The following is a 41829-nucleotide window of genomic DNA, read 5'->3' as shown; positions in this document are numbered from 1 at the left end:
TTTTTTCCCATTTGTCAAGCCTTTTTTATGCTTTTTTCTTATTTTGCTCTTTTATACCTTTAACTTAATGACATTGCTCAATGTAAGCGACCTGGATGCCATGAATGACCGCGAAGCCGACAAGTTTGTAAAGAAAGACAACATCTGGAAGAAAACGGATTATCAGGCCATGCTGGACGGCGGCACCCCCCTGGGGGTGGTGTATTTCATCAAAAAAGCCAGGGATACCCTAAACGCGTCCCCGCAGTACACCCGCCTGGATTCTTCGCCGGAGATGCGGCTTGTAAGGCAAAAAGAGTATATCCAGACTGTCCGGGAGCTGCAAAGCGTACTTGCGGAAGTCCACACCGTAGGCGATGCCATGAAAGCCTTTGACCGCTTCTTTGTTGATAACGGATATTTTGAACTGGTGCAGGGCTGGGCCAGCGGCCCCCACTACCGGGTGACGGAAAAGGGGCAAAAGAACCCTGCTATTACAAATAAGCTGTCTCAAGCCCTACTAGTCCGCTCGGCAGCGCATTTTGAACGGAATTTCACGCAGGAAGCGCAGAAACAGCAGTTTGGTGTCCCCAAAGAACAGAAGGTGCCCCGAGGCTATACCATCCATTTTAACGACGGGAAACATACCTATTCCCGAAATAACGACTGGAAGCCCAACACCTATTATGTGGCAAAAGGGTATTCCATCCTGCGGACAAATTTTGAGACAAGGGAAGCCGCCCTCCAATGGGTGCAGGATTACGCAAAAGCCCGCAATAAAAGCGGGAAAATGCGGTTTACCCCTCCCCAGCTTGCCCATGTACGGCGCACCGGCCCGGATTACCGGCGCGGCGTGGAAATCACAGGAAAGGCGTACTTGGACACTTTTGGTTTCCGGGGCGGCGAATTCGGCAACTGGATGAACCAGAATGACCGGCAAACATCCCTCAATATGGGCTTTGAAGCCTTGAAGGATTTAGCGGCTGTCCTGAAAATCAGCGACAGGGACATTTCGTACCAGGGCACCCTTGCCATCGCTTTTGGGGCCAGGGGCAGCGGGAACGCAGCGGCCCACTATGAACCGCTCCGCAAGGTTATCAACCTCACAAAGATGTCCTTTTCAAGCCACGACCCCAGCCAGCGCATACAAGGCTTGATGTGCATTGCCGGAGCTGTCATTATCTTTTTTTCGCCGGAAATCCTCGCGGCGATCCAGGGGTAAGCCATGTTTATTCAAGCGATTTTAGACCTGTTCGGCTTCTCCATGGAAACCAGCTTCGGTTTCCTCACAAAAGACCTGGAAGCCTTTGCCCCCAACGTGGCGGCAACTATGGAGGCGATAAACGGCGGCTTGCAGGCGTTTTCATACGCCCTGCTTGTCATATTGACTTTGTGGAACGTAGTGCGCACAGCCGGTTCCTATGTGGAGCTGAAACGTCCTGAACATATCATAAAACTTCTGGTGCGCTTTATCCTGACGAAGTACGCCATCGGGATGGCCTGGACGCTGGTCAATGGAATCTTCACCATCACCGGCGCGTTGACGGCCAAAGCCTTTCTCACCAGCGGCCTGACAGATGGCAACGTCTGGGCGGGCATCACTGCGCCAGACTTCGGGGATGATGGCATCATGGGCATCCTGTCCGCCGCCATGTCTATCTTGAACCCGCTGGCGCAGATACCCTCGCTTTTGCTGGGGCTGATTGGTTTCATCGTTGCCATCGTGCTGTCCGTAACGCTGCTGCTGACCGTGATAGGCAGATTTTTCAAAATCTACCTGTTCGCGGCGTTGTCCCCCATCCCCCTGGCCTGCTTCGGTTCCGAATCCACCCAAAGCGTGGGCCAGAACTTTCTCCGGGCCTTTGCCGGGGTGAGTTTGGAGGGCTTCATCGTGGGCCTTGCTATGATTATATTCGCCGCCTACTCCCAGGCCCCGCTTATCGACTTCGGCAGCGTGGACATCTTCCAATGGCTGGGCAGCGCGGCAGACGAGATGGCCTATATGTACACCCTGATTTTCAATATGCTCCTGCTGCTGGGCATCATCAAGGGGGCCGACCAGGTGACCCATAGAATATTTGGAGTGTGATAGTATGGCGAACAGTATGCAGATAAAATCAAACAAAGAGGTGCGGGACTACAAAGAAGTGGTCTACTTCGGCATGACGCTCCGGCAGTTGGCTTTCACGGCCCTGGCCGGGGGCGCGGCCCTGGGCGTTTACTTCCTGTGCCACCGCCGTATGCCTATGGAAATGGTGAGCTGGCTTTGCGTAGCGGCGGCTGTGCCCTTTGGGGCGTTCGGCTTCGTACAGTGGCACGGCCTGCCCTTTGAGCAGATTGTGCTTGTGTTCATCCGGTCAAGAATCGTGCTGGGCAGGCCCGTGTTCTTCCGGCCGGAGAACCCCTTGCGGGCCATAATCAACGAAACCAGAAAGAAAGGAAAATGTGATGATACCAACAGAAAAGAAGATGAAGACCCGGCACCGGCACCTGGGTTTTCCCGGAAACCCTCATGGCCCTGGCCGACCTGGATATGGAGATGATTCTGTCCGTCAACTTCGTGCCCGTGTCCATGGACGAGGCCGTAAAATTCCATATGCGCAAGCTGGATTCCGTGGAGGCTAACTCCATGCAATTCCAGCACCGGCAGCTCCAGCGGATGCACGTTGCCATGCCCGAACCGCTCCACTTCCAGAAGGAGCGCAAGGGCCTGACCGACAACCTCAACGACATCACCAGCCGCGACCAGGGCATGGTGCTGGCGACCATCACCCTGGCGCATACGGCGGATAGTTTGGAACAGTTGGATTCTGACACAAAGCTCATCCGCAGCATGACCCGTGGCAAGGCTTGCGATTTCAGCACCTGCACCGACCAGCAGCTTGACGCGCTGAACACGGTGCTGCCCTACGGCCTTGACCGCATTTCTATGGACAGAAGCCTTACCAGCGAGAGTTTAGCGGCCTATGTACCCTTCAAGGCAGAGGAAATCTGCGACCCCACCGGGGTGCTGTATGGGCAGAACGCCGCTACAAGAAACCTTGTGGTGGTTGACCGTCTGGCAAAGAGCAGCGGCAACGGCTTTGTGCTGGGCATGACGGGCGGCGGCAAATCCTTTTTCTGTAAGGAAGAACTGGTGTCCCTGCGGCTGAAATACCCGCCCAACAAGGCGGATTTTCTGGTTTTAGACCCTGAAATGGAGTGGGCAAAGGTTGCCACCGAGCTTGGCGGCGAAGTGTACCACGTTGGGCAGGACAGCATCAACCCCTTTGACCTGGAACTGGACTTGAGGGAGCGCAGCCCCCTGGCCTACAAAACCGAGTTTATCACCACCTTCTGCGAGAAAGTAAGCGAAGGGGGCGGGTTGGACGCGCAGACAAAATCCCTCATTGACCGGGCGGTACGCATGGTCTACAAGGATTTCCTCAAGTCCAAAGGCAAGTACCGCCCGCCACTGTTGGGGGATTTCCGCATCGTCCTCCTGCGCATGGAGAACCAGCGGGCGCAGGAACTGGCCCTGTCGCTGGAAAGATTTGTAGATGGCGCACTGAACACATTTTCCAAGGCCACCAACATAGACAGCGGCAGCAGCCTTATTTGCTACAGTCTCAACGGCCTGCGCGATCAGATGAAGCCCATCGGCACTCTCATTACGTTAGACCATCTGTTGGGCCGCGTCATGCGCAACTACAGGCAGGGAAAGATTACCTTTGTCTACGCGGACGAGTTTGCCCTTCTTTTCCAGGACGAGGACACGGGCAAGTTTTTTGCCAATCTCTGGCGCAGAATCCGCAAGTATAACGGCTACTGCACCGGGGCTACCCAGAACACGGAAGAAGTCTTGGAGAGCGAATCCGGGCGGGCGATGCTGGCAAACACCGATTTCGTGGTGATGCTGAATCAATCCCCCACCAATGCCCATCGGCTGGCGGAGCTTTACAAAATCACGGAGAACCAGGAGAAGTTTTTCAAGGACGTGCCGCCTGGCCATGGCTTAATGAAGGTGAGCGGGACGCTTGTCCCATTTGTCAGCACCGTGCCCAAGGACACGAAGCTGTACCGGCTGCTGTCCACCAATCCCCGAGAAGGGAAATGGGACTAGGAAGGCTTCGCGTTGATTTACAATAATTGGGTACATAACTATTTTTTGTCAAAACGGAGAAAGGAGAATGACTAGGGCTTGTTTGAAAAATCGCAAATACCATCTTTTTGTCCAAAACGGGCGTTTTCTGTGTTGGAAATCCTCGAAATACGACAGTATTTCTTGCGGTTTCCGCCTTGAAACCGCCTCGTTTTGTCTCAAAAATTCGGCACTTTCTCTATTTTCAAACAAGCCCTAAACAGCTATGAGAGAGAAAATTAACCGCATTGTTGCAATCTCCAACTGGAAAATGCAATACCTTTCTGCTATAATAAAAAGCAGAAAGGGGAGTGTATTATGTTTCAGAAAATGCCAGTATGCAGACTGATGCTTTCTTGTCCTTCAGATGTGAAAACAGAAATAGAGATAATAGAGAAGGTAGTGGAAAATATAAATGATTCTATTGGTATGTCAATGGATATATTTGTAAAGACACTTCATTGGTCTAGAAATGTAATGCCGGAAGCAGGAGATTTCCCACAAAGTATTATCAATAAACAGATACTTGATAAATCAGATGCCATAATAGCTATCTTTGGAAATAAAATTGGAAGTCCGACACAACATTATAAATCGGGAACGATAGAAGAAATTGAGGAGATGATAAAAAGGGGAAAGCAGGTATTTGTATTCTTTTCTGATAAGCCTATCCGTAGAAGTGAGAGAAATGAGAAAGAAGAAAAGAAAGTAGAGGCTTTTAAAAGAAAATACAGAAATCGGGGAGTTTATGTAGAATATGGCTCTGATGAAGAATTTAGTGAGATAATTTCAAGGAATCTTACAAGATATCTTACGGCAGAGATGGCTAACGAAGCGAATCGTAATAACGAGCATACCAGATTTGATAATTCAATTATGTGTAAAGAGGAAGTTAATTTGCTTTACGATTATACTCAGTTTTGTGAGATAAAATCGGTTACATCCTATTCTGATCCCGATATTGTGAAAATTTCTACTCATAAGAATTGCTTTGATATGGAAGTTGACCTTTGCAATGTTGAAAAGATGGAGAAAAAGGAATTTGCAATGGCTTTGTTAGAATATGCCCCATGCGATAATTGGTCAGGCTTTTTTGACGCTGGATATTTTTTGGAGTTTGATGCCGTCAGCGAGGGGAATATTAAGGCTTTTCAACTGGAAATAAAAGACAATCTCCGCAGCAAGATTATTGATAAAACGATGACGGTAAGCGAAAAGGGGGAACATTTCCAGATATGGTTACCGTCAACAACCAGAGATTTAACTTCGTGGAAAAAAGTATCCCAGGTATGCTTTACTGTATTTTTTAATGTAGCTTATGTTACTGGCGAAAAAGGTATATTAACCATTGAAAACCTAAAAATGATACCAAAGAAATAGAAGTATGTAATGGCATTTCTTATTGGGAATGAAACGTTTACATAAGTATTTATAGCTAAAAATCATTTCCCTAAAAACCAAAATTAGGTTGTAAACCTATTTGCATTGTGTTATACTGTAGGCAGAACTAGAGAAGAGTCTGAAAAGTGAAACCTACAAACATAATGCAGTACAAAAATTGTACCTGCCAGGTACTCTACTCCAACGTCACGGACAGCCTGAGCGGCAAGGCGCTGGATATGAACAGCCTGTTCGCACTTTTACGGGGAATTTCACGGTGCGCACGACCCCGGCTATCCATGATGTCCTGACCCTCTATGCGGTAAAGCAGGGTACAATATTCTCCCAGGTGACGCAAACAGCACTCTTTGAATTTCTGGAAAACTATGATATCCAAGTGGTCGATGGGGAGGGCTGAACTATGAAAAAGACACTCTTTGCTTTGGTTTTTACACTGGTTCTGGCCCTGCCCATGACAGCCAGCGCGGCAGCAGTAGATAAATTTACTGATGTAAAACCCGGTTCCTGGTATTATGAGGCTGTGGACTATGCTGTAACCGAGGGCCTGTTCAACGGGACATCCGCGACGGCCTTTGACCCCCATGGCACCATGACACGGGGGATGTTCGTGACAGTGCTGGCGAACAAGACCGAAAATTACAGCGCTCATCAATATACCAGCTCCAGCTTTGCCGACGTACCCGCAGGACAGTGGTTTGCCCCGCCTGTGGAGTGGGCCTGCCAAAACAAACTGGTGGGCGGCGTGGGGGACGGCCTGTTTGCCCCGGGCAGCAACATATCCAGGGAGCAGCTTTCTGTTATCCTCTATAACTATGCCAAAGGCTGCGGCCTGGACATGAGCAGCCAAAAGGGCGCGCTGGGAGCGTTCACGGACAACGGCAATATTTCGGGTTATGCCCGTACTGCCATGGAATGGGCCGTGGCCCATAAGGTTTTGAATGGGTCTGAGGGGAAACTTGACCCTAAAGGCACCGCGACCCGCGCCCAGGTTGCGCAGATTTTCTATAACTGCCGGGAACTGCTGGCAAATTCTACACTCACCACACCTGATAGGGTTTGGGTAGTGGACGTGCCAGGACATTATGAAACCGTGACGCGCTGGGAACTCCAGGAAGTGACGGTGGGAGAAGTCGGGCATTGGGAAGATGTGTGGTATACGGAATGGGTATATCGTTGTAACAAATGTGGCTTTGTCGCTGATACCGTAGAAGGAATCAACAAATATTTAGAAGATTCAATAGATTGGGTTACTATGACTGGTTGTGGAAGTTATACCATGGTGTCTGGTGACCCCATCTACACTGGAGAAAAATATTGGGTGGTAGATGTACCAGGACACAAAGGACTGAAAATGGTTGAAGTCACTGAACAGGTGTGGATAGAGGAAACAGGCCATTGGGAATAGAAATTGAATAGACATAACGGTCGGCCCCTTGTGAACTCACAAGGGGGTTTTCCTTTTGCCTGTTTTACAACGGGAGGGATGGTGCCGGATTGTTTGCCCACACAGCAGATAGAAGAAAGACATTTTTTGTGAAAGGATGATTCTATGAAACAAATTTATAAAAGAACTTTAGCGTTACTTTTGACCGTGGTGCTGTGCTTTAGCATGGTACCGATGGCTGCTTTCGCAACGGAAGTGGACAGCGGGGTGTCCTCCGATATCGAGGAAAACCCTATCGAATCTGTACCGCAGGATGTTCCGAATGAAATTGACAGCGAGATGCAGGCCGTAGACGAGCCGGTATTGTATGCCCGCGACCCTCTCTCTAAGGTGCAGTCGGACCTGGGCAGCGGCACAAACTATCTCACCAGCTACGGCGTGACGAGAAAGGCCATTGTGGATGAACTTTCTGCCCACGAGCATGACAGCTACTACCTGGGCACCCAGTACGCAGGCGGCGACGTACAGTCCCCCAATCAATAGATTTAAAAATCACCAATTTTTTTGGTTAATCAAAACCATTTTTCTCACAGGAAACTCGCTGACGCAGAAATAGAAATCACTGTTTTCCATTCTCTTACTCAACTTCTCATTGTCTATGGCTGTGTCCAATGACATTGGTGTAAAGGGAATAGTAATATCTACCTGAGAATTTTCCCGTAAACGAAACCCTGCCTCCCCAGGAAAACCTTCGTCCATCAAGCTCCAGAGGGAGTAATCTACGGGAATCTTCAACGCTTTGTCGTACAGAGCGTAGTTGATTGCCATTAACGCCCCCTCCGTGTTGTCTGTGTTGGCAACCGTGACATGGAGCAAATATGTATATTCAGGGGCAGGGTAGCCTTCTGTATACCCGAAATCCTTTGTGGTAATTCCAAAGCTTTCCAGAAAGGGGACATACTCTACCAGCTCCGCGCTGTTCACTGTAATGGAATAATGCTCATGTACGGTAAAGAAGCAAGCAACTGAAAACAACAGATAGACCGCCAGCAGCCCACTATTCCGTATTTTTTCTTAAATCTTCTTAAAAGCACTTGCTTGTGACGCAACGTAATGAGATATACTATTCGAGGAGGTGTGACATGGATAAACATAAAGCGATACCACAAGGTTATATGACCGTTGGTGAAATTGCAAGAAAAATGGACGTTACTGTACGGGCATTACAACATTACGACAGAGAGGGCTTGCTTTCCCCCTCTGCCATGAGTGAAGGGGGGCGTAGGTTATATACAGATAAAGACATAGTAAAACTTCATCAGATTTTATCGCTCAAACATTTGGGATTTTCTTTGGACGACATAAAAAATCGACTGATTCTGCTTGATACACCAGATGAAATTGCTGATGTTCTAATGGAGCAGGCAGTCACTGTCAAACGGAAAATAGAAAGTCTGTCTGAATCGTTGAGAGAATTGGAGGTGCTGCGGAAAGAAGTCCTTCAAATGCAATCAGTTGATTTCAAAAAATATGCGGATATTATTGTTAATCTGCAAATGAAAAACGATTTCTATTGGCTGATTAAACATTTTGACGACCAAACGCTTGACCATATCCGCAGCCATTTTGACAAAGATAGCGGAACGGCATTTGTGAACACTTTCATGCAGCTTCAAAACGAAGCAATAAGACTTCAAAATGCGAATATTCCTGCGGATAGTGATGAGACACAGAATTTTGCAAAAGCCTATTGGGATATGATTATGGATTTCACTGGCGGAGATATGAGTATGCTTCCCAGACTGATTGAATTAGGGCAGTTTCAGAATGCAGACCATAAATGGAAAGTAGCCCAGGATATTGCGAACGGATATGTTGAACAAGCATTAGGTGTTTATTTTTCCCGTTTAGGCATTGACCCATTTAAGGAGGAAACAGAATGAATGAAGCTATAAAAATCAGCAATTTATCAAAGAGTTATGGAACTCACATTGTGCTGAATGGTTTAGATTTTAGCGTACAACAAGGAGAAATTTTTGCTCTGCTCGGCGTGAATGGAGCTGGAAAAACCACGTCGCTTGAATGTATCGAGGGTTTAAGAAAATATGACAGCGGAAACATTACTATAAATGGAATCATGGGCATTCAATTACAATCGGCTTCTTTGCCGAAATACATTAAAGCACTGGAAGCTGTAAAGCTGTTTGCTAAATGGAATAAGACCTCTCTTGACAGAGCAACGCTTGACGCTCTTGGTATTTATGAACTTTCAAAAAAGCCTTATTATCAATTATCAACCGGGCAAAAGCGGCGGCTCCATCTGGCGCTTGCATTAACACGAAATCCCGACATTTTGTTTCTTGATGAACCAACAGCAGGACTTGACGTTGAGGGGCAAATATCTTTACATGAACAAATCCGTCAGTTAAAAGCAATCGGAAAGACAATCATATTAGCAAGCCATGATATGGCAGAAGTTGAGAATTTGTGTGACCGGATTGCTATTCTTTCCGGCGGCAAAATTGCCTTTATCGGGACTGTCGGGCAACTGGGCGATACAATCGGGAAGCATTATAATATCACAATCCAAACGGAAAACAGGACTGAAAACTATGAATCGGAAAATATCGGAAATTCCCTACTTTCGCTGCTCATGCAGTACAAGGAAAAAGGAGAAACTATCACAGATATTAAGATAGACCGTGGTTCACTGGAACAGCACTTTATAAAAATTGCAAAGGGGGAGTAACAATGGGAGCTTTTTTATACGGAGTTTCTTTACAATGGAAGTTAGACATAAGGAGTAAGACATTACTTATAACCTGCTATATCGTACCTCTTTTGTTCTTTGTAATTATGGGCGGTATATTTACATCAGTCATGCCGGAAGCGAGATATACGCTTATTCAGTCCATGACTGTATTTGGTGTGACAATGGGGGCGTTGATTGGTCTGCCGCCCTCTCTTGTTGAAATTTACAGCAGTGATATTAAAAAAGTCTATAAAGCAAATGGTGTTCCGTTAATATTAGGTCTTGCTTTAACAAACATTTCAGCGTATATTCATTTGTTCCTCATGAGCATTATTTTATATATTGCTGCGCCACTGGCTTTTAACGCTGAAATACCAAAAAATCCGGGTATGTACTTCATCAGCCTCGCTGTTTTTATTGCAGTATCATTAAGTATTGCCAGCATAATTGGTTTGGCAGTAAAAGACCAGGCAAAAACTTCTATGTTTTCTATTATTGTTTTTTTGCCGTCAACCATGCTTTCTGGAATTATGTTTCCTATTGAACTACTTCCAAAAACGTTTGAAACAATAGGAAAACTATTTCCGGCTACATGGGGATATAAACTACTGGCGGAAAATGCTTTTAAATTTGAAAGCCTTTTGCCACTGCTCTTGATTTTTATTTTAGCTACTGTTATGTGTAGTATTCTGTTACGAAGAATTGATAAATAGCAAAGACAGACGAGCCAGTCAACGGTCAAGATGAACGGGCTTCGCCCGCCGTTGACAGCCCCGTCTGTCTTTGCTGCTGGGTAGTCAAGGAGCGACAGCAAAAAATGCTGCCGCCCCTTACTATCATTAAAATCTTAACTGCCACTTAGTAGGAAAGGGGGATTACCATGCCTTGTACAGAAGCATACAAGGAGCATATCGAATACACATTTAACGCCTTTTGCAGAGTTGTCATACACTATGCCGCTATCAACGCATGGCGTGACAGAGATAAGCGGCGGCAAAGGGAAATATCTTTTGAATATCTCACGGAAGAAAAGTTTTATCCATTCTGTACGTCAGACACATATTACATAGACCCCTACAAGCAATACCCAGTTATGATATGCGGTCAGAGGGTTATCTTCACAAACGGGGAGCTTGCCGAAGCCTTGTCTGCCTTGCCGGAGAAAAAGAGGGAAATCATTTATCTTTACTTTTTCGGACATTACACACAGCAGGAAATCGGGGAACTATACGGACGCTGCCGAAGTACGGCGTGGCATCACATACACAGTGCCTTGCAAATGCTGCATAAAGAAATGGAGGTACTTTTCCATGAGAAATCCTAAACTTGTACCGTATGAAACGATTGTCAGAGCAACCAACGGAGAGCCGGAAGCCATTGACGAGGTTTTACGGCATTACAGCAAGCGAATCCGGCTTGCTTCCCTTGAAAACGGACAGGTCAACAAGGACACAGAGGACAACATTAAACGGCGGCTTATTGCTGCCCTGTTCCAGTTCCGCTTTGACGGACAGCCTACCTAACAGGAGGTGAGATTTGTCGCAAAAATAGTCATGCTTATATTTAACGACACAGAAGAAAAAGCGGTTGAGAAAGCCATAGCCGCCCTTGCGGATATGATACCGCTGGAAGCCATGCAGCCGCCCCACTCCCCGGCACTTACTTTTCCGGGATTGGAAATCAGACCGCACCAACGCCGGGTACTGAAAGACGGGGCAGACATTCCTCTCACACGTTTAGAGTACGGCGCACTCTGCTACCTTGCCGCCAGTCCGGGGAGGGTATTCACAAAGGCGCAAATCTTTGAAGCCGTGTGGAGCATGGAAAGTGAAAGCTGCCAGTCAAGCGTTGCCAGCGTGATATGCAACTTGCGGAAAAAGATAGAGCCGGACAGCAAAAACCCTACCTACATAAAGACCGTTTTAGGCGTGGGCTACAAGTTTGCGTCCGGGGAATAACAACAGAATAACCGCCGCTCATCAGCGGCAGCCAAAGACAGGAAATCAAGAAAAGGTTTCCTGTTTTTTTGCGCCAAAAACCAAGCCGGATTTTGTACCGCAATAAAATAATTCAAATACTTTTGGAAAACATTGCCTAAATTTTCTTTTTTCCCGTAGTAGGTAATAAGGGGAAAAATAATTGCCGGAAAGTTTGGCATTTTTTGAAACCGTCCGTATATCACTGCAAAACGGAGCTGATTCTTCCGTTTTTGTCAAATTCTGTTACGAAAACACGAAAAGAAATTTCGGGGAACTTTGCCAGATTTGCCTTGCCGTGCGTAGTAAGTAATAGAGGGAGAAATACCGCCGCATAGCTGGCAGAATCCACGCCAAACAAGCCGGGGTTATCAGCAAAAGCCCACACAGAGGAAGCCGCCACTTTTTAAGAGCAAGATTCTACCACAGTAGAACTCCTAATCGGTCAGTCCTCTACCGAGGGGGAGAGGAAACGCCGTGCAAGGCTGGCTTTGCAGGAGCAAAAGGCATTGCCGGAAGCCGTGGCGGACAAACGTCCACCAGACGGGGCGGACATTTGTCCACCAGAGATAGAGATAGAGAAAGAGATAGATATAGAGTTAGAGATAAAGAGAGAGGGAGAGCTAAAGAAAGGACAGACCGCCCCCGCCCCTTTTGGCAGATACAAAAACGTCATTCTGTCAGAAAAAGAGCTTGCGGAGCTGCAAGAGGAGCTTCCCGGCAAATGGGAGTATTACATTGACCGTCTATCCGGCTATATCGCTTCCAGCGGGAAGAACTACAAGAACCATGCCGCCACTATCCGGCGTTGGGCGGCTGATGACAAGGCAAAGGGGAAGCCAAAAAAGGGAATTCCCGATTATTCCTACAAGGAGGGCGAGAGCCTTTAACCGCATAGACACAACGCCCCGTAAACAGGACGTAAAAGACCATGAACAAGGAGGACGATTTTATGTGTGATTACGATAACGCCATTTTCCGGCTTGCCACGGCACAGGGAGCAGAGCCAGAGGACTACACCGGGGAGGACGGGCTTTTATATTGCGGGAGCTGCCGCCAGCCCAAAGAAGCCTACTTCCCGGAGGGCAAAACATTTTTCGGACGTGACCGCCACCCGAAAGAATGTGACTGCCAGAGAAAACGCCGGGAAAAGCTGGAAGCCAGCCACCGGGAATACAAGCACCGGGAGGAAGTGGAACGGCTGAAACGGACAGGCTTCACCGACCCGGCTATGCGGGAATGGACGTTTGAAAACGACAACGGGCAATGCCCCCAAATGCACAAAGCCCATGCTTATGTAGAGTGTTGGGAGGAAATGAAAGCCGGGAATATCGGCTATCTGTTATGGGGCATGGTAGGCACAGGCAAAAGCTATTTCGCCGGGTGTATCGCCAACGCCCTCATGGAGCAAGAGGTTTCCGTGTGCATGACAAACTTTGCCCTTATCCTCAATGACCTTGCCGCCAGCTATAAGGGCAGGAACGAGTACATAGCCCGCCTTTGCAGCTTCCCTCTGCTTATCCTTGACGATTTCGGCATGGAGCGTGGCACGGAATACGGGCTTGAACAGGTTTACAACGTGATTGACAGCCGATACCGCAGCAGAAAGCCCTTAATCGTGACAACAAACTTGACGCTGGAAGAATTGCAGAACCCGGAGGACACCGCCCATGCCCGGATATATGACCGCCTTACGGAAATGTGTACCCCCGTCCGCATTACCGGGGAGAATTTCAGGAAAGCCAGAGCAAGGGAGAAAATGGAACAGCTTAAAACGCTGCTGAACAGAAAGGAGAGCCTATGACCGACACCCCCAACAGAAGCACCGCCACTACCGCCCGCCGCCCGGATTGCGTGACCGAGGTACGCCGGGGGAACACCGTCCTTGTGGTTTCCGGCTACTTCAAGCAAGGCACGACCGCCACCGCCGCCGACAAGATGATGAAGGTGCTGGAAGCCGAAAGCGCAGCCGGACACAAGCCGATTTACAGCGCATGACAACCCGCAGATAAAAACCGTCATTTTGACGGGCGGTAAAGAAGCAAAAAAGACTGTACAGCCAGCCCCGCCCTATGGTATAATAAACCTACGGAATAGTGGGGCTGGCTGTCGGAAACGGAGGACATTATGCCAAGACAGACCACCCAAAAACTCATTACCGCCCTTTATCCGAGATTGTCGCACGAGGACACGCTCCAAGGCGAATCCAACTCCATAAGCAACCAGAAGCGGATTCTGGAAGCCTACGCAAAACAGAACGGCTTTTCCAACCTCAAATGGTACACGGACGACGGATTCTCCGGGGCAAATTTCCAAAGACCCGGCTTCCAGTCCATGCTTGCCGACATTGAAGCGGGGCTTGTGGGAACGGTTATCGTAAAAGATATGTCACGGTTAGGGCGAAACTATCTGCAAGTGGGAATGTACACGGAAATGATTTTCCCACAGAACGGCGTCCGTTTCATTGCCATCAATGACGGCGTTGACAGCGCACAGGGCGACAACGATTTTGCCCCCTTGCGTAACATTTTTAACGAATGGCTGGTGAGGGATACGAGCAAGAAAATCAAGGCAGTCAAGAGGTCAAAAGGCATGAGCGGGAAGCCCGTCACAAGCAAGCCCGTATATGGCTACCTCATGGACGAGGACGAAAATTTCATCATTGACGGGGAAGCCGCCCCCGTGGTAAAGCAGATATACAGCCTTTGCCTTGCCGGGAACGGACCGACCAAGATAGCCCGTATGCTTGCCGAGCAGCAAATCCCCACGCCGGGAACGCTGGAATACCGCCGGACGGGAAGCACCCGCCGCTACCACCCCGGCTATGAGTGCAGGTGGGCGACAAACACCGTGGCGCATATCCTTGAAAACCGGGAATACACGGGCTGCCTTGTGAACTTCAAGACCGAGAAGCCGTCCTACAAGGTAAAGCACAGCGTAGAGAACCCCGTGGAGAAACAGGCGGTATTTGAGAACCACCACGAAGCAATCATTGACCGGGAAACATGGGAGCGTGTGCAGGAGCTACGCAAGCAGCGCAAACGCCCTAACCGCTATGATGAAGTGGGTTTGTTCTCCGGCATACTCTTTTGTGCCGATTGCGGCAGCGTCATGTACCAGCAGAGATACCAGACGGCCAAACGGCGGCAGGACTGCTACATATGCGGCAGCTACAAAAAGCGAACCCGTGACTGTACGGCGCACTTTATCCGCACCGACCTGTTGACCGAGGGAGTGACCGAGAACCTACGGAAAGTCACCAGCTACGCCGCCAAGCATGAAGCCCGGTTTATGAAGCTCTTGACCGAGCAGACCGAGGACGGGAGCAAACGCCGGAACGCCGCCAAGAAGAAAGAGCTGGAAGCGGCAGAAAAACGGATTGCGGAACTCTCCGCTATCTTCAAGCGGCTGTATGAGGACAGCGTGACCGGGCGCATATCGGACGAGCGTTTCACGGAATTGTCGGCAGACTACGAAGCCGAGCAAAAGGAACTGAAAGAGAAAGCCGCCGCCTTGCAGAGCGAGCTTTCTAAGACGCTGGAAGCCACGGCAAACGCTGAAAAGTTTATGAAAGTGGTACGCAAGTACACCAGCTTTGAGGAACTCACCCCTACCCTGTTACGGGAGTTTGTGGAGAAAATCGTAATCCACGAATCGGAAGCCCTTGACGGGAAACGGCGGGGGAAGCTCCGCAGACAGGAAATCGAAATCTATTACTCTTTTGTCGGCAAGGTAGAATTGCCCGACTAAAGCCCGACCCGTCCGGCAGTCAGCCGGACAGGGAACGGCAAAATTTTTTACACTTCTTTTACTTCTTTATCTCACATGAGCAAACCGTTAGGGTTTTCAGTTGCATCTGAGAAAAAATTCTCCTCCAGATTTACGGCATCTCCAAGGGAGAACATTTCCACCTGCGGACTGATTTTATCCTGGTTTATCCTCACTCCATTGTACATGCAGAGAGGAATGAAGGCTATGATAACAGCTAAGATGCCTACTAAAGCCGTCTGTTTCCATACAGATCTCCTGACATTCATGTCAATACCTCCTCTTCTGTTTTACGGGAGGACACCAACTTTCCTCCCTCAATGGACAGAATGTCATCTGCCAGTTCCATTAAAATTGTCCCATCGTGACAGGAGAGTACTACCGTAGCGCCCCTGTCCCTTTCTTCCTGAACAATGTTCTTTACTAATTTCACACCACTGGTATCCAAGGAGTTTGTGGGTTCATCCAGCAGCAAAAGAGCAGGACGTTCTAAAATTGCTGCGGCAATTCCCAGACGTTGTTGCCGAAAGCAGTACTGTTCCCCAGGCAATTAGGTAAAAAAGCGACACAACTACCCCGTTCCAGATACATTTGGAAATCCACCATACCGACCTACTCCTAGAACGAAGAATCATCTGCTGACCAAGACCATTTAGATCGTCGTGCATATAGTGGAGGGTGAAGTAGAGAATTCCAATATGGTTGATCAGCCCATAGATAGGGGATCTGGAAGGGTTCTCCCGGTATGGGAATATACTCACGCATTCCACCAAAAATGTATAGTAGATAGTCCCCATAGGTACATTGGGTAATTTTCAGAGAAGTTACCCTTCCGGAGAATTCCAAGGTAGCCAATGCAAGCAGACCGCACCACAAAAGATACTTAATCCACATACCTTGCCGCCATAAGCCGATAGTCAAATCGAATTTAATGTGGCTAAATAGTTTCACAGCGCACACCTCGAAAGTAGATCGTAAGCAGAGAAAAGGCCAGTAACAATACTGTCACCAGAGCTACGACCCAGCCCATGATTTTAAAATGGACTCCCTGGGGATGAAGGAATAATGTGGGAACCCATTCTGCTGGCACAAAATCTACGCGATTATTAAAAAAAATTCCTTCTAAATAGCCAGCCATAAGCATTAGCAAAAAGGGCGTGAACAACACTGCAAATATATTGCGAAAAAAGAAACCAACTGCAAAAGTAAGTAAGGCAAATACTCCACCATAGAACACATCTAGTAAGACAAAAAGCAGTACATATAACCACGGAACAGAAAAATATAGATCTGCCCAAAGGTTGCAGAAATAGATATGGTTGTAAAAGTTATAGCCCGCAAAGGGCGTAATCACGGGAATTTTCGCGAACACAAGCATAACGTTTACAACCAATCCGATTGCTACTACCGCAGCACCGGACAAAAAAACCGCAATGGTTTTTCCAGCCAGATAAGTTCCCTTGCCCACCCGTGTGTAAATATTTTTCAGATAGCCTGTCTTCCGCTCCAAATAAAAAGACCATCCAAATGGAAGGGCTGCCCCTACCGGAAGCAATGTGTAAAAGAGACTGGAAGCCAAAGAGAGATCATCACCACCCATCCAGGAATTATAAAACGTGAAAAGGGCCAAATCGGGATTGCGGGTAAACTTTCCATCTTTCATACCAGCGAGAATAGCGTCCGGATTGTATCCTGCCCGGCTCTCGATCATATAAACAGCACTTAGGATTGAGAATAATAGCAACAAACACATTCCAAAAAGAAACTTTTTCGAGCAGAAAGCCTTTTTTAGCTCCATTCCAACTACATGACTGAATTGTTCCATATCATTCCTCACTTTCTGGAAACAGGACAAATAGTTTGCGTGTAGTGTCGCCTGTCACCTTGTCTTTGATAGAAGGACTTGCGTTGACTTCCAAATAGACGTTTTTGTTGTCAATGTATGATTGTCCACAAAACAACCCGATCTGGAACTTGACAGGTTCGCCATCTTTAATACGGTAGGAAAAGAAATTGTGTTGATAGTCCAGGACAGAATCATCTTTTGGGGGACGTAAGCTAAAGTAAGCAACTGTCGGAAACATTCCTTCTGGCAATTGCTTTCCTGGTTGGCTTTCCACTGCCATTCCGGATATTTCGTTAGCATCAGCAACGATTTCTTTCTTTTTATCAGAAGGAGCAATATATGACGCTTCTATTTCTACCAATATAAATGGTGTAGACTCTAAGAATTCAACATCATCTATTTGACAACCGTACATATCAACATCTGAAGTGTAGATAGAATCAAATAGTTGAACTGATTTAAGGGTATACGTCACTCCTTCTTCTCCCTTCTCAATAGTAGCTATTTCTGCACCATTCATATTAATAACGGAATAATTTTTGTAGGCAGAAAAGGCCCCACCTATTCCTTTCAAATCAATATAGTTTTCTGAAAGCGATGAATCTTCCACATACGCTCTTCCATCTGGAGCAGAACTCGCCTCTTTGCTGTTTATCTGATGAATCCTAGTTTGCAAATTATTGTCAATATCTACATATGAGCAGCCCGAAAAGAAGGTAAAAAGAAAGATTGATAGTAGCATCAGAATACTTTGTTTTTTCACAATATCTCCTCCAGTATTAAAGAATAAAGGTGAGATATACTCACCCTTATTCTTTAGCTTGATGTGAAATTATAGAACGTAATTGTAATATTGATAATGGTCTCCTACACTATCCACACTCCAACATCCCTCAGCACGGCCCGCATAGCCAACACTTGCCCCGTAAATCTGTCCATAGGGATAAACGTTATCATTTTTATAAAACTTCTCCCAAATATCCTGACGAATCAGGCCCCTTGTCCCAAAGTTTACAATTGCTCTTGAACGCTTATATCCATTATATGTTTCACTAGAGCAATCTTCAAATTTCCCACCATAGGTTCGCGAATCATATATGAAAGCCTCGAATTGGTTTACTCCCCATGCTGGAGTTCCGTTTGCCCACGTACCATAATTGATATAGGAAGAAGATGCGTCATATTTCGCTCGTTGCACTGTTTTGGAATTTTTATGTATTTTCCCAGGAACTGTAATTGCAATCATGAAATCCGTATCAGTGTTGTTATTTGCGCTCGCTGGAAGCGCCATTGCAGACAATAACAATGCACACGCCAGACACATAGCTAACATTCGTCTAATTTTGTTCATGTTTACACTTTCTCTCAGAATTTAATGTTCAATGTTTGGCAACAAATTTGCTATTACACGGCGCCATTTGCAGAGTCAAGATAAGAATGAAATCTTCTTATCATCCCGGCCGCTTCGGCGCGGGAAACGTTCCCCTGCGGATCTAAAATGATTGCCTTTTGGGAAGATATGTCAAGCTTGCATTGGATGATTCCAGCACGAGTCACCCACTCCACAGCTTCTTTGGCCCATGAACTAACTTGATCCGCATCGGGATAGTTCACAAGATTGCCATTTGCGTTTGCACAAGATTTGAGCTGGGCATATTTGTACATCATCAAGGCAATCTGCTCTCTAGTCACAGGACTGCTTGGTGAAAATAACATCTTTCCCGTACCAGAAACTATTTCTGCCCCAGATGCCCAATCCACTGCTTTTTTGTACCAAGCATCTCTTTCAACATCTTGAAAAGGAAGGCCGCCCTGTTCGTCTGGGCAGCCGGCCAAACGATGAAGAACAGTAACTGCCATAGCACGGTTTAGTGAAGCCTGTGGAGCAAAATGCGTGTCTGAAATTCCACAAAGGATTCCATGTTCCACAGAATCTTTTATATCATTATACCAGTAGTCATCGGACGAAACATCCTCAAACAAGTAAATAGCGTCTTCGGGAAGGAGAGATACAATTCCCGAAAGCAAAGGTTCATCACTTATGAGCCATTCACCATCCACCAAAATACTATTGGGGGTAAACTGGAACGATAAAGGCGGATTATCAGATTCATTGAACTCAATTCGAAGCATATATTGATATCCAACTGATTCTGTTGCTTCTATCTTGCTTTTGTAATGAAAAGAGTTTAAACATCCAACGACTTTATCCAAATCTTTATCACTTTCAAGATAAATGGTACGGCCGGTATTACCATTTGTTACAATAATACGTACAATATCGTTGGAAAGGAGATGAAAATCCAGTCCGTCTTTAGAGGACAGTATTCCTGACAAGGTATCATATTGTCCTTCTTCACATGCACTACAAATATTTGAGGTAGTAAACGGCATCGTCAATGATAAAATCAACACGGTCATACACATGAAACAACGTTTTAGATTCATATATTAGTCTCTCCCGATTAACCAAAATACGCCTCATAATACTTGTCATTTGCCAGAGTACTAATGGGGAGGTATCTGCCCTCATGGCTCCATCCATCGGCAATTTTTAAGTAAGAGCTTAAATCACCTTTTTGATTTTTCAACCGGTTATAAGCATACCCTACAACCGCATGATTTCCGTATGGCTTATTGTTCCATACAATCAGATACATCAACCTGTTCCCAGTAGTGGCATTTTTGATATCTTGGTATGTAGGCGAATACATCCCATAAACTTGCACATTTACGTTGAATTTTTTGAATCCCTTTTTAATAAAATCGCTGGTGGTTGAAACCGTAGTCCCGGCACCATCCCCATTTTCCTTGAAATAATTGTAACCGTTTTCAGCGTTCACATCCATTAACCTATTAAAAACACTTTGACTTGAGCTGTTTTTAATAGAGGATACATTATATTTGTTACCATATGATTTGATAATATTGGTAATTGCGGTAGGGCCACAATGGTTATTGTGCCAAAGGAAATCAGATGTTGAAGAAAAGTTCATGTAATTTTCCCAATTGTTTGCCCATTCGAGGGCTGACCATGTACCGCCGTAAACGTTTTTAGCATACGTAAACGGATCTGTAATAATTTGACCAGAACTATTATCCTGGGGGGAAATGAGACTTGCATTCTGCTCTTTGGAAACCACAATATCCTGGATCAAATCTTCATCAACATTAGTAACATCCCGCATTTTAGATAAAGAATCTTGAAGCTCATTTTGAGATACCTCAAGTCCATCAACCGTGCGGAGTTCGCCAGCTTTATCAACACAATAGTATTCTAAAGTGTTCGTGTAGAGGACTTTTTCAATCTCTTCGGGTTCACTCTCCTGATAGAGAGGTTCCGCTTCATCGGACCATTCTAAAATAATTGAAGGCATGTCGATATACGCTGAAACTACAATGTACCCTTGATTCAGCTCAATGCTATACCCCATCACGTCCATTCCAGTTTCATCATACAATGCGACAACAGACTCTACATTTGTTTGCTGGGTCCACTCAGTCTGACCAGTTGCAACCATATCGTTGATAAAGAATTTGGCGATATAGGTTGCCACTTCTTCTGTTACGAACAAGTCGTTATCGCCTAGTTCGGAATACTTGGCGACGAGATTCTTTTCAGTTCCCATTTCAGCAGCTTGGACTGGAATAAATGTGCTCAAAGCAAAAACAAAAGCGAGTAAAAAAGAAACTACTTTTCTGCTGACAAATTTTCTCTTTAACATAGGTTAAACCTCTTTCCAAAAATTGCATAACACGTTTCTGAAATACTACAACTGCATCGGAATCACCTATCTCTTTCTGGCTTGAAGCCGGCAGAGGTTTAGTCGAACATTTCTGGTAACACTCGGGTTCCTTTTGGGGAATCCTCTGTGTTGTCTATAGTGTATCATATATATTTTTAAAAATCAGGAATTTTGTTTGAATTGTCAATTGCACGGTGTGAATTGTAAAACAAAAAGGGAGCATAGCTTATCAGCCATACTCCCTTTTCAATTTGGTACAGAAAATCCTATAATTTACGACAAACTACTGAAATGCGGAGGAAATCTGCTATAATATTAGTTGCGGTTAGTAAGATTCCGCGCCGCTTGGACTACAGTCAGCACAAACCGCAATTCCTCGTCTGTCATGTCTTTCAGGCAGTCCACGATTTCGGAAATCAATACATGTTGCGGTACAGGAATCTCCGGGGCAACATACAAATCATTTTCATGAACGCCCAACGCATCTGCCAGCAGCTTGCGATGTGCCTTGTTAGGACTGCTGCTATCTGTCTCCCAATGAGAGACGGCCGGAGTTGAGACGTTGCACTTTTCCGCAACTGCTTCCTGCGACAAGTTTTTCATAGTCCGCAGTTCACGGATTCGTTTCCCAAGAGACATTTCCATGTGCCCACCTCTCCCCTTGTACCCTATATTTTACCAACAAACAGGATTTCACGCCATTAAGTATAAGTAATTATATATTTACTATTTAATTAGGCGTATAATGTGCTTTGAAAGGCTGGCGGCTCACTTCGCCCTGCTAAGCCGAATAAAAATGAAATGAGGTTTGCACACATGGTTTCGCCCTACACTTGCACAACAAAAAGCACAGTAGAGAGATTTTTGGATAGCCTAATACATTTGGAACTGGAAGACCCTAGACCAGAAATTCGCAAAGGTCTATTCGATGTTTTAAAACTTCTGGATTATTCGGGCTGTGACTTTTATGATCTGCTGCCTTTATACATTCAAATGGATAATTGGAAGGAAGCAGAATTGCTTATATTACTTAGCTATGCCCCGCAACCCCTAGCCACATACTCACCTGACCAGTGGCATATCCGCCAATGCATTCCCCGCTGGACTGCATCGAAATACCATACATCCTCTATAGCGGAGGTGCTTTCAAAGATTGAGCAAACAATCCATACGGGCCTATCCGGTCTTTACACCTATAACAGCAATTTGAACCCTTATAGCCGCAGGAGCCTAAATGATTTGTACGTACTTGTGATAGCGGAAGGTTCGACCCGCTGGTTTGACATTAACCGGAAGAGCACATATGCTTTTGCACAAACTGAAAGGAAACCTTGACATGGTAAATATAGCCCTTTGCGATGACGATAAGGAGATTCTTCTGGAAATCAACCGTCACATCTTGACATTCATGGAAAATGCTAGCGTAAGTGCCGCCACTAAGACTTTTACAAGTGGAGAAGTACTAGCAGCGTCGGTCTCCGACGGAGACCGATTTGACATTTACATTCTGGATGTGGAGATGTCCGACATGGACGGCTTTGCCGTGGCGAAAAAAGTGCGGCAGTATCAGCCAAACGCCATTGTGATTTTTCTCACTTTGCATCTTGAGCAGGCCAGGGAGGGCTATAAGGTTAACGCCTTGCGATACATTGCGAAACTGGAGTTGGCCGAAGCTCTGCCAGAGGCGCTGGAAGAAGCCTTGGAAGCCTTAAAACAAGCGGACAAGCAATGTCTGCTCATACAGCACTATAATAATTTTACCCGTGTACTGTACCAGGACATAATGTACGTGCGGAAAAGCCGACGTTGTGTGCTCATTACTACTACCCGCCAGGGAAATATTCAGGATAACCGCGGGCTGAAGGAATTATTTGAGCAAATTGATGACCCACGCTTTACCTTTACAGAAAGAAGCTGCTTTATCAACTTGGACTATGCCCGGGGGATAGACGGCTATTGGATGGTGCTGAAAAACGGAGAGCGGCTCCCTATCAGCCGGCCCATGCTGCCAAAAGTAAAAGAGGCCATCATAAACCTTTGGGGGAGATAAAATGGAAACTTTTGCCCAGTTTATGGAGTTTGTTGCAACATTTATGGAATGTGGAGTTATTCTTTCTACGGTTGTGGCAGCGGGGGAAAGAAAACATTCTGATAAAAAGCACCTTTTTCTGGTGGTATTGTTCACAACATTGATGTCTATCTACGTCACCTTGATGAATAAACTGTCCCTCTTTTCGTTTTTGACGCCGGTCGGTGCAATAATATTAGCGGTCGGTATATCTGTGCTTATATCAAGTGGAAGCATTTTATTGCGAGGCACTGCGGGCATCATGGCAATGTTTGTTATCCAGACATTTGATTATCTCATAACCCTAGGAATTGGGCTGATTAGCGGGAATCCTAAAGAAACTTTTTTCTTTCTTCTTGAACCCCGGTGGCAGAGATTCCTGTTTATTGCATCGGACAAACTATTTAACGTCGTTCTATACTTCCTCCTGAGACACCAGATTGGGAAAATCCAGGCGCTCAGGAAGAAACACTTGATTTTACTCCTCGTTACCTGCGGGCTTTCTTACACAACCATGCAGATGTTGTTCAGCATGACAATATACGGAGATTATGCCACATTGCAAGGCGCATCCATCATTTCGTTTACCTACCTTCTTTGTTTCTTGATTGCTGTCATCATTGCGCTATTTTCTATAACTGAAATGGAACGAGAACGCTTTACCAATGAACTACTGCAAAGCAGCAATCAAATGCTTGAGCAGAATTATCAGCAGATGCATAAAAATGCTCAGGACAATGCAAAGCGCCTACACGACTTTCATCATCACCTCGTTGCGATCCGTGGGATGGCGGCCAAAGGCCAAGCTGAGCGGATAAATGAATATGTGGGATCCCTTTTGGATACTTCTTACCAAGAGCTCAAACTCTGCTGCAGTGGCTGTGATATAGTAGACGCAATCATAAATTATCAACATGTGCAGGCTTTGGGAAAGGGAGTAGCTTTCAAATATCGAGTGAGATCTGGGGACCTGGATTCTTTTTCACCTGTGGACATATGTGCAATCTTGTCCAATCAAATTGAAAATGCACTAGAGGCATGTGAAAAAATAGCAGAAAGAGATAAACGATTTGTTTCTGTAGAAATCCGCCAGCAGGAGGATTTTGTACTGTTCCAGGTAAGTAATTCCGTACAAGAAGACCCCTTCCTACATAACAGCCAGCTTGCCACCACAAAGCTGGAAGATGCCTTTTGGCATGGCCTTGGCCTGAAAAACATCCGGGATACAGCTAAAAAGTACGGCGGCTCCCTTCAAAACCGCTATGAAAACGGGGTGTTCACGTCTACTGCCTTGCTCTGTAAACAATTAACGACATAAAATCGCACAAATCAGGCAAAACTACTGATTTTTTTAAACTTATCATGCTATAACCTGGAAAAAAGGAGGCAAGAGGATATGCTACATAACAACGTTGTGAGGCTAACAGAGTTCCTACTTTCGCGTGGTTCCATAGATGTGAGTAAGCGTCCAATCCTTGTGTATGGATGTGAATTGGCTCTGTCAACCTTGACCTCGTTTGCCTCTATTGTAGCCATTTCTATCTTGATGCAGGATTTCTTTTCATCGCTCCTGTTTATTGCCATCTTTTTCTTTCTACGCTTGTTTGCAGGTGGTTTTCATGCTTCTACCTATGCAAGATGTTTTTTTATTACAAATGGTGTCTACTTAGCAACTTATGGCAGCGCCTATATTCTTGAAACGTATGCAATAAAAAGTGTTACGCTAATAATCGGATTGGTTTCCGGGTTGATAATTTTGTTTTTGACACCCGTTCAAAACATAAAGCATCCTTTATCATCAGATAGACTTATCACAAATAAGAAGATTTCCCGATTTCTTGTTTGTTTTGAAATTATGTTCCTTATCCTGGCTTTCTTTGTTGGGAACGACACCCATTTCTTTTTTATATTTGCGGCATCTCTGGCAGCGGTAGCTGTCATGATGGTTATACCAAAATTTGAAGAAAGGAGAGGTTGATATGACGAGTTTGTGGTCTGCAATTGCTTCCTTGATTGAGACTCTTGCCAACTTAGGCGCAGGCGCATTGTCATGTGGCAATGCATACGAACCCGAAGTGCCCGAAGAACTGCGCAAGTAAGCTCTAAAGAAACAGCCGGTCAGGGCAATACCTGGCCGGTTATTTCTTTGCCGGGTAGTCTGTGGAAACGATCTCTCGCGGAGCTGCAAGTAAAGCTTTTTGCAGCGCGGAAGTGCCTCTAAAATCAGAATCGACGAGAAAGGGATATGGAATTTCCATATTCCTTTTCTTTATGTCTTTTTTTGCTCACGCTGACTGTGGCAAAGACTTTTTTCCTGCTCGACCACGCGCCCCGCCCTCCGGAAATTTGAATACACCAAATTCAAATTCTCGGAGGGATCAAAGTGGATAATGAGAAATATTACCTTTACGTAAATGGTCAGCGAGTATCTGTCAGTGCAGATGTCTACCACGCCTATTGGCACTATACAGAAAAAGAGAAATATTTTATGAACAAGTTGAAGCAAGAAAAGTTTGACTGTGACCAAGAACATAGCATTGCATAATTCATTCCGAGCCGTGAGGATTCTCTTGACCGCCTTTTGGAATTGGATACACAGTTTGCTGACACAGCCTTGGGAATACCAGATGATGTGATAGACAAAGCAGAGACACTGAGAAAGCTATCTAGTGCTCTGGCAACACTTACCGATGAAGAGATTGTGTTAATTCAGGAATTGTTCTATTTAGAAAGGACGGAGCGGGAGATCAGCCACAGCCTGCACATTGCACTAAGTACACTACATGACCGCAAAAAACGAATTTTAAAGAAGTTGCGGACTACACTCGAAAAAAATTTTTAGTTTTTCACCGAACAAAAGGCCCTTTGTTTCCTTAAACCTATGAGGAGATATTATTCATCCTGCAATCTGCACCTTGAAAATTTCATAGCAGCCCCAAGCAATGCGCCGCCCTACTCCAGGGTCAAAGGAGGGTACTGAAAGCCCGGCTTGGGCAGCTTAGTCAACTGCCGCCACCGCCTTTTGGTATCGCGCCATCCGCCAGGATGGGCTCGTGGGCTGTACCCTATATCATGGGGAAAAACGGAAAGGAGAGAACGCCTATGCTTGTATCCATAAATGAAATCAAAGTAAATCCCGGCAGGTGGAAAGCCGAACCAGAGGACATAAAAAGCTTGACCGACAGCATTGCCGAATTGCCCTGCCTGGTCTACACGGGCCTTACATACGCCCAGGAGGCCGAGATGTACGTCAAGCTGGATAGGGCCAAAGGTCATTTGAAGCTTGCCAGTGAGATAAAGGCCCTTCTGGAATCGGGCACAGACGCTGCCGTGTTGGACATCGACAAGCGTATTGAGGACGCGGGCTTCACCTGGGCCTTGGACAAGCCCACCAATGCCGCCTATGAAATCATCCCGACCCGGGCCGTAAAGAGCGCCTATAAGCTGCTGGGCGGGCCTGCATTTAGCCGAATGTTGGAACTAATGGCCGGGGCATGGCACGGTTCGCAATCCTCCCTCACAGCGGGGATGATTGCGGGTATGGCGCTTTTTCTCAAAACCTACGAGACGGAAATTGACGATTATGTTTTTGTGACCCGTCTGTCTGCCATTGACCCATTCGACATCACCCAGCAAGCCAAGGTGGACTTCACCACTAACAAGCGCAGGCTGCGCTTTGCCCGCGTCATCCGTAAAAAATACAATGAGCATCGCGGTGGGAAAAAGCTGCGCTACCGCTTCAAGGATTGATTGTAAGAATGTGGACAAAGACAGGCAACATAGACTTGCATAAAGGGAGGGAATCACGTGGAACCACTCACACAAGAAAACCTGGACGCCATGCGCGGCGTAGACGTGCGCACCGTAGACCCCGCCACCCTGCGGGACATCCGGGATGTGAAAATCAACACCGAACTGCCCAGGGAAGAACGCATCCTCGATTTTATCCGCCAGATTGGCAACCCATACTGTTACAGGCACGGCAAGTATGTGGTAAAAGTCAGCTACGCCGACACGGACGTGACGTTGGAACAGCGCTTAGTCAACTATATGCGGGCAAAATGCGGATGAAAAAATTTGCGCGTACCCCTGGACACAGCAAAAAAGTTATGTTAAGATGGCCTTAACAGGACAGCCAGTGCTCTCCGCTGTTAAGGCTTTTGCTGATTATTAGTCTTGACAGATTGGAGAGATTTATAGTGAAAAACCTTGACACACAGGTGTGGAACACCTGCGGTTATGTGCGCCTGTCCCGGGAGGACGGCGACAAGGAGGAAAGCAACAGCGTCACGGGCCAAAAAGATTTGATTCGTGACTATTTGTCGCGCCACGGAGATTTGCAAGAGCGCGGCATGAAAATCGACGACGGTTTTACGGGTTCCAATTTTCAGCGGCCCGCCTTCCAGGAGATGATGGGCGAGGTCAAGGCTGGGAAAATCAACTGCATCGTGGTCAAAGACCTTTCCAGGTTTGGGCGCAACCACCTGGAAGCGGGCGAGTACATCGAGCGCATTTTCCCCTTTTTGGGGGTGCGGTTCATCGCCATCAACGACCACTACGACAGCCTGCACAGCCAAGCGGAATCCGATGAAATTATCGTCCCCTTCAAAAACCTGATAAACGAGGCTTACTGCCGGGACATCTCTATCAAAATTCGGAGCCAGCTTGAAATCAAACGCCAGCGCGGGGATTTCATTGGCTCCTTTGCTGTTTTCGGCTACCAGAAAGACCCGTCTGACCGCCATAAGCTGGTGCCGGACGAGTACGCCGCCGACGTGGTACGGGACATATTCAACTGGAAGCTGGACGGCATCAGCGCCCTAGACATAGCTGCCCGCCTGACAGCCAGCGGCATCCCCACGCCCATGGAGTACAAAAAATCCCTGGGAATGCGGTATAGCACCTCCTTCCGGGTGAAAGAAAATCCCGTGTGGGGCGCAGGCATGGTGCTGCGTATCCTCAAAAACCCAGTCTACATCGGCGTTTTGGAGCAAGGCCGCGTCACCACGCCCAGCTACAAAGTCAAACGCTTGGTGCAGAAACCCCGGGAGGAATGGGCGGTAATCGAGAACAACCATGAACCCATCATTGATAAGTTTGACTTTGCCACAGCCCAGCGCGTCTTGGCTATGGACACCCGCACATCCCAGGCGGGCCAGCCCGTAGAACTGTTTTCCGGCCTGATTTATTGCGGCGAGTGCGGCGGGGCCATGATTCGGAAAACCGTGCCCTACGGCAAGAAAAAGTACGTCTATTATGTCTGCGCCAACCACAAGGAGCACAAAGCCTGCTACCCCCACAGTCTGCGGACAGAAGCCTTGGAAAGCCTGGTTTTGGAGGCTTTGCAGGCACACATTCAAGAGGTTATCGACCTTGATAATTTATCAAAACTGGTTGATTCTGCACGGCTGCAACAGGCCATCATCCAAAAGATGCAGGCGCGTCTGGATAAAAAGCAAGCGGAAATCGACCGCCTGCACACGCTGCTGCGCTCTTTGTATGAAAATCTGACAGACGGCATCCTCGACCGAAACGAGTACCGCGAATTGAAAAAGACCTACACCCAGCGCCGCGAAGAAGCCGAGCAGCAGGCCGAAACCCTGCGGGAGGAAATGGGCCGGGAGCTTGCCTCGGTAGACAATAGCTGGATAGAGCATTTCCGGCAGAACCAGAATATAACCGCCCTGGACAGGCGGCTGGTGGTGTCCCTCATAGAGCGGGTGATGGTTTTCCGCGATAAGCGGGTAGAAATCGTCTGCCGCTGGCAAAACGAGTTTGAAGTGCAGGCCGAATTACTCCGCATGGCCCAAGCCGAAAGGCAGGTGGGCTGACATGGCGAGGACAAAGCGTAAAGTCAACCCACTGGTTCCCATGGCAATGGAAACCGTCCCCCAGCAGAGAGTTTACAAGACTGGTGGCTATGTGCGTCTCTCCGTGGAGGACAGCGGTAAGCCCGGGGCAGATACCATCGAAGCACAAAAAGAACTGGTGCTGGAGTATATCGAAACCCAGCCTGATATGGAATTTTGCGGCCTGTACTGCGACAACGGGCGCACGGGCACGAACTTCCAGCGTCCAGAGTTTGAGCGGCTGATGGACGATGTGCGGGCCGGGAAAATCGACTGCATTGTGGTGAAGGACTTGTCCCGGTTCGGGCGCAATTACAAGGAAACAGGCCAATATCTGGAGCAAATCTTCCCCTTCCTGGATGTACGTTTTGTGGCCGTGAACGACAGCTTTGACACCCTTACCGCCGAGCGCTCCCAGGATGGCTACATTGTGCCGCTGAAAAACATCATGAACGAGGTTTACAGCCGGGATATCTCCCGGAATGTCAGCAGCGCCCTTCAAACCAAGCAGAGAAATGGGGAGTTTATCGGCGCATGGGCGCCTTACGGGTATCGGAAGTGTCCTTCTGACAAGCACAAGATTGAACCCGACCCTTCTACTGCCCCCATTGTGCGGGACATTTTCAGGCTGCGGGCCGGGGGCATGAGTTTCAATAAAATTGCGAAACACCTCAACGACAGCGGCGTACCAACCCCCGCGCAGTACAAGCGCCAAACCGGGGAGATACAGACCGACCGCTATGTAAACGCCCGATGGAATATCTTTACGCTAAAAAACATCTTGGAAAGCGAAGTGTATATTGGGAACCTGGTGCAGGGACGCAAGATTTCAGGCTTATGCCAGGGCCAGAAACAGCGCCGTACATCGAAAGAGGAATGGATCATTGTGAAAAACACCCACGAGCCTTTGGTGGACAGGGAAACCTTTCGGCAGGTGCAGGAATTGGCGCAGAAAGCCAGCGAAACATACAAAAAGACGTTGGGAAAATATGACCACCTGGACCCCATGCCCAACATCCTGCGCGGGCTGGTGTTCTGCGCCGACTGCGGCAAGCCGTTAACACGCTATAAGCAGGTCACCCATGGAAAACATCTTTATTATACTTATATTTGTCCTACCCACCATGCGGACAGCACCGCCTGCCCAAGGAAATACCTGTATGAAACAAAGCTGAAAGAAGTCTTGTGGGGCACCCTGCGGAGGGAAATCCAATTAGCGGAAAACGTGGGAAAGCTGGTGAAGGTATACGAACACTCCCCTGCGATATTGGAGAGCAAATCTGCTTTGGAACAGGAACTCCGCAAGGCCAGCCAAGCATTAGAAAGGTACAAAACACTGCACGACAGCCTGTACGAGAACTATGTGGACGGCTTGATGGACGAGTGGGAATACACCGAAATGAAGCGGCAGTACCGCTCTCAGATGGAACAAGCTCAGGCAAGGCTGGATGAACTGGAACAGCAGAAAGCGTCACGGGCACGGCAGACTACCCGAAACCTGTGGCTTACAGCCTGCAGCCATTTTGCCGATGAAACCGGGTTGACGGAAGAAATCGCCCACGCCTTAATCCAGCGGGTGGAGGTGGACGCATCCGGCTACATTTCCATCACCCTGCGGTATCAAGATGAATTTCAAAACCTGGTATCCATCCTGCAAACTGCCGGGAAGAAGGAATCCGCATGACGATAGCGAAATACCTGCGGCTGTCAGATGCAGACGGGGACTTGAACCGGGGAGGAAAGGACGAATCCAACAGCATTGTAAACCAAAGAAATCTGTTGGACAGCTTCATCCAGCAGAAAGAGGATTTTTCTAACGCAGCGGTTTTAGAGTTTTGTGACGATGGTTGGAGCGGCAAAAACTTTGAGCGCCCCGCCGTAACCGAAATGCTGTCCCAAGTCAAACAAGGGAAAATCCAGTGCATCATCGTGAAAGACCTCTCCCGCTTTGGCCGGGATTACCTCACCGTAGGCAACTACATTTCCAGCGTATTCCCTTTCCTGGGGGTGCGGTTTATCGCCGTCAACGACGGCCTGGACAGTGCCCGCCCCGGCGATGTGGACAGCCTGGACACATCCTTCAAGGCCCTGCTCTACGACCTTTATAGCCGCGACCTCTCACGGAAGGTCAAGAGCGCCAAGCGGTTGAGGGCCAAGCGGGGCGATTTTGTAGCCCCCTTTGCCCCCTATGGCTACCAGAAAGACCCGCAGAACCATAGCCGCCTTATCATTGACCCGCCTGCGGCAGAAACCGTACGCCGCATTTTCCGTTTGATTGCAAACGGGCACAGCGCCGTGCAAATCGCTAAACTGCTGAATAGCGAGAGCATCCCCACCCCCATGCTCTACAAGCGGGCGGCGGGCTGCTCCCGGAGCCGCTGGCCCAGCGTCCGGGAAGATAATTTCTGGACGGGGCACTCCGTTGCAAAAATATTGCGGGATGAGCGCTACCTGGGCATGAACATCTACCTCAAACGGGAACGAGACATCGTTGGCAGCACCCATACAGTAAAGGTCTGCCAAGAAAACCGGATAAAAGTTGCACACGCCCATAAAGGCATCGTCACCCAGGACGAATTTGACAGGGCGCAAGCCGCCCTGCGGGACTTTAAAGAACACAGCCCTTACACGGAGAAGCAGCCCCTGGCCCGGAAAGTCCGCTGCGGGGAGTGCGGCCACATCCTGACGCGCTCCAATGGAAAGGAAAAATATTACTACTGCCAGACTCACCGGATGCTGGATGGCACAGGCTGCATTGAGGTACACATCCTGGAAAAAGAACTGCTGGCGGCGATTTTGGACAGCTTGCGCGCACAAGCTGCCGCAGCGGTGGACATGGGCAAGCTTTACGAGGAGCAACATAAAAACCAGCAAAACAGCAAAGCCTCCCAGCTACAGAATCAGGCGGCTCTAAAAGAAAAAGAGGGCCAGCTTAACCGGGAGGCCAAAGACCTGTATGAGCGCTTTGCGCTGGGGGAAATCAGCCGGGAAGAATATCTGTCCGAAAAAGAAACCGTATCAGCGCAGAGGGCTGCAATTCAAAAGCAAATCTGGGAGATAGACGCTGCCCTCAACAAAACTAGCCAGCAGTCAGAAAACCCGGCCCTTGCCGTGTTCCAGAAGTACGCAGACGTGCAGGAACTAACACCAGAAATCCTAAGCGACATTTTGCAAGAAGTGCGCGTATACACAGGCGGACGGCTTGAAATCGTCTGGAAGTACGGGGATTTGGCAAAATCCAGCAAAGTTTTTTAGTCAGGGCTTGACAGGGGCTGATCAAGGCCACAACCCCCAGGGCATTAACGCCGGGGCGGAGGGCAATGGCCTGCGGGAGCAGGATATTACTTACCAGGTAGGCATGTATCTGCGGGAGCTTTTGGAGGAGGATCCGCGCTTTGCGGTGCGGGTTTCCCGCCACACGCCCAATGAGATACTGGGCACCAGCAACGCCACCAGCCTGCGGGCGCGGGTGCAGATGGCAAATTCCTGGCCGGCAGATTATTTCCTCAGCATCCACTGCAACGCAAATTCCAACCCCGCCATCAACGGCAGCGAGGCCTATGTCTATCAGGCCAACACCCAGCCTTACTGGCTGGGCCAGCACATCCTCATCGGCATCACCCAGCAGACCGGCACCCGGGACAACGGCGTGCGCCTGAACCCCTCCCTGTACGTCCTGCGGAAAACCACCATGCCCGCCGTGCTGGTGGAACTGGGGTATCTGACAAACCAGGCGGATGCCCAGCGCCTGAAAAATGACCAGTGGGGGTTCGCCCAGGGCATTTATTACGGCCTGCTCAGCTATTTCGGCTTCCGCGCGCTGTAAGGGCCTACCTGGGCAAATGAATTCTCATCCCCTTGCTCCGCAGGGGCAATCCAAGAGGCAGGGCGCCGCCAGAAGGCGCCCTGCCCTTTATAGTTTGCGCCATAAAGCCAGCTTTATAGTAAACGCACTTGAGAATCGGTATATACGCTTTTCAAGCCGGGTGGCTGCGCCACCTGGTTCAAAAGAGGTATTCTGCCTCCTTTGAACTGCGTTAACTATAAATTTATTTTTCCCCGCCCTTGACTTTCCCCCTGCAAAGCTGTATACTGTCTACAAGAGACAAACAAAAGGTGCCTAAAAACCGAAAAGTGTATTTTACAGGAGGACAGTTATGCCGCAACTCATGGACGCGCTGGTAAAACCCGCAGCAGGGTCGGGCCTGGAGCTTCGCCAGGTGCCTGTGCCCGACCCGGGGCCGGGAGAAGTGCTTATCAAGGTTCACAAAACCGCTATCTGCGGAACGGACGTACATATCTATAACTGGGATCCCTGGGCCAGGGAGCATATCAAGCCGCCCATGGTTATCGGCCACGAGTATGTGGGCGAGGTGGCAAAGCTGGGCGCCGGGGTTTCGGGCCTGCATGTAGGCCAGCGGGTCAGCGGCGAAGGGCACATCACCTGCGGGCGCTGCCGCAACTGCCACACAGGGAACATCCAGTGGTGCTGGGACACCAAAGGCGTGGGGGTAGACAGGGACGGCGCTTTCGCCGAATACGTGTGCATCCCCCAGAGCAACGTGATTATCATTGACGAGAGCCTCAACGAGGAAGTGGTGGCTTTCTTCGACGCGTTCGGCAACGCCACCCACACCGCCCTTATGTGGGATCTGGTGGGGGAGGACGTGCTCATCACCGGGGCCGGGCCTATCGGCATTATCGCTGTGGGCATCTGCAAATATGCCGGGGCGCGCCGGGTGGTTATCACCGACGTAAATGATTACCGCCTGGACTTGGCCCGGAAAATGGGCGCGGATGCGGCGGTCAATGTGAAGGATGAAGATCTGGCAGGCGTCATGCACAAGCAGGGGCTGGTGGAAGGCTTTGACATTGGCCTGGAAATGAGCGGCAACGGCGCTGCCCTGACCCAGATGATCTCTGTCATGCGCAACGGCGGCAAAATAAGCCTTCTGGGCATTTCCAATGAGCCTGTGCCCATGGACATGAACGGTATCATCTGCAAAGGCCTCACCCTTCAGGGCATTTACGGCCGGAAGATGGACAACTGGCACCAGATGTCCTACATGGTCCAGGGTGGCCTGGACTTGACCCCCGTCATCACCCACCGCTTCCACTATAAGGACTTTGAGGAAGGCTTTGCCGCCATGAACAGCGGCAAGTCCGGGAAGGTTATCCTTTCCTGGGATAAATAACCCGCATTTTCCCCAGAGACAATTTTTGAAAAAATTTTCTCTGGACTCTTTAAAAACTTTTGCGTTTTGCTTCATCAGGCAAGGCTATAATTTTAGAGTATCGAAAGTAAGTAGTTTTCGGATCGAACCCTTTTTTAAAAGGGTTCGTGGGGTGTGGGGTGAGCGTCTGCCAGCGGCAGACAAGTCGCGAACCGACCGAGCCGGCAGGCGAGAAAAGCCCCATGACCTTCAAAAGGAGTGTATGAGCATGAAACAGGCACTGAACAAATATATAGAAGAATTGGCAGCCATCAAAGAGGCAGGCACCTGGAAGGGCGAGCGGGTTATCACCACCCCCCAGAAGTCCCGCATCGACACCACCGAGACAAAGGCTGTGGTGAACATGTGCGCCAATAATTACCTGGGCCTTTCCAACAATCCGGATCTGATTGCCGCCGCCAAGGAAAGCTATGACAAGTGGGGCTTCGGCCTCTCCTCTGTGCGGTTTATCTGCGGCACCCAGAGCGTCCACAAGGAGCTGGAGCAGAAGCTGGCAGAGTTCCTCTCCATGGATGATGTAATTCTCTATTCCTCCTGCTTCGACGCCAACGGCGGGCTTTTTGAAACCCTGCTGGGGCCGGAGGACGCGGTCATTTCCGACGAGCTGAACCACGCCTCCATCATCGACGGCGTGCGGCTGTGCAAGGCCAAGCGCTACCGCTATAAAAACAACAATATGGAAGACCTGCGCGCCCAGCTGGAGGCCGCCAAAGAAGCCGGGGCAAAGGTAATGCTCATTGCCACAGACGGCGTATTCTCCATGGACGGGTATATTGCCAATTTGCAGGGCATCTGCGACCTGGCAGAGGAATTCGGCGCCCTGGTGATGGTGGACGACAGCCACGCCGCCGGGTTCATGGGTGACAAGGGCCGGGGCACCCCGGAATACTGCGGCGTGCAGGAGCGGGTGGATATCATCACCGGCACCTTTGGCAAGGCCCTGGGCGGGGCCTCCGGCGGGTTCACCGCCGCCCGCCAGCCCATTGTAGACCTGCTCCGCCAGCGCAGCCGCCCCTACCTGTTCTCCAACACATTGGCTCCCGCCGTCTGCGCCGCCAGCGTCAAGACCCTGGAGCTGCTCACAGCCTCCACAGCCCTGCGGGACAAGGTTCATGAGAACACCGCCTATTTCCGGGCAGAGCTTGGAAAGCTGGGCTTCGACGTGCTCCCCGGCACCCACCCCATCGTGCCCGTCATGCTGTACGATGCCAAAACAGCCGCTGAGTTTGCCGCCCGGATGCTGGAGAAGGGCGTATACGTGGTGGGCTTCAGCTATCCTGTGGTGCCCCAGGGCAAGGCCCGCATCCGCACCCAGGTTTCCGCCGGGCATACCAAGGAAGACTTAGACTTCGCCGTATCCTGCTTCAAGCAGGTCAAAGAGGAAATGGGGCTGTAAGAAGCCGCTCTCTTTTGGGGGTTAGATAAAAAAACGCCGCCGCAGAACTTCTGCGGCGGCGCTTTTTTTAGGTTTTATACAATGGACAGCCGTTCTGCCTCCAGGCACAGCCCGGTTTTTTCGTCAGCGGAAAAGAGCACGCAGTCCATGCGGCAGGGGCCTTTTGCCAGCTCGAACCGGGTGGGCATTTTGGTGACAAACTTCTGAATGCTGATATCCGGCTTCACCCCCAGCACCGAATGGATAGGCCCTGTCATGCCCGCGTCGGTGATATAGCCAGTGCTGTGGGGCAGGATACATTCGTCAGCAGTCTGCACATGGGTGTGGGTGCCGAAAAGGGCCGTCACCTTGCCGTCCGCGAAAAATCCCATGGCCCGCTTTTCCCCTGTGGCCTCCGCGTGGAAATCCACCACGCACAGTCGGGGGAAATCCGGAGCTTTCAGCAGGGATTCCAAGGTTTCAAAGGGGCAGCGCTGGCTTTCCAGATACAGGGTGCCAATCAGGTTTATCACTGCCACCTGGACGCGGCCCATGTCCACCACGCACAGGCCCTTGCCCGGGGCGGCGGAGGGGAGGTTGGCCGGGCGCAGCAGGGTGGGCACCTCCTCGTAAAGGTCATAGGATTCTCTGCGGCGGAAGCTGTGGTTTCCAGTGGTTATCACATCCACGCCGCTGTCAAACAGGTGCCGGATGGAAGACTGGGTAATGCCGTTGCCGTCGGCGGAGTTTTCGCCGTTGCAGATGACCAGATCCACCCCCTTCAGCCGTTTCAGCCCAGGAAGCTTCTCCCGCAAAAACTGGCACCCCACCGTGCCCACCACGTCTCCGATACACAGGATATTGACCATACAGGCTCCTTTCTGCCTTGCCGCGCCCGGGGATAAAGTTCGTGGGGGTTCCGCCCCCACACCCCCGCCGCTTTTTGAAAAAAGCGGGCAAAAACTTCATGGTGGTTCCCCGGCAGGGCTTTAAGCCCTGCCGGGGAACCACAACGAAAGTTTCGTCCACCTTTTCAAAGGTGGCAGGGTTTGGGACAGAGTCCCAAGGTCTTAGGCTCGGACGCGGCAGGGAAGCGTGCTATTTGGCGTAGTCCACCGCCCGGCTCTCCCGGATCATGTTCACCTTAATCTGCCCTGGATAGTCCAGCTCTGCCTCTATCTTCTGGCAGATTTCCCGTGCCAAAAGGGTCATCTTCTCGTCGCTTACCACCTCAGGCTTAATCATGATGCGCACTTCCCGGCCTGCCTGTATGGCATAGCAGTTCTCCACGCCTTCAAAGGAGGAAGCAAGCTCTTCCAGCTTCTCCAGGCGCTTGATGTAGTTTTCCAGGTTCTCCCGGCGGGCGCCCGGCCTTGCGGCGGAAATAGCGTCTGCCGCCTGGACAATGCAGGCCACAATGGTCTTGGCCTCCACGTCCCCATGGTGGGCGGCAATGGCATGCACAACCGCCTCGCTCTCCCGGTATTTCCTGGCGCAGTCCACGCCAATCTGCACATGGCTGCCCTCCACCTCGTGATCCAGGGCCTTTCCAATGTCGTGGAGCAGGCCTGCCCGCTTTGCCACTGTGGGGTTCAGCCCCAGCTCAGAGGCTATCATGCCGGAAAGGAAGGCTACCTCTAGGGAGTGGTTCAAAACGTTCTGCCCATAGCTTGTGCGGTACCGCAGCCGGCCCAGAAGCTTCACCAGCTCGTGATGTACGCCGTTTACGCCCACCTCCAGCACAGCCCGTTCGCCCTCGGACTTAATGGTGTTCTCCACCTCCCGCCGGGCCTTTTCCACTGTCTCCTCAATGCGGGTGGGATGAATGCGCCCATCGGAAATCAGCTTCTCCAGGGCAATGCGCGCCACTTCCCGGCGCACCGGCTCAAAGCTTGACAGGGTGATAGCCTCCGGGGTGTCGTCGATAATGAGATCCACCCCTGTCAGGGTTTCAATGGCCCGGATGTTCCGGCCTTCCCGGCCGATAATGCGGCCCTTCATCTCGTCGTTGGGCAGGGGCACCACGCTGATAGCGGCTTCAGAAACCTGATCCGCCGCGCAGCGCTGGATAGCCAGGGCAATAATCTCCCTTGCCGCCTTGTCGCTGTCCTCTTTCACCTGCTGCTCATACTCCCGGATTTTCATAGCCTTTTCGTGAACCAGCTCGTTTTCCAGGTTCTTCAGCAGATATTCCTTGGCCTGCTCCTGGGAGAAGGAGGAGATTTTCTCCAGCATGTCAAACTGGCTCTTCTTCACGCTCTCCGCTTCCCGCAGGCGTTCCTCTGCCTTTTTGTTTTTTTCGGCAGCCTGTTCCTCTTTCCTGTCCACGCTTTCCAGCTTGCGCTCCAAGCTTTCCTCTTTTTGCAGAATCCGGCGTTCCTGGTGCTGGATTTCCTTGCGGCGATCCGCCAGCTCTTTTTCAGACTCGTTCCTCAGCCGGTGTATCTCGTCCTTGCCTTCCAGCACAATCTCCTTTTTCCTGGCCTCTGCCGTTTTCACAGCCTCGCCCACAATGCGCTTGGCCTCCTGCTCAGCAGAGCCAATCGCGGCCTCTGCCTTGGACTTGCGGTAGTATACGCCAAAGAAAAACGCGATACTGCCTGCCGCCGCAGCCGCCGCCAGAATGAGGACGATACACAGCCATACTGCCATCCCGTTCAACCGGGCACCTCCTTTGTACGATTTTTTTACGGAACCTTAGTTTTGCGAAAGAAAGAAATGTAACCCAGCCGGGGAAGAAAAAATCCGCCCCCCGGCAAATGCATGGTGGCGGTAAAAACGTTCATCATATATCATTGTTTTATTTCAGCTTTTTATGGCAGGCCGCCCCGGCCTTGCAAAACGATACAAAATACGCCGCCAAACGCAAAAGGGCATACAGGGCCTTTTGACTGCGGAATATTAAAGGGCCTGCATTCACAACCTGCAACCATCGCCTGCGCGGCTTTTTAAGAGCCGTCCTGTGTTGATTTTTTGCAAGGCCGCAGCCTTTCTGCGAAAATATGCCTTGATTGGCTCTGAAAATCCCCGCCCATCCGGCGGTTCCAAATTATGAATACAAGTTCTAAAACCCAGGGCAAACGCTGCCTGAACTATGAAATAAGCAAAAAATATATAAAGCACCAAGTGCATCTCAAGGTATATTGTATCTCGGGGACAGTGGCTTTGTCAAGGTGCTGGGGGCTATTCTTTTCCAAAAAGGAAAAATTATCCGGAAAAAATTTTTGTTCCTCGCGTTTCCTGTCTTGACAAACCCATTTCCGGGTGCTATGATACAGGCAACAATTTTATACAAATGCGTTGATAAGGACGCGCAGGCTTCTGCAAAAGAGTTTGCCGCCAAAAGAGAGCGGGCGCCATGGGCTGAAAGCGCTTGCAGCGGAGCAGGGCTTCCCTGCCAGAGGTTTGCGTACCGCCTTGGAGCATCTGCCGACCCCGGCTGGGGATTTCCCGCCGGCTAAGGACAGACGGATGGCACCGTTACGGCTATAATGAAGGAAGCGCGGCTTTTGCGCTTTGAATCCGGGTGGAACCGCGGGCCGCTTCAAAAAACTGACGTGAAGCATGCCTGCCCCAGAATTTTTGCTGGGGCAGGCATTTTCTATTTTGCCGCCCCGCAAGGAAGGAGCACACCTATGGTAAAGATTGATTTGAAAGGGCAAGTGAAGGAATTTGAAAATGGCGTGACAGCCGCAGAGGTGGCAAAGTCCATTGGCATGGGGTTATACAAGTCTGCCTGCTGCGCCCGGATAAACGGGGAAACGCGGGATCTGCGCACGCCGATTCAGGAGGACTGCGCCCTGGAAATCCTCACCTTTGACAGCGAGGAAGGCAAAAAGGCGTATTGGCACACCGCCTCCCACATTATGGCCCAGGCAGTGTGCAGGCTGTATCCCGGCACAAAGTTTGCCATCGGCCCTGCCATTGACAATGGTTTCTATTACGATTTTGACATGGAAAACCCCTTGTCCCTGGATGACCTGCCGAAAATCGAGGAAGAAATCAAGAAGATCATCAAAGAGAACATCCCCTTGGAGCGGTTTGAGCTTGCGCAGGGCGCAGCCAAGGAGAAGATGGCCGGACAGCCCTATAAGCAGGAGCTGATTGACGAGCACGCGGGCAACGGGGAAAACATCAGCTTCTACAGCCAGAATGATTTCACCGACCTGTGCGCCGGCCCCCACCTTATGAGCACCGGCATGGTGAAGGCCGTAAAGCTGACAGCCATCACAGGGGCCTACTGGCGGGGGGACGCCACCAAGAAGATGCTCACCCGTGTGTACGGCATTGCCTTCCCCAAGCAGTCCCAGCTTGACGAACACCTGCAAATGCTGGAGGAGGCCAAAAAGCGGGATCACCGGAAGCTTGGCAAAGAGCTGGGCCTGTTTATGCTTAGGGACGAAGGCCCCGGGTTCCCCTTTTTCCTGCCAAAGGGCATGGTGCTGAAAAACACCCTGATGGAGTATTGGCGGGAAGTCCACAAGAAGTACCGTTATGTGGAAATCTCCACCCCCATCATGCTCAACCGCCAGCTATGGGAGCGTTCCGGCCACTGGGATCATTATAAAGACAACATGTACACCACTGTAATTGACGAGGCAGACTTTGCCATTAAGCCCATGAACTGCCCCGGCGGCATGCTGGTATATGCCAGCGAGCCTCATTCCTACCGGGATCTGCCCCTGCGGGTGGGGGAAATCGGCCTTGTCCACCGCCACGAGCTTTCCGGCGCGCTCCATGGCCTGTTCCGGGTGCGCTGCTTTAACCAGGATGACGCCCATGTCTTTATGACCCGGGAGCAGATGCAGGATATCATCCAGGAGACAGTGCGGCTGTTCGACGAGGTGTATTCCACCTTTGGCCTCACCTACACCATTGAGCTTTCCACCATGCCTGAAGATCACATCGGCACTGTGGAGGAGTGGGAGAAGAACCAGGACATTCTGAAAGAAGCCATCACAGCCATGGGCAAGGAGTTCGTGATAAACGAAGGGGACGGCGCCTTCTATGGCCCGAAGCTGGATTTCCACATTGCCGACTCCTTAGGGCGCACCTGGCAGTGCGGCACCATCCAGTTGGACAGCCAGCTTCCCGAGCGGTTCGAGCTGGAGTACGTAGGGGTAGATGGGGAGCGCCACAGGCCTGTGATGATCCACCGGGTAGTGCTTGGTTCCATCGAGCGGTTTATCGGCGTTATAACGGAGCACTTCGCCGGGGCCTTCCCCCTGTGGCTGTCCCCTGTGCAGGCAGTTATCCTGCCCATTGCAGAGCGCCATCACGAATACGCCAAGGCCCTGCAAAAGCAGATGGAGGAGGCTGGGCTGCGGGTAGAGTGCGACCTGCGCAGCGAAAAGACCGGGTATAAAATCCGGGAAGCCCAACTGAAAAAGACCCCCTACATGCTGGTGGTAGGCGACAAGGAGCAGGAGGCCCAGGAGGTTTCTGTGCGCCACCGGAAGGACGGCGACCTGGGAGCCATCTCTGTGCAGGCCTTTATCGAAAAGGCAAAGGCGGAGATTGAAAGCAAGGAAATAAAGTAACCTCCGCATATAGCCGGACAGGACAAAACGCGGAGTTTTTCGGTCAAGCCTTTTTTCAAAAAGGCTTGTGGGGTTTGGGGCGATGCCCCAAGGTCTTAGCAGGTCTTAGGAGGTGTGATATGGACAAAACGTTCCTGTGCGCCATGGCGGTATACGATGACGAAACCCAGCGGCGCATAGAGGAAATGCGGGCGCGGCTGGTGGGGGCGGGCTTTGCCGGCAGGCAGACGAAAAACCTGCCCCATCACATCACCCTGGGGATTTTCCAGCCCAGCGAGCAGGAAGAAGCCCTTGCCGCAATGGAGGAAGCGCTGCGGCAGACCAGGGCTTTTTCCCTCACCTTCAACCATTTAGGCGTATTCGGCGGGGGCCGGGTGCTGTTCCTGGCGCCGGACGTGAACCGGGAGCTGCTCACACTGAAGGAGCATTTCGGCACAAGCCGGAACTGGACAGCCCACACCACCCTGCTGATAGAGGAGCCAGAGCAGGTTTGCGCGGCCCTGCCCCTGGCGCTTCAGGGCTTTGAAGCCTTTGAAGGCCGGGTAGGTGGGGTGCGGCTTTACCAGTTCTGCCCCCGGGAACTGCTGCGGGAAGGCGCGCTTCCCAGCCAATAAGCAAAAGAAACCCTCTCTGGCTGTCAATGCTTGCCAGAGAGGGTTTATCGAAAAACGTTAAAAATTTATTGACAAACGATAAAAATGGATGTATACTAGTGCAATGTCATTAAGTTAGTACGCAAGGACGCACGCCAAAGGGCCAGGGGGCACAAAAAAGAGCAAAAGGAATTGGGG

44 protein-coding genes and 2 pseudogenes are annotated in these 41829 nt (G+C 49.6%); 35 read left to right on the top strand and 11 right to left on the bottom strand.

Going from position 1 to position 41829, the window contains the following annotated elements; genetic code table 11:
- From D1841_RS10750 to D1841_RS10715, 8 genes and pseudogenes are all read left to right on the top strand, one after another.
- Positions 1–1201 (top strand): annotated as a pseudogene (locus D1841_RS10750) (hypothetical protein); the annotation flags it as partial.
- A gap of 3 nt (positions 1202–1204) precedes the next feature.
- Positions 1205–2068: a hypothetical protein gene (locus tag D1841_RS10745; RefSeq protein ID WP_160643040.1), complete on the top strand. Its 864-nt coding sequence runs from the start codon at positions 1205–1207 to the stop codon at positions 2066–2068.
- A gap of 4 nt (positions 2069–2072) precedes the next feature.
- Positions 2073–2522 carry a PrgI family protein gene (locus tag D1841_RS10740; RefSeq protein WP_160643039.1) on the top strand — a complete coding sequence of 150 codons (450 nt, stop codon included), beginning with the start codon at positions 2073–2075 and terminating at the stop codon, positions 2520–2522.
- Complete coding sequence (locus D1841_RS10735; RefSeq protein WP_160643038.1) at positions 2492–4081, top strand: VirB4-like conjugal transfer ATPase, CD1110 family; 1590 nt, start codon at positions 2492–2494, stop codon at positions 4079–4081. The genes D1841_RS10740 and D1841_RS10735 overlap by 31 nt, the downstream gene beginning before the upstream one ends.
- A 336-nt stretch (positions 4082–4417) precedes the next feature.
- On the top strand, positions 4418–5479 hold the full coding sequence (locus D1841_RS10730) for a hypothetical protein (protein WP_160643037.1): 1062 nt from the start codon (positions 4418–4420) through the stop codon (positions 5477–5479).
- A 178-nt stretch (positions 5480–5657) separates the two neighbouring features.
- Entirely contained in the window at positions 5658–5897 is a 240-nt protein-coding gene (locus D1841_RS19505; RefSeq protein ID WP_256376682.1) for a toxin-antitoxin system HicB family antitoxin, read from the top strand.
- Positions 5898–5900: 3 nt separating this feature from the next.
- Complete coding sequence (locus tag D1841_RS10720) at positions 5901–6905, top strand: S-layer homology domain-containing protein (RefSeq protein ID WP_160643035.1); 1005 nt, start codon at positions 5901–5903, stop codon at positions 6903–6905.
- A 144-nt stretch (positions 6906–7049) separates the two neighbouring features.
- Entirely contained in the window at positions 7050–7427 is a 378-nt protein-coding gene (locus D1841_RS10715; RefSeq protein ID WP_160643034.1) for a hypothetical protein, read from the top strand.
- Between the two features lie 9 nt (positions 7428–7436).
- Here D1841_RS10715 and D1841_RS10710 read toward each other — a convergent pair whose 3' ends face one another.
- Positions 7437–7919 carry a DUF5028 domain-containing protein gene (locus D1841_RS10710; RefSeq protein ID WP_201751281.1) on the bottom strand — a complete coding sequence of 161 codons (483 nt, stop codon included), beginning with the start codon at positions 7917–7919 and terminating at the stop codon, positions 7437–7439.
- A 107-nt stretch (positions 7920–8026) separates the two neighbouring features.
- Here D1841_RS10710 and D1841_RS10705 point away from each other — a divergent pair, with 107 nt between their 5' ends.
- The 10 genes and pseudogenes from D1841_RS10705 to D1841_RS10660 all read left to right on the top strand — a co-directional run bounded on the left by D1841_RS10705 (position 8027) and on the right by D1841_RS10660 (position 15362).
- Positions 8027–8827, top strand: coding sequence for a MerR family transcriptional regulator (locus D1841_RS10705; RefSeq protein WP_160643033.1), 801 nt, complete (start codon positions 8027–8029; stop codon positions 8825–8827).
- Complete coding sequence (locus D1841_RS10700) at positions 8824–9633, top strand: ABC transporter ATP-binding protein (RefSeq protein WP_129178625.1); 810 nt, start codon at positions 8824–8826, stop codon at positions 9631–9633. Before D1841_RS10705 ends, D1841_RS10700 begins: the two co-directional genes overlap by 4 nt.
- A 2-nt stretch (positions 9634–9635) precedes the next feature.
- Positions 9636–10349, top strand: coding sequence for an ABC transporter permease (locus tag D1841_RS10695; protein WP_129178626.1), 714 nt, complete (start codon positions 9636–9638; stop codon positions 10347–10349).
- Between the two features lie 167 nt (positions 10350–10516).
- Positions 10517–10960, top strand: coding sequence for an RNA polymerase sigma factor (locus D1841_RS10690; RefSeq protein WP_160643032.1), 444 nt, complete (start codon positions 10517–10519; stop codon positions 10958–10960).
- Complete coding sequence (locus D1841_RS10685) at positions 10947–11159, top strand: helix-turn-helix domain-containing protein (protein ID WP_160643031.1); 213 nt, start codon at positions 10947–10949, stop codon at positions 11157–11159. The genes D1841_RS10690 and D1841_RS10685 overlap by 14 nt, the downstream gene beginning before the upstream one ends.
- 30 nt (positions 11160–11189) lie before the next feature.
- Entirely contained in the window at positions 11190–11594 is a 405-nt protein-coding gene (locus D1841_RS10680; RefSeq protein WP_160643045.1) for a response regulator transcription factor, read from the top strand.
- A gap of 440 nt (positions 11595–12034) precedes the next feature.
- Positions 12035–12502, top strand: a pseudogene (locus tag D1841_RS10675) (replication protein); the annotation flags it as partial.
- Between the two features lie 62 nt (positions 12503–12564).
- Positions 12565–13416 carry an ATP-binding protein gene (locus D1841_RS10670; protein WP_160643029.1) on the top strand — a complete coding sequence of 284 codons (852 nt, stop codon included), beginning with the start codon at positions 12565–12567 and terminating at the stop codon, positions 13414–13416.
- Positions 13413–13610, top strand: a complete 198-nt coding sequence (locus D1841_RS10665) for a transposon-encoded TnpW family protein (protein ID WP_004056590.1) — start codon at positions 13413–13415, stop codon at positions 13608–13610. The genes D1841_RS10670 and D1841_RS10665 overlap by 4 nt, the downstream gene beginning before the upstream one ends.
- Positions 13611–13739: 129 nt before the next feature.
- Positions 13740–15362 carry a recombinase family protein gene (locus D1841_RS10660; RefSeq protein ID WP_004056592.1) on the top strand — a complete coding sequence of 541 codons (1623 nt, stop codon included), beginning with the start codon at positions 13740–13742 and terminating at the stop codon, positions 15360–15362.
- A gap of 71 nt (positions 15363–15433) precedes the next feature.
- Here the strand turns inward: D1841_RS10660 and D1841_RS10655 are convergent, their stop codons facing one another.
- From D1841_RS10655 to D1841_RS10620, 8 genes are all read right to left on the bottom strand, one after another.
- Positions 15434–15649: a hypothetical protein gene (locus D1841_RS10655; protein ID WP_160643028.1), complete on the bottom strand. Its 216-nt coding sequence runs from the start codon at positions 15647–15649 to the stop codon at positions 15434–15436.
- Positions 15646–15813, bottom strand: a complete 168-nt coding sequence (locus D1841_RS10650) for a hypothetical protein (protein WP_160643027.1) — start codon at positions 15811–15813, stop codon at positions 15646–15648. Before D1841_RS10650 ends, D1841_RS10655 begins: the two co-directional genes overlap by 4 nt.
- Before the next feature lie 504 nt (positions 15814–16317).
- Positions 16318–17205: a hypothetical protein gene (locus tag D1841_RS10645; RefSeq protein ID WP_160643026.1), complete on the bottom strand. Its 888-nt coding sequence runs from the start codon at positions 17203–17205 to the stop codon at positions 16318–16320.
- A gap of 1 nt (position 17206) precedes the next feature.
- A complete protein-coding gene (locus D1841_RS10640; protein ID WP_160643025.1) occupies positions 17207–17989 on the bottom strand; it encodes a hypothetical protein in 783 nt (260 codons plus the stop codon).
- A 69-nt stretch (positions 17990–18058) separates the two neighbouring features.
- Positions 18059–18577 (bottom strand): hypothetical protein, encoded by a 519-nt coding sequence (locus D1841_RS10635; protein ID WP_160643024.1) that lies wholly within the window; start codon positions 18575–18577, stop codon positions 18059–18061.
- Positions 18578–18630: 53 nt separating this feature from the next.
- Positions 18631–19674 carry an S-layer homology domain-containing protein gene (locus tag D1841_RS10630; RefSeq protein ID WP_160643023.1) on the bottom strand — a complete coding sequence of 348 codons (1044 nt, stop codon included), beginning with the start codon at positions 19672–19674 and terminating at the stop codon, positions 18631–18633.
- A 17-nt stretch (positions 19675–19691) separates the two neighbouring features.
- The gene (locus tag D1841_RS10625) at positions 19692–20951 is read right to left on the bottom strand and encodes a hypothetical protein (RefSeq protein WP_160643022.1); all 1260 of its coding nucleotides are present in this window, start codon (positions 20949–20951) and stop codon (positions 19692–19694) included.
- A gap of 336 nt (positions 20952–21287) precedes the next feature.
- On the bottom strand, positions 21288–21617 hold the full coding sequence (locus D1841_RS10620) for a helix-turn-helix domain-containing protein (protein ID WP_201751280.1): 330 nt from the start codon (positions 21615–21617) through the stop codon (positions 21288–21290).
- A 237-nt stretch (positions 21618–21854) separates the two neighbouring features.
- On the opposite strand from D1841_RS10620, the gene D1841_RS10615 reads away from it, so the two are divergent.
- The 15 genes from D1841_RS10615 to D1841_RS10545 all read left to right on the top strand — a co-directional run bounded on the left by D1841_RS10615 (position 21855) and on the right by D1841_RS10545 (position 35519).
- A complete protein-coding gene (locus D1841_RS10615) occupies positions 21855–22307 on the top strand; it encodes a hypothetical protein (protein WP_160643021.1) in 453 nt (150 codons plus the stop codon).
- Between the two features lies 1 nt (position 22308).
- On the top strand, positions 22309–23022 hold the full coding sequence (locus tag D1841_RS10610; protein WP_160643020.1) for a LytTR family DNA-binding domain-containing protein: 714 nt from the start codon (positions 22309–22311) through the stop codon (positions 23020–23022).
- A gap of 1 nt (position 23023) precedes the next feature.
- Complete coding sequence (locus D1841_RS10605; RefSeq protein ID WP_160643019.1) at positions 23024–24358, top strand: sensor histidine kinase; 1335 nt, start codon at positions 23024–23026, stop codon at positions 24356–24358.
- Positions 24359–24436: 78 nt separating this feature from the next.
- Positions 24437–25018 carry an accessory gene regulator B family protein gene (locus tag D1841_RS10600; protein ID WP_160643018.1) on the top strand — a complete coding sequence of 194 codons (582 nt, stop codon included), beginning with the start codon at positions 24437–24439 and terminating at the stop codon, positions 25016–25018.
- Between the two features lies 1 nt (position 25019).
- A complete protein-coding gene (locus tag D1841_RS19845; protein ID WP_160643017.1) occupies positions 25020–25139 on the top strand; it encodes a cyclic lactone autoinducer peptide in 120 nt (39 codons plus the stop codon).
- A gap of 284 nt (positions 25140–25423) precedes the next feature.
- Entirely contained in the window at positions 25424–25585 is a 162-nt protein-coding gene (locus D1841_RS10590; RefSeq protein ID WP_160643016.1) for a hypothetical protein, read from the top strand.
- Positions 25586–25621: 36 nt separating this feature from the next.
- Positions 25622–25882 (top strand): sigma-70 family RNA polymerase sigma factor, encoded by a 261-nt coding sequence (locus tag D1841_RS10585; protein WP_161879982.1) that lies wholly within the window; start codon positions 25622–25624, stop codon positions 25880–25882.
- A gap of 260 nt (positions 25883–26142) precedes the next feature.
- The gene (locus D1841_RS10580; protein ID WP_160643015.1) at positions 26143–26790 is read left to right on the top strand and encodes a DUF6551 family protein; all 648 of its coding nucleotides are present in this window, start codon (positions 26143–26145) and stop codon (positions 26788–26790) included.
- A gap of 90 nt (positions 26791–26880) precedes the next feature.
- Positions 26881–27111, top strand: coding sequence for a DUF6870 family protein (locus tag D1841_RS10575; RefSeq protein ID WP_160643043.1), 231 nt, complete (start codon positions 26881–26883; stop codon positions 27109–27111).
- Between the two features lie 128 nt (positions 27112–27239).
- Positions 27240–28871 carry a recombinase family protein gene (locus tag D1841_RS10570; protein WP_160643014.1) on the top strand — a complete coding sequence of 544 codons (1632 nt, stop codon included), beginning with the start codon at positions 27240–27242 and terminating at the stop codon, positions 28869–28871.
- Between the two features lies 1 nt (position 28872).
- Positions 28873–30573: a recombinase family protein gene (locus tag D1841_RS10565; RefSeq protein ID WP_160643013.1), complete on the top strand. Its 1701-nt coding sequence runs from the start codon at positions 28873–28875 to the stop codon at positions 30571–30573.
- A complete protein-coding gene (locus D1841_RS10560) occupies positions 30570–32144 on the top strand; it encodes a recombinase family protein (RefSeq protein WP_160643012.1) in 1575 nt (524 codons plus the stop codon). The genes D1841_RS10565 and D1841_RS10560 overlap by 4 nt, the downstream gene beginning before the upstream one ends.
- Positions 32145–32151: 7 nt before the next feature.
- Positions 32152–32715 (top strand): N-acetylmuramoyl-L-alanine amidase, encoded by a 564-nt coding sequence (locus tag D1841_RS10555; protein ID WP_160643011.1) that lies wholly within the window; start codon positions 32152–32154, stop codon positions 32713–32715.
- A gap of 343 nt (positions 32716–33058) precedes the next feature.
- On the top strand, positions 33059–34084 hold the full coding sequence (gene tdh / locus D1841_RS10550; RefSeq protein ID WP_160643042.1) for an L-threonine 3-dehydrogenase: 1026 nt from the start codon (positions 33059–33061) through the stop codon (positions 34082–34084).
- A 247-nt stretch (positions 34085–34331) separates the two neighbouring features.
- Positions 34332–35519 (top strand): glycine C-acetyltransferase, encoded by a 1188-nt coding sequence (locus tag D1841_RS10545; protein WP_371721752.1) that lies wholly within the window; start codon positions 34332–34334, stop codon positions 35517–35519.
- Between the two features lie 74 nt (positions 35520–35593).
- Here D1841_RS10545 and D1841_RS10540 read toward each other — a convergent pair whose 3' ends face one another.
- Entirely contained in the window at positions 35594–36367 is a 774-nt protein-coding gene (locus D1841_RS10540) for a TIGR00282 family metallophosphoesterase (RefSeq protein WP_160643009.1), read from the bottom strand.
- Positions 36368–36596: 229 nt separating this feature from the next.
- The gene (gene rny / locus D1841_RS10535; protein ID WP_160643041.1) at positions 36597–38150 is read right to left on the bottom strand and encodes a ribonuclease Y; all 1554 of its coding nucleotides are present in this window, start codon (positions 38148–38150) and stop codon (positions 36597–36599) included.
- A gap of 983 nt (positions 38151–39133) precedes the next feature.
- Here rny and thrS point away from each other — a divergent pair.
- Both thrS and D1841_RS10525 read left to right on the top strand, forming a co-directional pair.
- Positions 39134–41038, top strand: coding sequence for a threonine--tRNA ligase (thrS, locus tag D1841_RS10530; RefSeq protein ID WP_160643008.1), 1905 nt, complete (start codon positions 39134–39136; stop codon positions 41036–41038).
- A 119-nt stretch (positions 41039–41157) separates the two neighbouring features.
- Positions 41158–41652, top strand: coding sequence for a 2'-5' RNA ligase family protein (locus tag D1841_RS10525; RefSeq protein ID WP_160643007.1), 495 nt, complete (start codon positions 41158–41160; stop codon positions 41650–41652).
- Positions 41653–41829 lie beyond the last annotated feature (177 nt).

Source organism: Neglectibacter sp. X4 (assembly GCF_009917365.1).
Classification (GTDB): domain Bacteria; phylum Bacillota; class Clostridia; order Oscillospirales; family Acutalibacteraceae; genus Acutalibacter.
The sequence above is the reverse complement of the archived record's forward strand: the minus strand, read 5'-3'. Positions and strand labels throughout refer to the sequence as shown.

What these genes read in the sequence shown, in the direction of transcription:
- D1841_RS10745 (WP_160643040.1), top strand. Translation starts at nt 1,205, where the DNA reads ATGTTTATTCAAGCGATTTTAGACCTGTTCGGCTTCTCCATGGAAACC.
- D1841_RS10740 (WP_160643039.1), top strand. Translation starts at nt 2,073, where the DNA reads ATGGCGAACAGTATGCAGATAAAATCAAACAAAGAGGTGCGGGACTAC.
- D1841_RS10735 (WP_160643038.1), top strand. Translation starts at nt 2,492, where the DNA reads ATGGCCCTGGCCGACCTGGATATGGAGATGATTCTGTCCGTCAACTTC.
- D1841_RS10730 (WP_160643037.1), top strand. Translation starts at nt 4,418, where the DNA reads ATGTTTCAGAAAATGCCAGTATGCAGACTGATGCTTTCTTGTCCTTCA.
- D1841_RS10720 (WP_160643035.1), top strand. Translation starts at nt 5,901, where the DNA reads ATGAAAAAGACACTCTTTGCTTTGGTTTTTACACTGGTTCTGGCCCTG.
- D1841_RS10715 (WP_160643034.1), top strand. Translation starts at nt 7,050, where the DNA reads ATGAAACAAATTTATAAAAGAACTTTAGCGTTACTTTTGACCGTGGTG.
- D1841_RS10705 (WP_160643033.1), top strand. Translation starts at nt 8,027, where the DNA reads ATGGATAAACATAAAGCGATACCACAAGGTTATATGACCGTTGGTGAA.
- D1841_RS10700 (WP_129178625.1), top strand. Translation starts at nt 8,824, where the DNA reads ATGAATGAAGCTATAAAAATCAGCAATTTATCAAAGAGTTATGGAACT.
- D1841_RS10695 (WP_129178626.1), top strand. Translation starts at nt 9,636, where the DNA reads ATGGGAGCTTTTTTATACGGAGTTTCTTTACAATGGAAGTTAGACATA.
- D1841_RS10690 (WP_160643032.1), top strand. Translation starts at nt 10,517, where the DNA reads ATGCCTTGTACAGAAGCATACAAGGAGCATATCGAATACACATTTAAC.
- D1841_RS10685 (WP_160643031.1), top strand. Translation starts at nt 10,947, where the DNA reads ATGAGAAATCCTAAACTTGTACCGTATGAAACGATTGTCAGAGCAACC.
- D1841_RS10680 (WP_160643045.1), top strand. Translation starts at nt 11,190, where the DNA reads ATGCTTATATTTAACGACACAGAAGAAAAAGCGGTTGAGAAAGCCATA.
- D1841_RS10670 (WP_160643029.1), top strand. Translation starts at nt 12,565, where the DNA reads ATGTGTGATTACGATAACGCCATTTTCCGGCTTGCCACGGCACAGGGA.
- D1841_RS10665 (WP_004056590.1), top strand. Translation starts at nt 13,413, where the DNA reads ATGACCGACACCCCCAACAGAAGCACCGCCACTACCGCCCGCCGCCCG.
- D1841_RS10660 (WP_004056592.1), top strand. Translation starts at nt 13,740, where the DNA reads ATGCCAAGACAGACCACCCAAAAACTCATTACCGCCCTTTATCCGAGA.
- D1841_RS10655 (WP_160643028.1), bottom strand. Translation starts at nt 15,649, where the DNA reads ATGAATGTCAGGAGATCTGTATGGAAACAGACGGCTTTAGTAGGCATC.
- D1841_RS10645 (WP_160643026.1), bottom strand. Translation starts at nt 17,205, where the DNA reads ATGGAACAATTCAGTCATGTAGTTGGAATGGAGCTAAAAAAGGCTTTC.
- D1841_RS10635 (WP_160643024.1), bottom strand. Translation starts at nt 18,577, where the DNA reads ATGAACAAAATTAGACGAATGTTAGCTATGTGTCTGGCGTGTGCATTG.
- D1841_RS10630 (WP_160643023.1), bottom strand. Translation starts at nt 19,674, where the DNA reads ATGAATCTAAAACGTTGTTTCATGTGTATGACCGTGTTGATTTTATCA.
- D1841_RS10625 (WP_160643022.1), bottom strand. Translation starts at nt 20,951, where the DNA reads ATGTTAAAGAGAAAATTTGTCAGCAGAAAAGTAGTTTCTTTTTTACTC.
- D1841_RS10620 (WP_201751280.1), bottom strand. Translation starts at nt 21,617, where the DNA reads ATGGAAATGTCTCTTGGGAAACGAATCCGTGAACTGCGGACTATGAAA.
- D1841_RS10610 (WP_160643020.1), top strand. Translation starts at nt 22,309, where the DNA reads ATGGTAAATATAGCCCTTTGCGATGACGATAAGGAGATTCTTCTGGAA.
- D1841_RS10605 (WP_160643019.1), top strand. Translation starts at nt 23,024, where the DNA reads ATGGAAACTTTTGCCCAGTTTATGGAGTTTGTTGCAACATTTATGGAA.
- D1841_RS10600 (WP_160643018.1), top strand. Translation starts at nt 24,437, where the DNA reads ATGCTACATAACAACGTTGTGAGGCTAACAGAGTTCCTACTTTCGCGT.
- D1841_RS19845 (WP_160643017.1), top strand. Translation starts at nt 25,020, where the DNA reads ATGACGAGTTTGTGGTCTGCAATTGCTTCCTTGATTGAGACTCTTGCC.
- D1841_RS10580 (WP_160643015.1), top strand. Translation starts at nt 26,143, where the DNA reads ATGCTTGTATCCATAAATGAAATCAAAGTAAATCCCGGCAGGTGGAAA.
- D1841_RS10575 (WP_160643043.1), top strand. Translation starts at nt 26,881, where the DNA reads ATGCGCGGCGTAGACGTGCGCACCGTAGACCCCGCCACCCTGCGGGAC.
- D1841_RS10565 (WP_160643013.1), top strand. Translation starts at nt 28,873, where the DNA reads ATGGCGAGGACAAAGCGTAAAGTCAACCCACTGGTTCCCATGGCAATG.
- D1841_RS10560 (WP_160643012.1), top strand. Translation starts at nt 30,570, where the DNA reads ATGACGATAGCGAAATACCTGCGGCTGTCAGATGCAGACGGGGACTTG.
- tdh (WP_160643042.1), top strand. Translation starts at nt 33,059, where the DNA reads ATGGACGCGCTGGTAAAACCCGCAGCAGGGTCGGGCCTGGAGCTTCGC.
- D1841_RS10545 (WP_371721752.1), top strand. Translation starts at nt 34,332, where the DNA reads ATGAAACAGGCACTGAACAAATATATAGAAGAATTGGCAGCCATCAAA.
- D1841_RS10540 (WP_160643009.1), bottom strand. Translation starts at nt 36,367, where the DNA reads ATGGTCAATATCCTGTGTATCGGAGACGTGGTGGGCACGGTGGGGTGC.
- rny (WP_160643041.1), bottom strand. Translation starts at nt 38,150, where the DNA reads ATGGCAGTATGGCTGTGTATCGTCCTCATTCTGGCGGCGGCTGCGGCG.
- thrS (WP_160643008.1), top strand. Translation starts at nt 39,134, where the DNA reads ATGGTAAAGATTGATTTGAAAGGGCAAGTGAAGGAATTTGAAAATGGC.
- D1841_RS10525 (WP_160643007.1), top strand. Translation starts at nt 41,158, where the DNA reads ATGGACAAAACGTTCCTGTGCGCCATGGCGGTATACGATGACGAAACC.